58 protein-coding genes and 2 tRNA genes (1 of these 60 only partly in view) are annotated in these 53,673 nt (G+C 70.3%); 32 read left to right on the plus strand and 28 right to left on the minus strand.

Annotation, left to right across the window (positions count from 1 at the left end; translation table 11 throughout):
- Positions 1–201: 201 nt before the first annotated feature.
- Complete coding sequence (locus ACTWPV_RS30915; protein WP_443154491.1) at positions 202–1,104, minus strand: LysR family transcriptional regulator; 903 nt, start codon at positions 1,102–1,104, stop codon at positions 202–204.
- Positions 1,105–1,292: 188 nt separating this feature from the next.
- Here ACTWPV_RS30915 and ACTWPV_RS30920 point away from each other — a divergent pair, with 188 nt between their 5' ends.
- Together ACTWPV_RS30920 and ACTWPV_RS30925 are read left to right on the plus strand one after the other, a co-directional pair.
- Complete coding sequence (locus ACTWPV_RS30920; RefSeq protein ID WP_347649282.1) at positions 1,293–1,598, plus strand: DUF1330 domain-containing protein; 306 nt, start codon at positions 1,293–1,295, stop codon at positions 1,596–1,598.
- A 992-nt stretch (positions 1,599–2,590) separates the two neighbouring features.
- The gene (locus tag ACTWPV_RS30925) at positions 2,591–3,148 is read left to right on the plus strand and encodes a DinB family protein (RefSeq protein ID WP_443154492.1); all 558 of its coding nucleotides are present in this window, start codon (positions 2,591–2,593) and stop codon (positions 3,146–3,148) included.
- A gap of 310 nt (positions 3,149–3,458) precedes the next feature.
- Here the strand turns inward: ACTWPV_RS30925 and ACTWPV_RS30930 are convergent, their stop codons facing one another.
- Both ACTWPV_RS30930 and ACTWPV_RS30935 read right to left on the minus strand, forming a co-directional pair.
- A complete protein-coding gene (locus ACTWPV_RS30930) occupies positions 3,459–4,127 on the minus strand; it encodes a Type 1 glutamine amidotransferase-like domain-containing protein (RefSeq protein WP_443154493.1) in 669 nt (222 codons plus the stop codon).
- A 169-nt stretch (positions 4,128–4,296) separates the two neighbouring features.
- Positions 4,297–4,677, minus strand: a complete 381-nt coding sequence (locus tag ACTWPV_RS30935) for a nuclear transport factor 2 family protein (protein ID WP_443154494.1) — start codon at positions 4,675–4,677, stop codon at positions 4,297–4,299.
- Positions 4,678–4,765: 88 nt separating this feature from the next.
- On the opposite strand from ACTWPV_RS30935, the gene ACTWPV_RS30940 reads away from it, so the two are divergent.
- The gene (locus ACTWPV_RS30940; protein WP_443154495.1) at positions 4,766–5,557 is read left to right on the plus strand and encodes a helix-turn-helix domain-containing protein; all 792 of its coding nucleotides are present in this window, start codon (positions 4,766–4,768) and stop codon (positions 5,555–5,557) included.
- A gap of 166 nt (positions 5,558–5,723) precedes the next feature.
- On the opposite strand, the gene ACTWPV_RS30945 is transcribed toward ACTWPV_RS30940, so the two are convergent.
- The 5 genes from ACTWPV_RS30945 to ACTWPV_RS30965 all read right to left on the minus strand — a co-directional run bounded on the left by ACTWPV_RS30945 (position 5,724) and on the right by ACTWPV_RS30965 (position 10,275).
- Complete coding sequence (locus tag ACTWPV_RS30945) at positions 5,724–6,956, minus strand: riboflavin synthase (RefSeq protein ID WP_443154496.1); 1,233 nt, start codon at positions 6,954–6,956, stop codon at positions 5,724–5,726.
- Between the two features lie 290 nt (positions 6,957–7,246).
- Positions 7,247–7,609, minus strand: a complete 363-nt coding sequence (locus ACTWPV_RS30950; RefSeq protein WP_347649275.1) for a hypothetical protein — start codon at positions 7,607–7,609, stop codon at positions 7,247–7,249.
- A 5-nt stretch (positions 7,610–7,614) separates the two neighbouring features.
- The gene (locus ACTWPV_RS30955; RefSeq protein ID WP_347649274.1) at positions 7,615–8,157 is read right to left on the minus strand and encodes a helix-turn-helix domain-containing protein; all 543 of its coding nucleotides are present in this window, start codon (positions 8,155–8,157) and stop codon (positions 7,615–7,617) included.
- A 223-nt stretch (positions 8,158–8,380) separates the two neighbouring features.
- A complete protein-coding gene (locus ACTWPV_RS30960; RefSeq protein ID WP_443154497.1) occupies positions 8,381–9,304 on the minus strand; it encodes a slipin family protein in 924 nt (307 codons plus the stop codon).
- Positions 9,305–9,525: 221 nt separating this feature from the next.
- Complete coding sequence (locus tag ACTWPV_RS30965) at positions 9,526–10,275, minus strand: hypothetical protein (RefSeq protein WP_443154498.1); 750 nt, start codon at positions 10,273–10,275, stop codon at positions 9,526–9,528.
- A gap of 441 nt (positions 10,276–10,716) precedes the next feature.
- Between ACTWPV_RS30965 and ACTWPV_RS30970 the strand changes: the two genes are divergently transcribed.
- Both ACTWPV_RS30970 and ACTWPV_RS30975 read left to right on the plus strand, forming a co-directional pair.
- A complete protein-coding gene (locus ACTWPV_RS30970; RefSeq protein ID WP_443154499.1) occupies positions 10,717–11,490 on the plus strand; it encodes an ArsR/SmtB family transcription factor in 774 nt (257 codons plus the stop codon).
- A 321-nt stretch (positions 11,491–11,811) separates the two neighbouring features.
- Positions 11,812–12,132, plus strand: coding sequence for a GYD domain-containing protein (locus ACTWPV_RS30975; protein ID WP_347649269.1), 321 nt, complete (start codon positions 11,812–11,814; stop codon positions 12,130–12,132).
- A gap of 9 nt (positions 12,133–12,141) precedes the next feature.
- On the opposite strand, the gene ACTWPV_RS30980 is transcribed toward ACTWPV_RS30975, so the two are convergent.
- Positions 12,142–12,411, minus strand: coding sequence for a hypothetical protein (locus tag ACTWPV_RS30980; RefSeq protein ID WP_443154500.1), 270 nt, complete (start codon positions 12,409–12,411; stop codon positions 12,142–12,144).
- Positions 12,412–12,854: 443 nt separating this feature from the next.
- Here ACTWPV_RS30980 and ACTWPV_RS30985 point away from each other — a divergent pair, with 443 nt between their 5' ends.
- Both ACTWPV_RS30985 and ACTWPV_RS30990 read left to right on the plus strand, forming a co-directional pair.
- The gene (locus ACTWPV_RS30985) at positions 12,855–13,334 is read left to right on the plus strand and encodes a hypothetical protein (protein ID WP_443154501.1); all 480 of its coding nucleotides are present in this window, start codon (positions 12,855–12,857) and stop codon (positions 13,332–13,334) included.
- A gap of 313 nt (positions 13,335–13,647) precedes the next feature.
- On the plus strand, positions 13,648–13,836 hold the full coding sequence (locus tag ACTWPV_RS30990) for a hypothetical protein (RefSeq protein ID WP_443154502.1): 189 nt from the start codon (positions 13,648–13,650) through the stop codon (positions 13,834–13,836).
- A gap of 134 nt (positions 13,837–13,970) precedes the next feature.
- Here ACTWPV_RS30990 and ACTWPV_RS30995 read toward each other — a convergent pair whose 3' ends face one another.
- Positions 13,971–15,170, minus strand: coding sequence for a cytochrome P450 (locus ACTWPV_RS30995; RefSeq protein ID WP_443154503.1), 1,200 nt, complete (start codon positions 15,168–15,170; stop codon positions 13,971–13,973).
- Positions 15,171–15,277: 107 nt separating this feature from the next.
- On the opposite strand from ACTWPV_RS30995, the gene ACTWPV_RS31000 reads away from it, so the two are divergent.
- Positions 15,278–18,439: a BTAD domain-containing putative transcriptional regulator gene (locus tag ACTWPV_RS31000; RefSeq protein WP_443154504.1), complete on the plus strand. Its 3,162-nt coding sequence runs from the start codon at positions 15,278–15,280 to the stop codon at positions 18,437–18,439.
- Between the two features lie 20 nt (positions 18,440–18,459).
- Here the strand turns inward: ACTWPV_RS31000 and ACTWPV_RS31005 are convergent, their stop codons facing one another.
- Both ACTWPV_RS31005 and ACTWPV_RS31010 read right to left on the minus strand, forming a co-directional pair.
- Positions 18,460–19,260, minus strand: coding sequence for an NAD-dependent epimerase/dehydratase family protein (locus tag ACTWPV_RS31005; RefSeq protein ID WP_443154505.1), 801 nt, complete (start codon positions 19,258–19,260; stop codon positions 18,460–18,462).
- 99 nt (positions 19,261–19,359) lie between these two features.
- The gene (locus ACTWPV_RS31010; protein WP_347649259.1) at positions 19,360–19,815 is read right to left on the minus strand and encodes a hypothetical protein; all 456 of its coding nucleotides are present in this window, start codon (positions 19,813–19,815) and stop codon (positions 19,360–19,362) included.
- 130 nt (positions 19,816–19,945) lie between these two features.
- Here ACTWPV_RS31010 and ACTWPV_RS31015 point away from each other — a divergent pair, with 130 nt between their 5' ends.
- Positions 19,946–20,713 carry a class I SAM-dependent methyltransferase gene (locus tag ACTWPV_RS31015; RefSeq protein ID WP_347649258.1) on the plus strand — a complete coding sequence of 256 codons (768 nt, stop codon included), beginning with the start codon at positions 19,946–19,948 and terminating at the stop codon, positions 20,711–20,713.
- A gap of 45 nt (positions 20,714–20,758) precedes the next feature.
- On the opposite strand, the gene ACTWPV_RS31020 is transcribed toward ACTWPV_RS31015, so the two are convergent.
- From ACTWPV_RS31020 to ACTWPV_RS31040, 5 genes are all read right to left on the minus strand, one after another.
- Entirely contained in the window at positions 20,759–21,409 is a 651-nt protein-coding gene (locus ACTWPV_RS31020) for a maltokinase N-terminal cap-like domain-containing protein (RefSeq protein ID WP_443154506.1), read from the minus strand.
- Positions 21,410–21,529: 120 nt separating this feature from the next.
- Entirely contained in the window at positions 21,530–21,889 is a 360-nt protein-coding gene (locus ACTWPV_RS31025; RefSeq protein WP_443154507.1) for a hypothetical protein, read from the minus strand.
- Positions 21,890–22,201: 312 nt separating this feature from the next.
- Positions 22,202–24,349 (minus strand): RNA polymerase recycling motor ATPase HelR, encoded by a 2,148-nt coding sequence (helR, locus tag ACTWPV_RS31030; RefSeq protein WP_443154508.1) that lies wholly within the window; start codon positions 24,347–24,349, stop codon positions 22,202–22,204.
- A gap of 216 nt (positions 24,350–24,565) precedes the next feature.
- Complete coding sequence (locus ACTWPV_RS31035; protein ID WP_443154509.1) at positions 24,566–25,111, minus strand: aldo/keto reductase; 546 nt, start codon at positions 25,109–25,111, stop codon at positions 24,566–24,568.
- 91 nt (positions 25,112–25,202) lie between these two features.
- Positions 25,203–26,558, minus strand: coding sequence for a serine hydrolase domain-containing protein (locus ACTWPV_RS31040; protein ID WP_443154510.1), 1,356 nt, complete (start codon positions 26,556–26,558; stop codon positions 25,203–25,205).
- Between the two features lie 100 nt (positions 26,559–26,658).
- Here ACTWPV_RS31040 and ACTWPV_RS31045 point away from each other — a divergent pair, with 100 nt between their 5' ends.
- Positions 26,659–27,210 carry a helix-turn-helix domain-containing protein gene (locus ACTWPV_RS31045; RefSeq protein ID WP_347649246.1) on the plus strand — a complete coding sequence of 184 codons (552 nt, stop codon included), beginning with the start codon at positions 26,659–26,661 and terminating at the stop codon, positions 27,208–27,210.
- Here ACTWPV_RS31045 and ACTWPV_RS31050 read toward each other — a convergent pair.
- A complete protein-coding gene (locus ACTWPV_RS31050) occupies positions 27,197–28,000 on the minus strand; it encodes an aminotransferase class IV family protein (RefSeq protein WP_443154511.1) in 804 nt (267 codons plus the stop codon). The two genes, ACTWPV_RS31045 and ACTWPV_RS31050, sit on opposite strands and share 14 nt — an antisense overlap.
- An 84-nt stretch (positions 28,001–28,084) precedes the next feature.
- Here ACTWPV_RS31050 and ACTWPV_RS31055 point away from each other — a divergent pair, with 84 nt between their 5' ends.
- Positions 28,085–28,429, plus strand: coding sequence for a MerR family transcriptional regulator (locus ACTWPV_RS31055; RefSeq protein ID WP_347649244.1), 345 nt, complete (start codon positions 28,085–28,087; stop codon positions 28,427–28,429).
- A 1-nt stretch (position 28,430) separates the two neighbouring features.
- Here ACTWPV_RS31055 and ACTWPV_RS31060 read toward each other — a convergent pair whose 3' ends face one another.
- On the minus strand, positions 28,431–29,234 hold the full coding sequence (locus ACTWPV_RS31060) for a class I SAM-dependent methyltransferase (protein ID WP_443154512.1): 804 nt from the start codon (positions 29,232–29,234) through the stop codon (positions 28,431–28,433).
- A gap of 75 nt (positions 29,235–29,309) precedes the next feature.
- Between ACTWPV_RS31060 and ACTWPV_RS31065 the strand changes: the two genes are divergently transcribed.
- A complete protein-coding gene (locus ACTWPV_RS31065; protein ID WP_347649242.1) occupies positions 29,310–29,909 on the plus strand; it encodes a TetR/AcrR family transcriptional regulator in 600 nt (199 codons plus the stop codon).
- A gap of 16 nt (positions 29,910–29,925) precedes the next feature.
- Here the strand turns inward: ACTWPV_RS31065 and ACTWPV_RS31070 are convergent, their stop codons facing one another.
- Both ACTWPV_RS31070 and ACTWPV_RS31075 read right to left on the minus strand, forming a co-directional pair.
- Positions 29,926–30,474 (minus strand): dihydrofolate reductase family protein, encoded by a 549-nt coding sequence (locus tag ACTWPV_RS31070; protein ID WP_347649241.1) that lies wholly within the window; start codon positions 30,472–30,474, stop codon positions 29,926–29,928.
- Between the two features lie 77 nt (positions 30,475–30,551).
- Positions 30,552–31,253, minus strand: coding sequence for a helix-turn-helix domain-containing protein (locus tag ACTWPV_RS31075; RefSeq protein ID WP_443154513.1), 702 nt, complete (start codon positions 31,251–31,253; stop codon positions 30,552–30,554).
- A 139-nt stretch (positions 31,254–31,392) separates the two neighbouring features.
- On the opposite strand from ACTWPV_RS31075, the gene ACTWPV_RS31080 reads away from it, so the two are divergent.
- The gene (locus tag ACTWPV_RS31080; protein WP_347649239.1) at positions 31,393–31,893 is read left to right on the plus strand and encodes a MarR family winged helix-turn-helix transcriptional regulator; all 501 of its coding nucleotides are present in this window, start codon (positions 31,393–31,395) and stop codon (positions 31,891–31,893) included.
- 13 nt (positions 31,894–31,906) lie between these two features.
- Here the strand turns inward: ACTWPV_RS31080 and ACTWPV_RS31085 are convergent, their stop codons facing one another.
- Entirely contained in the window at positions 31,907–32,290 is a 384-nt protein-coding gene (locus tag ACTWPV_RS31085) for a hypothetical protein (protein ID WP_347649238.1), read from the minus strand.
- A gap of 149 nt (positions 32,291–32,439) precedes the next feature.
- Between ACTWPV_RS31085 and ACTWPV_RS31090 the strand changes: the two genes are divergently transcribed.
- Complete coding sequence (locus ACTWPV_RS31090; RefSeq protein WP_347649237.1) at positions 32,440–33,123, plus strand: flavin reductase family protein; 684 nt, start codon at positions 32,440–32,442, stop codon at positions 33,121–33,123.
- Here ACTWPV_RS31090 and ACTWPV_RS31095 read toward each other — a convergent pair.
- From ACTWPV_RS31095 to ACTWPV_RS31105, 3 genes are read right to left on the minus strand one after another with little or no spacing between them, the layout of a single operon-like run.
- Complete coding sequence (locus tag ACTWPV_RS31095) at positions 33,085–33,594, minus strand: NUDIX domain-containing protein (RefSeq protein ID WP_443154514.1); 510 nt, start codon at positions 33,592–33,594, stop codon at positions 33,085–33,087. The two genes, ACTWPV_RS31090 and ACTWPV_RS31095, sit on opposite strands and share 39 nt — an antisense overlap.
- A 19-nt stretch (positions 33,595–33,613) precedes the next feature.
- Positions 33,614–34,357: an ABC transporter permease gene (locus tag ACTWPV_RS31100; RefSeq protein WP_443154515.1), complete on the minus strand. Its 744-nt coding sequence runs from the start codon at positions 34,355–34,357 to the stop codon at positions 33,614–33,616.
- On the minus strand, positions 34,338–35,279 hold the full coding sequence (locus ACTWPV_RS31105) for an ATP-binding cassette domain-containing protein (protein WP_443154516.1): 942 nt from the start codon (positions 35,277–35,279) through the stop codon (positions 34,338–34,340). The genes ACTWPV_RS31100 and ACTWPV_RS31105 overlap by 20 nt, the downstream gene beginning before the upstream one ends.
- A gap of 259 nt (positions 35,280–35,538) precedes the next feature.
- On the opposite strand from ACTWPV_RS31105, the gene ACTWPV_RS31110 reads away from it, so the two are divergent.
- From ACTWPV_RS31110 to ACTWPV_RS31170, 13 genes are all read left to right on the plus strand, one after another.
- On the plus strand, positions 35,539–36,090 hold the full coding sequence (locus ACTWPV_RS31110) for an AAA family ATPase (protein ID WP_443154517.1): 552 nt from the start codon (positions 35,539–35,541) through the stop codon (positions 36,088–36,090).
- Between the two features lie 38 nt (positions 36,091–36,128).
- Complete coding sequence (locus ACTWPV_RS31115) at positions 36,129–37,091, plus strand: lysozyme (RefSeq protein ID WP_443154518.1); 963 nt, start codon at positions 36,129–36,131, stop codon at positions 37,089–37,091.
- A gap of 42 nt (positions 37,092–37,133) precedes the next feature.
- Complete coding sequence (locus tag ACTWPV_RS31120; RefSeq protein WP_443154519.1) at positions 37,134–37,676, plus strand: C40 family peptidase; 543 nt, start codon at positions 37,134–37,136, stop codon at positions 37,674–37,676.
- Positions 37,677–37,726: 50 nt separating this feature from the next.
- Entirely contained in the window at positions 37,727–37,957 is a 231-nt protein-coding gene (locus tag ACTWPV_RS31125) for a transposase (protein WP_443154520.1), read from the plus strand.
- Between the two features lie 39 nt (positions 37,958–37,996).
- Positions 37,997–38,069, plus strand: a tRNA-Thr gene (locus tag ACTWPV_RS31130).
- An 878-nt stretch (positions 38,070–38,947) separates the two neighbouring features.
- Positions 38,948–39,394: a hypothetical protein gene (locus tag ACTWPV_RS31135; protein ID WP_443154521.1), complete on the plus strand. Its 447-nt coding sequence runs from the start codon at positions 38,948–38,950 to the stop codon at positions 39,392–39,394.
- A gap of 482 nt (positions 39,395–39,876) precedes the next feature.
- A tRNA-Met gene (locus ACTWPV_RS31140) sits at positions 39,877–39,950 on the plus strand.
- Between the two features lie 70 nt (positions 39,951–40,020).
- On the plus strand, positions 40,021–40,185 hold the full coding sequence (gene rpmG / locus ACTWPV_RS31145; protein WP_019632658.1) for a 50S ribosomal protein L33: 165 nt from the start codon (positions 40,021–40,023) through the stop codon (positions 40,183–40,185).
- Between the two features lie 317 nt (positions 40,186–40,502).
- Complete coding sequence (locus tag ACTWPV_RS31150; RefSeq protein WP_443154522.1) at positions 40,503–40,952, plus strand: MaoC family dehydratase N-terminal domain-containing protein; 450 nt, start codon at positions 40,503–40,505, stop codon at positions 40,950–40,952.
- Complete coding sequence (locus ACTWPV_RS31155; protein ID WP_443154523.1) at positions 40,952–41,380, plus strand: MaoC family dehydratase; 429 nt, start codon at positions 40,952–40,954, stop codon at positions 41,378–41,380. The genes ACTWPV_RS31150 and ACTWPV_RS31155 overlap by 1 nt, the downstream gene beginning before the upstream one ends.
- Before the next feature lie 54 nt (positions 41,381–41,434).
- Positions 41,435–42,499, plus strand: coding sequence for a hypothetical protein (locus tag ACTWPV_RS31160; RefSeq protein ID WP_443154524.1), 1,065 nt, complete (start codon positions 41,435–41,437; stop codon positions 42,497–42,499).
- A 142-nt stretch (positions 42,500–42,641) separates the two neighbouring features.
- Entirely contained in the window at positions 42,642–43,679 is a 1,038-nt protein-coding gene (locus ACTWPV_RS31165; protein ID WP_443154525.1) for a UDP-N-acetylmuramate dehydrogenase, read from the plus strand.
- A 223-nt stretch (positions 43,680–43,902) separates the two neighbouring features.
- A complete protein-coding gene (locus ACTWPV_RS31170) occupies positions 43,903–44,469 on the plus strand; it encodes a TMEM165/GDT1 family protein (protein WP_443154526.1) in 567 nt (188 codons plus the stop codon).
- Positions 44,470–44,564: 95 nt separating this feature from the next.
- Here the strand turns inward: ACTWPV_RS31170 and ACTWPV_RS31175 are convergent, their stop codons facing one another.
- A complete protein-coding gene (locus tag ACTWPV_RS31175; RefSeq protein ID WP_443154527.1) occupies positions 44,565–47,426 on the minus strand; it encodes an ATP-binding protein in 2,862 nt (953 codons plus the stop codon).
- 111 nt (positions 47,427–47,537) lie between these two features.
- On the minus strand, positions 47,538–47,684 hold the full coding sequence (locus ACTWPV_RS31180; RefSeq protein ID WP_347649222.1) for a hypothetical protein: 147 nt from the start codon (positions 47,682–47,684) through the stop codon (positions 47,538–47,540).
- A gap of 185 nt (positions 47,685–47,869) precedes the next feature.
- Between ACTWPV_RS31180 and deoC the strand changes: the two genes are divergently transcribed.
- From deoC to ACTWPV_RS31200, 4 genes are read left to right on the plus strand one after another with little or no spacing between them, the layout of a single operon-like run.
- Complete coding sequence (gene deoC, locus ACTWPV_RS31185; RefSeq protein WP_443154716.1) at positions 47,870–48,811, plus strand: deoxyribose-phosphate aldolase; 942 nt, start codon at positions 47,870–47,872, stop codon at positions 48,809–48,811.
- Positions 48,811–50,241, plus strand: a complete 1,431-nt coding sequence (locus ACTWPV_RS31190; RefSeq protein WP_443154528.1) for an aldehyde dehydrogenase family protein — start codon at positions 48,811–48,813, stop codon at positions 50,239–50,241. Before deoC ends, ACTWPV_RS31190 begins: the two co-directional genes overlap by 1 nt.
- Entirely contained in the window at positions 50,234–50,455 is a 222-nt protein-coding gene (locus ACTWPV_RS31195; RefSeq protein ID WP_347649220.1) for a hypothetical protein, read from the plus strand. The genes ACTWPV_RS31190 and ACTWPV_RS31195 overlap by 8 nt, the downstream gene beginning before the upstream one ends.
- Positions 50,448–51,293, plus strand: a complete 846-nt coding sequence (locus ACTWPV_RS31200; RefSeq protein WP_443154529.1) for an aldehyde dehydrogenase family protein — start codon at positions 50,448–50,450, stop codon at positions 51,291–51,293. The genes ACTWPV_RS31195 and ACTWPV_RS31200 overlap by 8 nt, the downstream gene beginning before the upstream one ends.
- Before the next feature lie 71 nt (positions 51,294–51,364).
- Here the strand turns inward: ACTWPV_RS31200 and ACTWPV_RS31205 are convergent, their stop codons facing one another.
- The gene (locus ACTWPV_RS31205) at positions 51,365–52,807 is read right to left on the minus strand and encodes an amidase (protein WP_443154530.1); all 1,443 of its coding nucleotides are present in this window, start codon (positions 52,805–52,807) and stop codon (positions 51,365–51,367) included.
- Between the two features lie 56 nt (positions 52,808–52,863).
- On the opposite strand from ACTWPV_RS31205, the gene ACTWPV_RS31210 reads away from it, so the two are divergent.
- A protein-coding gene (locus ACTWPV_RS31210; RefSeq protein WP_347649217.1) for a threonine synthase crosses the window boundary here: on the plus strand, positions 52,864–53,673 show its 5' portion. The gene runs 369 nt beyond the window's last position; only the first 810 of its 1,179 coding nucleotides appear in the window; the start codon lies at positions 52,864–52,866; its stop codon lies beyond the right edge, outside the window.

Here is a 53,673-nt window from a genome sequence, read left to right on the forward strand (position 1 = left end):
ATCCTCATCGAGACCGAGCCGGGATTGTTCACCCGGCCGCGCTCATAGCCCGAGCAGCGAGCCTCCGACCAGCCGACCTATCCCACTCCCAGCGACGAAAGGGACATCAGCTCGCGGAACGCACTCTCAGAAGCACGAAGCCGACCCCGACCCCCGAGCGGAGATCGTGATGGAGTCTTCAGCGGTGCGAATGCTTGCGCGTCAGTCCGGCAGCCAGTGCAGCTCGTGCGCCAGGGTTTTGGCGACGGCACGGATGCGGCGGTGTAGCGGCGACTGCTCGCGTGGGAGGACCAGGTGGATCGTCAGGCTGGGCGCGCCCCGCAGCGGTCGCCAGGTGAGACCGGCCGGTTGTGCCGTGACCGCGGCTTCTCCGGCCGGGGCGAGGGTGACCCCGTCGCGCAGGTCGCGCTGAGAGATGTCGAAAGAGACTGCGGGCGTGGTGAATCGGGGGTGTGGTCGGATGTCTCGGAACAGTGCGGACAGCTGATCGTGGATCACGGGGTTGGCCGCACGGTCCGGGAGTCGCAGCGGATACGCGGCCGCGTCGGCGATCTCGATCTCCGGGTATTCGGCCAGCGGATGATGCTGCGCCAGCTGGACCCCGACGCGCATACGCCGCAGCAGGAACCGGCGCACGCCACGGCCCGGCTGTTCACCGCGGGTGATCCCGGCATCGATGCGGCCGTCGGCGACCGCGGGGGAGATCTCCGGTGTCGCCATCGGGACCGCGCCGACCTCGAGTCCGTTGTTGCCGCGAATCAGCCTGTCCACCAGGGCCGGTGCCGTCTCGGCCCCGGCGCTGAGGCTGTATCCGATGCGCAGCGTGCCCAGTTCACCGGCCGCCGCGCTCCGGGCGGTGTCCCATGCCCGGTCCAGCGCCGCCAGCGCGGGCGGCGCGGACTCCGCCAAAGCCGCACCGGCCGTGGTCAATGCGACGCTACGCGTGTTGCGGACCAGCAGGGCCGTACCGAGTTGCGCCTCCAATCGGCGCATCCGGGCGCTGAGTGCGGGCTGTGCGATACCGATCCGTGCGGCCGCGCGGGTGAAGTTCAACTCCTGCGCCAGCACCAGGAAGTACCGCAGGCTTACCGTATCCGGCGCCACGTGCCCTCCCTGCCGATTGATAACGATCCGTTCTGAGTTTATCCCGTACTGGTCTTTCCCTCGACCGCACATGGAGCCCTAACCTGCGCATATGACGATTCAACTGACCGCAGTACCGGTCGCCGGGATCGATCGTTCTGAGTGTCAATGCGAAGTCGGACGTGTCCGGCCCAACACAGGAGGTTTCCATGGCTAAGGGCTACTGGGTCAGTGTCTACCCCGCCCTTTCCGACCCTGAGAGGCTGAATGCCTACGACAAGCTGGCCGGTCCGGCTGTCCAGGCTGGGGGCGGGCGCACCCTGTCCCGGATCCCGTCCCGTGGCGGTCGAGTCGTCGCCCACGAGGCCGGAATCACGCAACGCGTCGTTCTGATCGAGTTCGACAGCTTTGAACAGGCCGTCGCGGCATACGAGAGCGAGGCATACCAGAAGGCGCTGGTGGCCCTCCCCGACGGCTTCGAGCGCGACTTCCGCATCATCGACGGCATCGACTGACCGGCGGGCCCCGCCATCGCTGAGCATCCGTCACCTGATACGCACACGGTGCTGAACGACGACTCACGAGACGAGTTCGAAGCCATGCCCCGCGTCCCAGTTCGTCGTCGACGTCCTCGACGGCCTGAAGCCTGTCGGGCGGATCGAAGAAGCGACGCGACGTCCGGGGCAGCTCGTGCTCCAGGATGCACGATCAGGAAGGTCATCGTCCGGAATTGGCCCTTCCTGATCGTCGAGGTGCAACAGGGCAGCTTCCCAGAAACCGACCTGTCCGGCCCTGATCCGCGACAATCATGCTGTGCGTCTCTTCTTGAGGTCGGCCTTGGCAGGGTCCGCAGTTGCGGCCTTACTGCTGCTTTTCCTCCACTGGCCGACCACCGACTCGGATTCCGAGCTCAAGTTGGCAATGGCGTTGGCGCTGGCGCCCTTCCCGCTCAGCATGGTGGCTGCGTGGTTGGCCCGTCTGCCCCACTGGCCGGCCGTTGGTCTGACGGCCCCCTTCGTCATGTTGGCGGTCGTCGCGCTCCAGCCGGCGTACGACTCTTGGGTGTACGACGAGACACTTGCGTTCGGCTTGCTAATAGGGGTCCCGTGGTGGTCGGCTTCGTGATCACGGCCCTGCTCTGTGCCCTGGTCGCCGGAAAGACCGCACGCCCGGCAGGAGGAGACACGGTGTAGGGCGCAATTGGAGGCCCGGTCACCGTGTTCAGTATTCCGGCTGTTCCGGTCCCAACAGTGGCCGTGCGATATGCGTGCAATGCTCATGAGCCTCATGGTCGCGGTACAAGGCCCTGCAGGTAGAAGGCTGTTCCTCCACCGCAACGGTCACGAGCTGTAGGGTCGTCGGTTCAGCCTGCGCAAGTTCGAACCTTGCACCTGCCACACCACAGCCCCAGCGTCATCTCCCGTTGCGGTACGGTCTCGCGGCCCACGGCCGGTGACGGCGTCCGCGAGGGTCGCAGCCAGGTCTCCGTTGTATGTAGCGTGCGGAAATGACAAGAAGCGAGCGACTCGCGGACCAGCTGGACCGGCACTGGCACATGAACCTGCTGCCGCGGCTGCACGGTCTTGCCGATGAGGAGTACTTCTGGGAGCCGGTGCGCGGCTGCTGGAGCATCCGCCCACGTGGCACGTCGGCCGCACCGATGTCGGCAGGTTCGGGGGAATGGACGATGGACTACGCGTCCCCTGACCCGGTGCCGGCGCCGGTGACCACGATTGCCTGGCGGCTGGCGCACATCATCGTCTCCTGCCTGGGCTATCGGGTCGGATGGCACTTCGGCGGCCAGGACGTCGACTTTCAGACATTCGCCTACGCGGGGACCGCTGACGAGGCGCTGAAACAGCTCGATGAGATGTATGGGAGATGGAACGCGGGGGTCCGCGAGCTCTCGGACGCTGACCTGGAGAATCCGCCCACGGTGGGTCCCGAGCGATTTCCCATGGAGGGCATCGTCCTGCACGTCAACAGGGAGCTGATCCATCACGGCGCCGAGATTTCCCTGCTGCGCGACCTCTACCGCTGGCAGGACGTACCGCGCCCAATGTGACTTTCCGGTAATCGGCGATCGAGCTTCGGAAACCTTCGTGGACTTCGTGACGCTCCGCGGCTGCGAGCTTCAGTGAAGCTGCGCCCTCTTGAAGTAGCTGGTCAGGGCGGTGGCGTGAGGATCGTTCGGGTGGTCATGCTGGTGTTGGGCGGATGCCGTGGGTGTAGATCATCCGTCAGAGGGTTCCTTCTGCTCGAAGCGTGACCAGGCCCAGGTTCTCGCCTGGAATGCGGCATGACCGGATGGCCGCAGGGCACGCAGTCTGCGGCATGAGAGGGGCGCCTCGCTCACTCGCGGCCGGAGTCGGTGGCTAGGAGGAAAGTGACCTCCAGTGCCCCTCGGAGACGACCTCGACGGTGCCGTCGGTCACCTTGATGGCTGTCTGGTCGTCGATGGCGTACGCCGGACCCGCGATGTCGGCGGCCCATCGCTCGGCCGCCGCCATGGTGTTTCCCGGCATGAGCTCGTGACCCAGGTGCGGGAAGATCGAGAAGTCGACGAATCCGAGGGTGAGGTCGCTTCCGGTGGGCGGCGTCCATTCGACGAAGTAGTCCCCGATCCGGGGGGTCATCACCATGCTTCCGGCGCTCACCCCCACCCAGACCGTCTCGGGCAGCGACGGCAGGAGATCCGCTATCCCGGACTGCCGCATCCAGTGGCACAGGTACGTGGCATCGCCGCCGTCCACCAGCAGGACGTCAGCCTCCCGGACCCAGGGGACCCAGCGGTCCTTGCCGATGCTGGGCAGCGCGGTGAGCTCGAGGACGCCCACCGACTTCCAGCCCAGGTCGCACATGGGTGCCGGGCTCCGTCCGGCGATGAAGCGCCAGGCCGAAGCCGGCGTGCACATGGGGTGGCCGTACTCCGCCGTAGGGATGCAGAGGGCACGGGCGTCGGCGATCGGCTTGCCCAGCAGGTCGACCAGCGCATTACGGATGCTCGTGTTCGTGACGCCCCCGGACGTGAGAAGAAGCTTCAAGATGCCTCCCGATCAGAGCGCGATGGAGCGGTGTGACCTGTAGACCTGGAAGCACTGCGAGACTCATCGCGCCCGTGCACCCCAGGAGCGGAACCGGTCGTAGGCGGTGGACCGCCATCGCCCGGGCATCGATCTCGATCGAGGCGGATATCTGCTTCATGCCGTCCGCTCAGAACATCCCGTAGGGAATCTGCGCGGCCTCCGGCACCGGCTGGACGACATCCCAGTGTTCGACGATCTGCCCGTCGATCATCCGCCAGATGTCGACCACGGCGATGCCGCGCGGGTCGTCGTCCGTGGCCATGTGGTAATGCATCACCACATGATCGTCGTCGGCGATGACCCGTTTGAGGTCGAGCCGGGCGCGGGCCACGGGGGCCTCGGCTATGAACGCGATGAAGGCCTCTCGCCCGGAGGGGTTTTCCGGGCTGTGCTCGATGAAGTCCTCGTGCAGGAGGGTTCGGAGCACATCGATGTTGCCCGCCGCGAACTCGGTGAAGCCGTGGAGGGCGAGCTGCCTGTTGCGTGCGGCCTTGCTGCTTTCGCTCATGCGGCCACCGTCGCAGCAGCCGCCTGGCCCTGTCGATTACCTGGCATGTAATCGCGGTGATCGACGAGGCGGGGCGATAATCGCTCGCATGACGCACGACCGGCCAGTCGGCGAGTTGCTGCGCGAGTGGCGGCACCGCAGAGGGCTCAGCCAGTTAGATCTGGCGATTCAGGCGGAGGTGTCCGCCCGGCATGTCAGCTTCGTCGAGACGGGACGGACCATTCCCAGCAGCGCGATGGTGTTGCGTCTGGCCGAGCATCTGGGCGTGCCGTTGCGAGAACGCAACCGCCTGCTGGTCGCGGCCGGCCACGCGCCCGGCGTCCGGGAGCGGCCGCTGGACGATCCGCATCTGGCCTCGGCGCGGAAGGTCCTGGAGCAGATCCTGCGGGGGCACGAGCCGTATCCGGCGCTGGCCGTGGACCGTCGCTGGAACATGCTGATGGCCAACACGGCGATTGACGTCTTCCTGGAGGACGTCGATGCGTCGTTGCTGCGGCCGCCGGTCAACATGATGCGGCTGGGCCTGCATCCGGGCGGGTTCGCGCCGAGGGTGTGCAACCTCGGGCAGGTTCGCGCCTACCTGCTGCCCCGGCTCGCCCGCCAGGTGGCGCAGACGGGTGATGCGGAGCTGAGCGCGCTGTATGAGGAAGTTTTGACGTACGGTCCCGAAGGTGATGCGGCGCCGCTCGATCCCGCCGACCTGGCGCTGCCCATCCGCATCCGCCATCGCGGCGTGGAGCTGTGTTTCATCAACACGGTCACGACGTTCGGCGCCGCTTTCGACGTCACGCTGGAAGAGATAGCCGTCGAGGCGTATTTTCCCGCCGATGACGACACCGCCCGATTCTTTCGGACAGGAGCCGGAGGACCCTCTGAATGAGGGGCTCCAGGCACGTTATGGCTGTGCAGGTCAGTTAGGCAGCGTCTCGCGGAATTCCCATCGTGTTCGGTGATCCGGGCGCCCACCTGCTCGCTGAACGGCTGCGCCCGCAGCACCGCGTTGGCGTACTCCACCGTGAGCTCGAAGGCGCCGGCCACGTCGTGCCTCACAGCCACGTACGCAGATCGTCGATGTCGACCAGCGGCAGCCCCCAGCGCAGGGCGGACGCCTCCAGATCCGCCGCGCCCGCCATGGCGCCGTCGCGTTTCATCACCTCGCAGCAGACGCCCACCGGCGGCAGGCCCGCGGCCAGGCAGAGCGCGACGGTCGATTCGGTATGCCCGGAGCGCTCGCGCAAGAGGCCGGGCCGGGCCGCGATCGGGATGACGTGACCGGGCGAGGTGAAGTCGGCGGGCACGGACTCCGGGCGGGCGAGTTGCCGTACGGTCGCGGCGCGTTCGCCGGCGCTGACTCCGGTGCCGGTGGAGGCGGCCAGGTCGACCGGGGCGTGGAAGGCCGTACCCTGGCGATCTCCCGAACCCGCCAGGGCCGGGATCTCGAGCCGTTCCAGGACCTCCGGTGCGCACGGGACGCACGGGTAGCCGTACACCTCCGTCAGCAGGAAGGTGAAGGCGGCGGGACGCAGGTTCGCGCCGGCGAAGATGACGTCGCCCTCGACCTCGCGAGCGGGATCCCACACCATGACCGCGCCGCCGGCGGCGACCTGCCGCACCGCCTTCTCCACGCCGGTCCGCCCCGACAGATGCCCGGCCCAGCCCAGTGCCGCGACGGCGCGCGCGACGTGGGCGCTCGCCGAGGCGGGGCCTGCCGCCGCCAGACGGCTCACCACGTCGGACTCGATGTTGACGCGGTCGCCCGCGGACAGCGAGGCCAGGGTCGTGCCGGCGAGAGTGGAGGGGATCAGCGCCACCGAGAGGCGGTCCTTGACGATCTCGGCCACGGTCAGGCTCACGCCGTCGACCGCGATGGAGCCCTTGGCGGTGATCTTGCCGATGAACCGTTCCGGTGTGCGGATCCACACCCGCCGCCCCAGCCCCGGGCCGTCGTCGACGCGTACGACCTTGCCCACCCCGTCGACGTGGCCCTGCACCAGGTGCCCGTCGAGAGGGTCGCCGACCGTCAGGGGAGTTTCCAGGTTCACCCGCCGCCCCGGAGCCCGCAGCTCGTCGAACGTCGTCCGGCGCCGGGTCTCGGTGCTGATCGACATGCTGATCAGGTCGCGCTCCACATGCTGGGCGGTCAGGCGGACCCCTGCGACGTTCAGCGAACCGCCGGCGGCCAGCCGTCCCGCGCACTTGGCCGCCCGGATGCCGATGTCGTCCGCGCCGACGGATTCGACCACGCCGATCTCGTGAACTCTGCCGGTGAACATGCTCATCCCCTTCATGCTGGCGTCGGCCGCGTCCGCCGCGGCCGATGGCGTCAGGGACCGTCATCGGGGTCCGAGAGGGGGCGGGGTTTCACCGCATGGCTCCGGGATCGCACCGGATCGTTCCTCCGCCGGGAGGAATCGGCGGGCTGTCACCGCCGCACCTGGAATCGCACCGCTTTCACGATAACCGCCGTCCGCGCCGATGCCCAGGTTCATGCGAGTGATCGGGCCCGGCACGGCCGTCCGCCGATCTCGGTGCTCCGCCCCTGAATCCGGCGCCGACGGCCTGAGGACGGTCACGCGGCCACGCGCCGGATCTCCTCGACGAGCCGGCCGGCGTCCGGCACCGACAGGACGACCTCGTCGAACTCGCCGCCGGAGCTCGCGCGATCCAGGATCAGGTGGGCGCCGGACTGGTCACGGTTGGCCGCCACCAGCTGGCGGGGCCCGCCGAACAAGCCCCAAACGCCGATCTTGGTGTGGCCTGACACCGCGAGGCCCTTTCTCGCGCCACGGGCGACGCGCAGCGGCTGGTGGGTGACGACCGCCTGCCGTACCGCATGAGCGGGAATGAGCTGCCGGGACCTGCCGGTGAACATCCGCTCCCAGCGTCCGAACTCGATGGTGATCAGACCGTCAGTGATCATGACCGTGGCCATGGGTGTCATCCCTTCGTCAAGGGGAGAAGAATCGTCGCCAGCAGCCGGGGCGTGCGATTCCCTCCCGCCTCGTTCGCCAGCAGGGGCTGCACCAGCTCGGCGAAGCCCTGCGCGAAGCGCACGAACTCCTCCTCGTCCAGATGCAGCACCACCTGCTGGTAGCCGACTCCGTCGGCCGGCAGGTCGATGTGCTCCCTCGTCAGGTAGCGCGAGAACTCCGACAGGAGCATGGAGACGAACGCGGTGAAATACCGCGCGTGCTCCTCCCGCGACGCGGCGGCCAGCGCCTCGGGGGTCGGGGTCAGGCCTTCCCGGGGCAGCGCGTAGACGCGCTCCGTCGCACCGCCGACCTTCCGCTCTTCCACCACATCCAGCAGCCCGGCCTTGGCCAGGGCGGAGATCTGCCGGTAGAGCGTCGCCTGCGGCACGTCGGGCAGCAGGCCGGCCAGGTCGGACGCCGTACGGCGGGCACCGGCGACGGCGACCAGGATCCGGATGCGGACGGGGTGAAGCGCCAGCTCGGCCCACCGTTCAGTCGAAACACTCACTCGAGTACGTTATCAGTATCGAGAATGAGAATGAACCCGTCCTTTGGGGCCAGGATTCGAGCGAGCAGGTCCGGGAGTTACAGGGGAGGCCGTGCCCGCGTCTCGCGGCCCGGGCCGCAGCCGTACCGCCGAGCGGTCTCGATGTGGCGCACCGGCCGGAAGCCTATGTCACCCCCCTGATGGACGCGCCGCGGCGGTCCGGGGCCCTCAAGCAGCTGATGGTCTATGGAGTGCGCGAGGCGCCGTTCTCTGTGGCCGATTCCGCGGCGGCACGTTCGAAGGAACGCCCTGACGGGCCCAGTTCGGGCGTGGCGGAGCTCGTCACGGCCGGCTGCCTTTCAGGCTCCCCCTCCGAGGAGCCGGTGGGCTGCTCAGTGTCCTGCGCAACCGGAGCGCTGTTCGCGGAGCGCTCGAAGAAGCGCAGGAGCTCCACGGGCACCGGCATGACCAGCGTGGAGGTCTTCTCGGCCGCCACTTCCACCATGGTCTGCAGCAGGCGCAGCTGGAGCGCGCCGGGGGCCTGGTTCATGATGGCCGAAGCGTCGGCGAGCCTCTGCGCGGCCTGGAACTCCCCGTCCGCGGTGATCACACGAGCCCTGCGCTCCCGCTCAGCCTCGGCCTGGCGGGCGATGGATCGCTTCATGCCCTCGGGAAGGTGGACATCCTTGATCTCCACGCGGTCGATGTGGATGCCCCAGCCGAGCGCAGGGCTGTCGATCATCAGCGCCAGGCCCTTGTTCAGCTCCTCGCGGTTGGAGAGCAGGTCGTCCAGATCGCTCTTGCCGATGATCGAGCGCAGTGAGGTCTGGGCCACCTGCTCGATCGCGAACAGGTAGTTCTGCACCGCGATGGCCGCCCGCATCGGCTCCTCGACCCGGAAGTACGCGACGGCGTCAACCTCAACGGAGACGTTGTCACGGGTGATGCCTTCCTGCGTGGGCACCGGCATCGTGACGATCTGGATGTTCACCTTCTTCATCCGGTCCACGACCGGGATCAGGAAGGTGAGTCCTGGCGGTCGGATCTCCCGCTGAGCCTTGCCGAAGCGGAAGACCACGCCCCGCTCGACCTGATTGACGACTCGGACGCTGACCACCAGCCCGACCGTGAGCATGATGATCAGCGCGATCACGATATTGGTGATCATGGCATGCCCCTTCCAACTCAAGGGTAGATCCGGGCATCCGCCTGCGTCGGTAATGCCGGCGTCAAGACCTGGTCAGCGGCATCGGCGCGGGGGCCTCGCCGCAGGCCGCCGAAGCTCGGGACCACCGCGTTCTGGCCGGCGAGCTCCCGAACGGGCAGGTGATGGTCACCGAGCGGGCCAGCCACCAGATTCCACGTCCCGGCAGGCGGACAACGGTACGGCTATCCCTGCTGTCCTTGCGTGAGCGCGATGGCCTCGGCCGCCAGTTGCTTTGCCTGCCGCGTCATCGGCAGGATCCGTTCCGCGGGGACGTATCGGCGCCTGGAGTGTGTCCACAGCAGGAGCATTCCGAACTCCGGGTCGAGGCGCCAGCCGTCGAAGTCGGATTCGAGGAGCAGGCGGCGCGTCTGAGGGGCGAGCCCGGCCTGCACGTGGCCCGCGTCGTCGGCGGTCGTCAGAAATCTCTTGTCGAAGGCGTTGTCGCCGGTCCGGAACACCTGGCCGGGCCGCCATCCGTCATGAGGTTGTCCCTTGCTCGCCGCCTGCGCCCAGAACGGCACCTGGGGCAGCGGGATGGCCCACACCGTGTGCAGAAAGACCAGGGATGCCCGCCCGGCGCCGGAAGCGTGCCCGGCGACCCAGTCGAAGATCTGTACCTGATGCCCCTCCGAGGCGCCTTCGAGGACGTGCATGATGCGCGAGCCGACTTGCAGGCGCGTCGGCTCCGCCCTGACCAGTTGGCTCGTGATGATGTCCTGCGCGGTTCCGAGCGCGCGTGGAAGCCGCTGTACGAGCGGGACCAGCTCGTTGTTCTCCGGCGTGAACGACCAGCCTTGGCTCGCGGCCAGCTCGGTCATGGTCTTCACCCGGCGCGCCATGACCCGGCGCCCGCGGACCCGGGGCACGATGATGGAAGCGATGATCAGCAGGATCACCCCCACAACGACGACCTTCATCACCACTTCGCCCATGGTCTTCACGTCCCCTCAAGGACAATCACGTCCGTATGCACGACTCGGCACAGTGAGTACCGGCCTCTTAGAATCGGAGCCCGCCCGCCACGGGGTCCAGTCGTTTCGGCTCCAGCCGAAATGCGATATGGGCCCTATGCGTCAGCTAGGCTGGGCGACCGTCCCGCAGGAAACGGTGCACGAGGCGGGTGCGGAACAATGCTGCGGCTTGTGTTCACGCCGGAAGATGTGGCACGCGTGCGGATCGCCGAACACCTCGATCCGATGTGGGAGATCGTGCTGAGCCTGCACCAGTTGGGTGCGCGTCATTCTCGTCATGATCCCTACCGGAACTGGGCTGCTTGGATCCGGTCGGTAGCGCGCGACAAAGTCGCTCCTGCGGCATCCGAGTTGTACGAGATCGTGCCTCCGAAACGGTATTTTCCCGATTTCATGACCCCGGTGCCGGTAAGCGTCAGCCTCGACGAGGGCATCGACGCCGTGTTACACGTACGGCGGGCACGCCTGCGTGCGGAGATGGCCAGGGCGACCGGTACGGGCCAGCGGTCATCCTGGCTGGCCGGGGTCGCCGCCGGCCGGCCACGGCACCTGCGCAGGCTGGCATCCGCCCTCCGTACGTATCACGAGCACGCGCTGGCGCCGTTTCGCGACCAGATCCTTCACCAGGCCGAGGCCCACCGCCGCGCCGTCACCCAATGCCTGGCCGGTGGTGGCGTACACGCCCTGCTGGGGAACCTGGGCGCGGGCATCCGCTGGAATCCCCCCGTCCTGTCGGCCCCCTACCCCGCCGACCTCACCGTCGACCTCGCCGGCCGCGGCCTGACACTGATCCCCTCGTTCTTCTGCCGAGGCGCTCCGGTGACCCTGGCCAACGTCGAACTCGACCCGATCCTCGTCTATCCCCTGGATCCGCCGCAGCACTGGATGCAGCCGGACCACTGCGGTGATGGCGTCGACCGGCACCTCGCCACGCTCATCGGCAGACCGCGAACCGCTCTGTTGCGGGCGCTCACCTCCCCGGCGGGCACGTCGCAGTTGGCTGCCCGTACCGGAATGTCTCTTTCCTCGGCGAGCGAGCACACGGCGATCCTGCGCAACTGCGGCCTGGTGGCCTCGACCAGGAACGGCAGGCACGTGGTTCACAGCCTGACCCCGCTCGGCCGGCATGTCCTCGCCGGTGGCCTGCCCGTGGGGGCAGGCGGGAAGCTGACGTAATCACATCATTTGGTCCGGCGAGTACCACGGCGGCCTACCGGAGACGCGCGGGTGGACGGCGCTCCCGCGAGCTGCGATGGGACCGGGTCACTCCTCTCCAGGGGCGGCGGAAGGCGTTCGCGCTGGTCAGGGCCGACGTTGACGTTCCGCATCTTGCAGGCAGGTCGAGGGCTGTCAGGTGCACTGTTTGGCATGGGGCTGTGACATGGGAAAACCAGTACAGCGGGTGGGATTACCGTCACCCTAAGCCGAGAACGTCGACACGTGACCGCGATGGCCGCCTCAACGCAGGAGCGGCGGCACGAGGAGAGGGAGTCGACCATGCCCAAGTACCTGATTCAGGCGACCTATACCGCAGAGGGCCTCAAAGGCGTGTTGCACGATGGCGGCACCGGACGTCGGCAAGCGGTGGAGCGCATGGTGGAAAGTGTCGGCGGCCGGGTCGAGCAGATGTATTTCGCGTTCGGGGACACGGACACGTACGTGATCCTCGACCTGCCGAACAACGCGACGTCGGCCGCAGTGGGACTCACGATATCGGCGACCGGGGCGGTACGCACGAAGACGGTCGTCCTGCTGGCGCCGGAGGAGATCGACGATGCCGCGCGGATGGAGGTGGCGTACCGGGCTCCTGGCGCGTGACGCCCGGCGTCAGCTTGCGCGCGCGCCACCGGAGGATCGGCGGGCGGAGACGGCCGTGCCCAGCCTGCGGAGCATGCGGCAGCGGGCCAGGTCCTGCACGACGAAGTAGACGTCGGTGCGCATGAAGAACATGAACTGGGTGGCGAGCATGATCGGCTGGAGGACGAACAACACCGCGGCGGCGTTGTGCAGGCCACCCGGCGGCGTGGCGTTGTAGAGGATCAGCGCGGCGACCGCCAGGAGGGCGTTCACCGCCATCCCCGAGAGGTAGACGGTCATCCGGATCCGGCGTGGCGCCGACCAGCCTCCTGCTCGTAGGACTAGTTACAGGTGGGGCCCTGCGGGTTTGCGCACGCCGCGGTCGTCTCGACGCGGTCGAGAACGCGAATTTCGATGCTCATGTTTCCGGTCCTTTCATTCGATGGCAGACCGGGCCGGCTCCGAAGTTGCCGATCCGGATGAAAGGAACCGAAGGCGAAGGTTGTTTCAATGAGCTTTATGACGCCTATAGCGAGGCGAAATCGGTGGCGTGTAACCCGTGCCGCGAGACCGCCTGGCGGTGTATCCATCGTCAATGAACTGTGCAGGCTCCGTTAAGGACAGCGTGCACGTGCTGCGGCATGCTGAAGACAAAGCCGGCGGGGGAATCGGCCCATGTCCATGGCGATCTCCGGGGGCGGCTCCTGCCGGAGCAGATGTAGCCGTACTTGGGAGGACATGTCATGTCTCGGACGTACCGGCGCATACTCGCGCGTACCGGCGTGGCCTGTGGCCTCGGGCTCGCCTCGATCATGTCCGTGGCCTCGCCCGCCTCGGCCCACACCCTGAGCCAGGCCGTCGTCAGCGAGCAGGGGTGCGGCTGGGCGAACGGCGCCTATACGCAGCTCACCAGGGAGGATCTCTGGGACAACAAGAACAACATGCCCTTGGGTGAGGTCTACGTGTTGTGGAGCGGCACCTATCAGGAGAACTGCGTGGTCACCCTGAGAGTCGGCCGGGCCGACGGCGTCGCCAGCTACACGGAGGCCGTCTTGGAGCGTCAGGGCATGAAGACCATCAAGGACGAGGGCAACTACGCCCACTACGCGGCGGCCAGCGGCAAGGCCGCCGGCACGTGCATCAGGTGGACGGGATCCATCAAGGCGATCTACGGCGGAGGAATCTACGGCACCACCTCCACCCAGTGGAGGTACTGCGACTGACTCATCGCGCCGCCCGTCCCGCCATGAGCCACGTCACACCGCTGAGGCCGGGGCGCCGGTGGACAGGGCGAGCCGTTCCCCTCCTCGACCAGCGGAGATGTCCGGATGCGGACACCCGTCACCGCCAACCTGCCAGCGCCGTCGAGGACGAGGCCGCCCGGCAGCCGCCGACAGCGCCGCCCGCAGAACAGGAACAGGAGCAGGGTCCCGCCGGAGTCGGCGGGACGATCACGCTCGCCGGAATAGACCCAGGGCTGCGGATGGCGGTGACTGTGACCCAGATGGTCGACCTGCCACGCCCGCGCAGGACTTCATGAAGCTCGTCGCCGTCCAGGTCACCCTGTCGAACGTCGGGCAGGCGGTGTACAGCGACTCTCCGACGAACGGGGCGATGCTGATCGACGGTGAGGGCCGGCAGTACCGGCCGTCCTTCCACGAGGTGCGCGAGGGACAGTCCTTCGGCGGCACCTCGACGGCGTGGGCGACACCCGCAAAGGGATGATCGTGTACGAAGTGCCGGAGGCGGCGAAGCCGGCCAAGTTCCAGTACGCGCTGGACTCGGGCTTCGCTCAGCAGAAAGGCGAATGGGCGCTCACCTGACGTGCTCTACCTCGCGCCGGCGCCCGGCCGAGGCGGTTACGCGTCCCAGGTGACCGGGAGGCTCTTGACTCCGTAGATGTCGGCGGTCTCCGGGCGCAGGGCGACCTCTTCGGCTGGTACGGCCAGGCGCAGGGTGGGGAAGCGGGCGAGCAGCGCGGTGAAGGCGACCCGCATCTCCACCCGGGCCAGCTGCTGGCCCAGGCACTGGTGGATGCCGTGGCCGAAGGCCAGGTGCCCGCCGTCCTGCCGGCGCAGGTCGAGAGTGTGGGGGGCGGCGAAGCGTTCGGGGTCGCGGTTGGCGACGTTGTACTGCAGGATGACCGCCGTACCGGCCTTGATGGTGTGGCCGCCCAGCTCGACGTCCTCCAGCGCGGTGCGCATGAACATCTTGGCGACGCTCAGATACCGCAGCAGCTCCTCCACGGCCCGGTCGGCGAGCGCGGGATCGGCGCGCAGCGCGGCCAGCTGCGCCGGGTTGCGCAGTAGCGCGAACGTGCCCAGCGCCAGCATGTTCGCGGTGGTGTCGAACCCGGCCGACAGCAGGATCAGGGCGATCCCGCGTAGCTCCTCATCGGTCAGGTCGCTGTCGAGCAGGTCGCTGAGCACGTCGTCGGTGGGGTCGGCGCGCTTGGCGGCGACCAGTTCCGCGAGGTACTGCTGGGTCGCGGTGTAGGCCGCGATCAGGTCCTCGTCACTGGCCTCCCCGCCGAGGAACTTGTCGATGTGCTCCTGGAAGGAACTCCGGTCCTCGTACGGCACGCCCAGCAGCTCACAGATGATGACGGCGGGGATGGGCTTGGCGAAGGCGGTCACCAGGTCCGCCGGCGGCCCGGCCTGCTCCATGGCGTCCAGGTGCTCGGTGGTGACCTGCTGGACGCGCTCGGTGAGCAGTCGCATCCGCCGCACGGTGAACTTGCCCACCAGCGGTTTGCGGTAGCGGCTGTGCCGCGGCTCGTCCATGAGGAGGAACTCGCCGGGCGGCGCCGGAGGGACCTCGATGTCGCCGTAGTCGATGATCGGATGGTGGCGCATGAGCTCCTTGCGCGAGCTGAACCGCGAGTCGGCCAGGACCGACCGGACCAGGTCATAACCGGTGACCAGCCAGCCCTGGTGTCCGTCGGGGAAGGGGAGGCGGCTGATCGGGCCGTGCTCGCGGGCCTCGGTCAGCTCTGCCGGCGGGTCGAACGGACAGCCGGGCCGGCGGGCGGTCGGCATGGCGGAGACGGTGTGTTCCATGGGTCCCACCCTCGCCGACGGCTCTGATATCGGGCTGTCGCCGTGCTGACACGGCCGCTGACAGGCAGCGGCCGGACCGGCTCGGGAGGCCGTCGCGGTTGGGCAGAATGGCTGATGTGCGCGTCGACTTGCTGGGACCGTTCGCGGTGCGCGACCGCGACGGGGCCGTCGTGGAGGTTCCTGGCGTCCGGTTGCGCGCGCTGCTGGCAGCGCTCGCCCTCCACGCCGGCCGGATCGTCACCCGGGCGAGGTTGGTGGACTGGATCTGGGGGCACCGGCCGCCCGCGGACGAGGTGAATGCTCTGCAGGCGCTGGTGTCCAGGCTGCGCAGGGTGTTGCCGGAGGGCGCGATCGAGGCGGAGTCGGGCGGCTACCGGCTGGCCGTGGCTCCCGACGCCGTGGACGTGTGCCGGTTCGAGCAGCTGGTCGGCCAGGCCCGTGCCGCCGAGCCCGCGGCGCGGGCGGAGCTGCTGCGCTCGGCCCTGGCGCTGTGGCGCGGCGCGCCCATGGCGGACATCGCCCTGCAGGGCGGCGACGCGTTCGACGCCGCCGTCGCGCGCCTGGAGGAGCTCCACGTCGCCGCGCTCGGGGATCGGGTGGATGCCGACCTCCGCCTCGGCCGTGGTTCGGAGCTGGTCTCCGAGCTGACCGGGCTGGTCGCCGCGTACCCGCTGCGGGAGGGGTTCGTGGCCGCCTTGATGCGGGCGCTCGCCGAGGCCGGGCGCGGGAACGAGGCGTTGACCCTCTACCAGCGCACCCGCGAGCGGCTCGCTGAGGAGCTGGGGGCCGACCCGTCGGCCGAGCTCTCCGCGCTGCACACCGCGGTGTTGCGGGGCGAGCTGGGCGAGCGGGCGGAGCACCGCAGGACCAACCTGCGCGCCGAGCTGACGAGTTTCGTCGGCAGGGACGATGAGCTCTCCGCGGTCGCGGGGCTGGCCGCCAGGCACCGGCTGGTCACGTTGACGGGGGCGGGCGGCTCCGGCAAGACCAGGCTGGCCACGGAGACCGCGCGGACGATGCTCTCCGAGCTGCCGGACGGGGCGTGGCTGGTCGAGCTGGCCTCGGTACGCGCGGGTGGGGAGCTGGCGCAGGCCGCCCTCACCGCGATCGGCCTGCGTGACCAGCCGCTGCTCGGTGGCGCGCGGGGCGGGGAGGCGATGGATCGGCTCGTCGCCGCGGTCCGCGAGCGCTCGATCCTGCTGGTCCTGGACAACTGCGAGCACGTGATCGAGGCGGCCGCGGCTTTCGCCGATCGGCTGCTGGGGGAGTGCCGCAGGTTGCGGATCCTGGCCACGAGCAGGGAGCCGCTCGGCATCACCGGGGAGGTGCTGTGGCAGGTCGAGCCGCTCGCGCTGCCCGCGAAGGAGGCGGACCCGTCCGAGGCCGGCGCCTCGCCCTCGGTGCGGCTGCTGCGGGACCGCGCGCATCTGGTGCGCAAGGACATCGGCTCCGACGCGCGCACCCTGGCGGCCATGGCCCGGATCTGCCGGGCGCTCGACGGGGTGCCGCTGGCGATCGAGCTGGCCGCGGCGCGGCTGCGCACGATGTCCGTCGATCAATTGGCACGCCGGCTCGATGACCGTTTCCGCCTGTTGACCGGAGGCAGCCGTACGGCGCTCGCCCGGCACAGGACGCTCCGCGCGGTCGTGGACTGGAGCTGGGACCTGCTGACCGAGGCCGAGCGCGGCGTGCTGCGCCGGTTGTCGGTGTTCGCCGGCGGCGCGAGCCTGGAAGCGGCAGAACGGGTGTGCCGGGACGAGGCGGTCACCGGGGAGCAGGTGCTCGAACTGCTGACCGCGCTGATCGAGAAGTCGCTGCTGCTCGCAGAAGACGGCGACGGCGCGCCGCGCTACCGGATGCTCGACACCATCAGGGAATACGCGGCGGCCCGGCTCGCCGAGGCCGGGGAGACCGAGGCGGCGCGCCGGGCGCACCTCGCCTACTTCACCGAGCTGGCCGAGACGGCCGATCCGCACCTGCGCCGGGCCGGGCAACTGGAATGGTTGTCCACGCTGGAGGCCGAGCACGACAACATCAGCGCGGCCCTGCGCGGGGCGATCGCCGGGGGACGGGCCGAGGAGGCGATGCGGCTGGTCGGGGCGGCGGGCTGGTACTACTTCCTCAGCGGGCACAGGGCCGAGGGCGCCGAGCTGGGCATCGCGGCGACCGCGCTGCCCGGAGAGGTCGACGACGAGGTGCGGGCGCTGGCGTACCTCATGGTGTCCGTGTTCATGACCTCCGGGGTCAGCGGCGACCAGTATCAGGCGCGGGAGTGGATCCAGGAGGCGCACCGGTACGCCCGGCGCAGCGGGTCGCGCCATCCGCTGCTCGTGTTCGCCAGGGTGCTGGAGCTGACGCTGCAGGGCCCGGCTGAGCTCCTGCCCGCGTTCGAGCCGCTCATCGCCGGTGACGATCCGTGGGTGCGGGCGCAGGCCAGGCTCACGCGTGGCCGGTTCCGGCTCACGCTCGGCGGCGACGAGACCGACGTCGACACCGACGCCGAGACTGCCCTCGCCGAGTTCCGCACGCTGGGCGACCGGATGGGGATCTCGCTGGCGCTGATCTTCCTGGCCGATCGGCTCGCCACGCGCGGCGAGCTCGTACGCGCGTGCGAGCACTACGAAGAGGCGGTCGTGGCGCTGACCGAGGTGGGCGCGACCGAGGACGTGGTCGGCGTGGGGGCGCGGCTGGCCCAGCTCTACTGGCTGCTCGGCGATGAGCGGGCCAGCATGGCCGCCATGGCGGAGGCGCAGCGGTGCGCGGGCGGGATCGCCTGGCCGGACGCGCTCGTCGAGCTGGCGCTCTCGAAGGCGCAGCTGGCGCGCTGGCGCGGCGAGCCGGACAATGTGCGCGAGCACCTGGCCACGGTGCGGGCGGTGCTGGGCGACGCGGAGATGACCGACACCGTCCGCGCCATGACCATGCACCTGTACGCCTACCTCACCGACGATCTCGAACAGGCCCGCGCCTATCGGGCCGAGGCGTTGCGCGCCGCCCGGTCCACGGAGCGCACCTATCCACCGACGATCGCCGAGATGTTGATCGGGATCGCGGATCTCGCGCTGCGCCAGGGACAGTACGAGCAGGCCGTGCGCCTGCTCGCGGCGAGCGACGGCGTGCGCGGCACGCCGGACCGTTCGCAGCCGGACGCCTCCCGGATCGCCGCGGAGGCCCGGAACCGCCTCGGCGAGACCGTGTTCGCCGAGGCGACCCGTGACGGCGGGCGGAGGGACTGGCGCGAGCTGGCCGCGATCACCCTCGCTTCGTGAACGACGCGCGCCGGGAGCCGTCAGCGCGGGTCGAGAGCGTGCCGGATCGTGTAGTCGGCGGTGGCGTAGACGCCGCCCTGCAGCGGGTCACCGGCGAAATAGTCGCTCACTCCGGGGATCCGGTCCGCATAGACCTCCGCGTCATCCTGCGGCTGATAGCCGAGTTGCTCGTCGAGCTCCCAGAAGCGGCGGGTGTTGGCCGAGACCGCGTAGGCCGCCGTGAAGGTGACGCCCGGACAGGTCAGGGCGGACCAGACGAACCCGGCGCAGTCGCGCGGGCTGAGCCAGGTGGCCAGGTGCCGGGGGTCGGTCGGCTCGGGTTCGAGGCTGCCGATCCGCAGGCACACCACCTCCATGCCGAACTTGTCGGCGTACAGCCGCCCCAGAGCCTCCACGGCGACCTTGCTGACGCCGTACAGGCCGTCGGGGCGGGGCGGCAGCTGGGGCGAGACGGTTCGCGCGGCCGGATAGCAGCCGGTCAGCCGGTTGCTGCCGGCCAGGACCACGCGCCCTACCCCCGCCCGCCGCGCCGCCTCGAGAACGTGGTGAGAGCCGAGGACGTTGCCCTCCAGCAGGTCGGCGAGCGGCGCCTCGTCCGGCACCCCCGCCAGGTGCACGACCGCGTCGGCGCCGCCGATGACCGACATCGCGTCCTCGACGCCGGCCAGCGACGTCCTGTGGATCTCCTCGTTCGGCCCTCGATCGGTCACCGCCACCCGGTCGACCGAGACCAGCCTGCGCAGCCGCCGGCGCAGCGGCTCGCGCAGCACACTTCCGACCCGTCCGGCGGCGCCGGTCAGAACAACCGTCTCTATCGTCATGAACGGCAGTATGCCCACGTTCGACATGAGGAAGGGCCCCGGGGAATCCGGGGCCCTTCGCCACCGCGTGCCGTTCAGGACGGTTCGCGGATCAGGACGTCACACCCTCCAGGTGCTGGTGCACTTGGCCGCGCTGCCACCGAGGCCGGGCTGCTTCGTGCAGGCCTTGTACAGCCAGTTGGCCTTGGCCCGGTGTGCCTGGCTGTAGGTCGTGTTCTTGATCGACAGCGGGTGCGGCGAGTCCTGCCACTTCCCCTTCGAAGGGTCGTAGACCGACAGCCAGAGATGGTTGCCGTTCGCTCCGGAGTTCTTCGGGACGCGAGCCCAGATGTAGGTGTTCGCACCCCACTTACCCGAACGGAGCTGCAGCGTGTAGGTCTTCTTGGCGACGGTGACGCTCTTCGTCGTCAGATTGCCGACGCCTGTGGCGTACCTCGGCGCGTCCTTCGACCAGTAGCCCGCCGCCTGGGCACTGGAGGCGGCCATGACGAGCGCGGCCGACGCCGCCAGGGCGACAGTTCCCACGGACGCGATGCGCCCCACGATTTTCCGCATTGCGTGCGATCTCTCCTTCTCCCGGCCCGATGGGTCCGGGTGCATCGACTCCGGCCGGTCAGACGCTAGGGAACGGCGGTATATCGGCGGTATGCCGCTGAGCCCGGGGGCTTGTGCCAGGATGCTCGGCATGTCCAATCGCGCTTTGAGCTTCGGGGTGATGGCGGAGGCCTACGAACGGTTCCGCCCGGGCTATCCGGCGCGGCTGGCCGACATGGTGATGGCGTACGCGGCTCAGCCCGTTCTGACCGCCCTCGAGATCGGCGCCGGCACAGGCAAGGCGACCCGCCTCTTCGCCGAGCGAGGGATCATCGTCACCGCGACCGATCCCGACGGGGCCATGCTGGCCGAACTGCGCAAGCACGTGCCTGCGAGCGTCAGCACCGTGCGGGCCGCGTTCGAGGACCTGCGACCCGGCGAGACGTACGGGCTGGTCTATGCGGCGGCGGCGCTGCACTGGACGGACCCGGAGGAGCGGTGGTCCCGCGTGGCCGCGCTGCTCGGGCCGGGCGGCGTGTTCGCGTCGTTCGGCGGTCCTGTCCGGCTGGCTGACCCGGCTGTGGAGGAGGCCGTTCGCGTGGCACGGTCGCCGTTCCTGGCCAGCGACGAGGTTCCGTCTCCCGACGGGACGCCTCCGGAGGAGGCCATGCAGTGGCCGGGTACGGAGCTCCAGCGGTCGCCGTGGTTCGCCGATGTCCGGCAGTCCGTGGTCGAGCGGCGGTTGACGATGAGCGCCCGCGACTATGTCGGCTATCTCTCGACCGTCTCGGCCTATCTCGTCCTGCCGGCCGTGGAGCAGGAGCAGGTGTTCAGCCGGATCATGCGGGCGCTGCCCGCGACGGTCGAGATCGCCGCCGACATCACCGTCCACGTCGCGAGGCGGCGCCGGGAGCTCTAGTCCGCACTGCGCGAGGCATGCTCATTCCCGGCGGCGCGCGGAGACCTACGTACGAGGGTGCAGGACGACAAACAACCCCCGGGCCCGGGAGCCGTCCGGCATCCGCCAGGAGCCGGCGACGTGGCCGAGCACCTGCGGTGGAAGGGAAGACGCGTCGTCCGGTGAAGGACGCAGGGCCCGGTGCAAGCGGAGGGCCGTAGCCTGCGACGCGGGCAGCAGGGTGCCGTCCTGGTCGTCGGTGGCGGTGGTGAAGCCGGTGAGGCCGGCACCGCTGTAGGACCGGGTGACCTCCCGGTCGGGGGTGTCGCTGGTGTTCTGGTCCTGGGCTTGGACGCGGCCCTTGATAAGGGCCTCCAACTGGGCGAGGAGCACATGGTCGTGGCAGCCGTCGTAGGCCCAGCGCCGCCCCAGCACGCCGTGTTCCATGGTGCCGATGAGGGCGTGCTCAGCCCCGTCGAGCGGGGCGCCGCGATAGGTGAGCGGCACCAGGTAGTTGGTCAGGTGGGCGCCGGAGGCATCGGTGACCACCATGAACTCGATTCCCACCGCACCCTGCGGGTCGTCCAGCCGGAAGCCGCCGGCCTTGGACAGATGAGGTGCGCCCGCCCCGCCGAGATACCACGGCCGGGAGGGGAGCCAGGAGGTGAGAAGCTCCAGCTTGGTCGGCTTGAGGGCGGTACGGTGGATGACGGCCATACTGGGGGGGGTCTCCTCTGCTGCGGGTGTACGGTCTGGATGGTCGTTGCCGGCGGACCACGAGTTCCGGTCCGGGTCCTCGGAGATCGCGGTCCGGCCATCGTGCCACGTCGTCCTGGCTTACGCGTCGCCAGGGTCGCGCAGCGCCAGCGCCTGGGCGTCGGCCAGCCCTCTGCGGGCCGCGATCCGGCGCCGGGCCCGCACCTGCGCGCTCGTGCGCGGGCGGTATTTCGGCTCGCTCCCGCAACCGCACGTCTCGAAGCCTTCGTACCGCAGTCCCGCTCCCAGCACGGCCGCGACGGCTGCCCATTCGCGGTCCTTCGTCCTGCGCGGCGCGGCGAAGTCGTGGCCGGCGAAGATCATCGGCCGGCGGCAGCGCGTGCACAGGTGCTCCGCGCCGTCCCAGGCCAGTTTGCGGCTCTGCCGGCACGGGACGCACACATAGTGGACCTTGTAGGTGACCTCCGCGTATGTGCACACAGGCCCAGAGTACTCGTGTCCGTCCGGGTGATCCGCTTGGTGCATGATCGTCCCCAAGGTTGGGCCGCAGCGGTTGGCAGGGAGGCACGGGAATGTCGGAACGCGTCGCAGCGATGGACGACATCGTCACGTCCGCAGCGCGCACCCGTGCTTCGACCTGGGGCGGCGGCAGGCGTACTGGAGACTTCGCGCGATCATGTACAAGCTTCGGGATCCGGACGAGATGGCGGCCGAAGGGATGGCGTCGGATGTGGAGGAGTACTGCTTCCAGTTCTGGCCGATCCCCCGGCCGGCCTGATCGGCGCGCCGGCGTCAGGCGCTCGTGAGGATGACGAGCCGGCTGGTCGCCCGGGTCATGGCGACGTAGCGGTCGACCGCTCCTTCGACGCCCGTGCCGAACGCCTCCGGGTCGACGAGTACGACGAGGTCGAACTCGAGCCCCTTGGCCAGCTCCGGGGTCAGTGACCGGACGCGGGGCGCCTCCGGGAATGCGGGGTCGCCGATGACGCAGGCGGTCCCGTCGGCGTGGGCGGCGAGCCAGGTGTCGAGGATCGAGCTCAGGTCCGCGGTGGATCCGTGGACGACGGGGACGCCGCTGCTGCGGATGGAGGTCGGCACGTTGGCGTCCGGGAGTACGGCCCGGATGACCGGCTCGGCCTCCGCCATGATCTCTTCCGGCGTCCGGTAGTTGATGCTCAGCGAGGCCAGGTCGACGCGGTCGAGCCCGATCCGTCCGAGCCGTTCCTGCCACGACTCCGTGAACCCGTGCCTGGCCTGGGCGCGGTCCCCGACGATGGTGAAGCTCCTGGACGGGCAGCGCAGCAGCAACATCTGCCATTCCGCGTCGGTCAGTTCCTGGGCCTCGTCCACGACGATGTGGGCGAACGGGCCGGCGAGCAGGTCGGGTTCGGTGCCGGGCAGCGCGTCCTCGTCCACCAGGGCGTCCCGCAGGTCCTGTCCGTGCAGCATCGTCACGACGCCTTCGCCGTCGTCGTCGGCCTCGAGCAGGTGGTCGACGACGCCGGCCATGCGCTCGCGTTCGGCGGCGACGGACGCTTCCCTGCGGCGCCTCTGCCGTGACGCCTCCGGGTCGCCGAGCCGTTGCCGTGCCGCGTCGAGGAGCGGCAGGTCGGACACCGTCCAGGCCTGGGCGTTGTCGCGCTGGAGCCGCAGGACGTCTTCGCGGTCGAGCCAGGGGGCGCACTTCCGCAGGTAGGCCGGCACCGTCCACAGGTCTCCGACCAGGTCGGACGCCTCGATCAGCGGCCATGCGCGGTTGAAGGTCGTGAGCAGCTCCCTGTTCTGCAGCAGCGACCTGCGGAGCAGGTCGGGGGAGACGTCACCGTCGTGCTTGCCGGCCAGGATCGTGAGCAGTTCCTCCCAGATCCGGTCACGGGCCTCGTTGTGCGGGGTGCCGGGTTCCGGCGCTTCGAACGCCTCGGCCCAGTCGTCGGCGCTCAGCCAGATGTCGGACCAGTGGGTCGTGACCGACATCCCCTCGGTGGGCGGGTTCTCGTAGAACCTGACGGCCGGCTCGATCGCCTTGACCAGGTCCGCGGACGACTTCAGGCGGGCCACCTCCGGGTCGGCCTCGATCGCCGCGGCGGCCCCCTCGGCGACGAGGTCCCGCAGGGTGCAGGTCTGTACGCCCTCCTCCCCGAGGCTGGGCAGCACGTCGGAGACGTAGGCCAGGTAGGGCTGGTGGGGGCCGACGAACAGCACGCCGCCCCGGCGGTGACCGAGGCGCGGGTCGGAGTAGAGGAGGTAGGCGGATCGGTGCAGGGCGACGACGGTCTTGCCCGTGCCGGGACCGCCGTCGACGACGAGAGCGCCGCGGGATCCGGCGCGGATGATGGCGTCCTGGTCGGCCTGGATGGTGCCGAGCACGTCGCGCATCCGGGGCGAGCGGCTGCCGCCCAGGCTGGCGATGAAGGCGGACTGGTCGTCGAGCGCGGCGTGCCCGTCGATCTGGTCCGGGGTGAACACCTCGTCCCAGTAGTCGCTGATCCGGCCGCGGGTCCAGCGGTATCTCCGGCGGCTGGCCAGGCCCATCGGGTTGGCGTGGGTGGCGCCGAAGAACGGCTCGGCCGCGGGGGAGCGCCAGTCGATCAGCAGCCGGCGGCCGGCGCTGTCCGTGAGGCCGAGCCGTCCGACGTACACGGGCTCGGGATTGTCCGCGCCGACCATGTGCCCGAGGCACAGGTCCAGGCCGAAGCGGCGCAGGGCGCGCAGGCGGGCGGTCAGCCGGTGGATCTCCAGGTCCCGGTCCAGCGCCTGCCGCCCCTTGCCGCCGGGGGCCCTGCGCTCGGCTTCGAGGCGGTCGGACAGTTCGGCGATCGACTGCTCGAGGCTCTCGGCGATGGCCGCGAAGTGCCGCTCGTCGCCGGCGATCAGCGCCGGGTCGGCCTTGGGGGCGAGGTGGCCCGGAAGATCAAACGCGCTGGTGGTCAGCGGGTTCACGTCATCAGCTCCGATCTGAGGGTGCGCGGACCAACCCGTACGCCGGCGACGGCACCCGCACTTCGTGTCCCCCGTTCGCGCAGGGTGTTCTGGCCTTGGCCGACGATTGTGCGGCACGACCCGGGTCTTGCCGCAAGCCCCCCGCTGCGCTATAGGTTGAAAGTGGAAAGGAGCCGAAATCCCCTTTCCACTCCTGATGACCTCTTCCGGTGCGCTTCAGAGCCGTATGTCGGCGGAGCGTGACGGCACGGCGTCGAGCGCGGCCAGCGTCGCGTCGTCGAAGGTGATGGCGCCGGCGGCGACGTTCGCCTCGAGGTGGACGGGGTTCGCGGTGCCGGGGATGAGCAGCACGTTCGGGGCGTGCCGGAGCAGCCAGGCGAGGCCGGCCTGTGACGGGGTGCAGCCGATGGACTCGGCCGCGTCGCGGACCGCCGGCTCGTCGGTCACCTTCGGCATCTGCGGGAATGCGCCGCCGAGCGGGAAGAACGGCACCCAGGCGATCCCCTCCTCGACGCTCGCCCTGAGCTCCTCGGGACGCTGCGCGGCACGGAGCGGGAGGGGGCCGTCGGGGTCGGGGTCGGCGCCGATCTTGGTCACGACGACGACGCCGTCCTCGGGGCGGATGGCTTCGCGGATGAGCCCGTTGACGAAGCCGTCGCCGTAGAACTGGGCCGTGTCGATGTGGTCGATGCCGAGGTCGACGGCGCGGCGGAGCAGCGCGACGGCCGCGCTCCGGTCGCCGTGCAGGCGCTCGAGCTGCATCGCGCCGCTGTTCCCCGAGCAGTCCGCCCTCCTCCACCTCCAGGCCGTGCCCCCGGCGTAGGGACCGTGCCGCCGCTGTCTGGTGGCGGCGTCAGGAGATGCGCAACATCGCGCGGCTGTTGTGCAGGATCCGGAAGCGCCCGTCGGGTCCCGGGTCGAGGAAGACGACCTCAAGGCGCTCCCCGCCGTGCTGCCCGACCTCGACGAAGCGGGAGCCGTCGAGCGCGGCCAGCGTCGTGACCGGGTTCGTGACCAGGGATTCGACGTAGCTGGAACGCGGGATCGTGGTCATCGTCAACACGTTCCGCCCGTCATGGCCGATCCTGATGGTGGCCAGTCCCATGTCGAAGTCGCCGACGTACGGGCGGTGGTCGAGGGGCGTCCCGGCCTCCGGAGGGCTGGCCGGGGCGGGGGCGCGCACGCCGGCCAGCTCCTCCAGCAGCGGATGGACGAGGTCGGCGTGGAACGCGTCGGCGGCGCCGCCGTTGGTGAGCAGGGCCACGGCCACGTCCGCTCCGGGGACCATGCGCAGGTAGGCCTTCTGCCCGATCGTCGCCCCTGAGTGGCCGGTGACCGTGCCGCCGTCCCAGTCGTGCACCTCCATGCCCAGCCCGTACGAGCGGGGGAAGGCGGACAGCGGCGGCGGCGTCACCTGCGGCGTGCTCATGGCCTCGACGGCGGCGCGCGAGAGCAGGCGTGTCCCGCCGGGGGCGAGCCCGTGGTTCAGGTGCAGGCGCGCGAACTCCAGCAGGTCCGTGGCGCTCATGGCCAGCCCGCCGGCCGGATCGAGCGCGCGCGGGAGCGACCAGACGGGAGCCGGGCCCGTCTCGACGTGGCCGACCGCCGCGCGGTGCATGATTGCCTGCTCCGGCAGCGTGACAACGGCTCCCAGCCCCAGCGGAGCGGCCAGCTGACGCTGTGTCACCTCGCCCCAGGCGCCCTCCCGCAGCACCTCGACCAGGCGGCCGAGGACGACGAAACCGGCGTTGTTGTACGAGAACAGCGCGCCGGGCTCGGTCACCTTGGGCGCGCCGGACAGGTTGGCGACGAGGGCGGCCACGGCGTCCTCGTTCCTGCCGTAGTCGGCGAGGTCCTCTCCCGGGAATCCCGCGGTGTGCGTCAGCAGGTGGCGAGGGGTGACGGCCGCGGCGGCGCCCTCGTCGGCGAGCGCGAACTCCGGGAGGTGGTCGCGGATCGGCCGGTCGAGGTCCAGCCGTCCCTCGTCCACGAGCTGCATGACGAGCGTGGCCGTCCACGTCTTGGTGACGGATCCGATCTGGAAGACCGAGTCGGGGGTGGCCTCGACGCCGGTGCGGGTGTTGAGCACTCCTGTGGCCGTCTCGACGACGGCACCGTCATGCAGGACCGCGAGTGCGGCGCCGGGCACCCGGTGCCGGCCGGCCAGTGTGGCGAGGCGCTCGCTCAGGTCTGATGCGGTGATGGTCATGGCGATTCCCCCAGCTCGATTGATCTCACATTTAAGACCATAGCCATAAATGGAGTCAATGGAGCGCTACGATTTCCGCGAGGACGATCGGAGGATGCCCGTGAGCGATGTCGGTGTGCTGCACCCGGTCCGGATCCGGCTGGCGCAGATCCTGGCCCTCGGCCCCCGCACCGGGACCCAACTGCGCCAGGCGTTGCCGGACGTCCCGTACAGCAGCCTCTACCGGCACATCCGGTGGCTGGTGGACGCGGGCGTCATCCGCGTCGTCGGCGAGCGCAAGGTGCGCGGAGCGGTCGAGCACACGTACGAGCTGGACGAGCGCGCCGTCCAGGGCGCGGTGCCCGATCCGGCGGGGTTGTCGACCGGCGACCACGAGCGGGCGGTGACCGCCTTCGTCACGGGCCTGATGGCGCAGGCGCACGCCTACCTGGAGGGCGACCCGGATGATCCGGTCGCCCAAGGACTGACCTACACGTCCGTCCACGTGTGGGTGGACGACGACGAGCTGGCCCGGCTCCGCGCGCGCCTGCGCGACCTGATCGACCCCCTCGCGCACGCCACCCCCGGGCCGGGGCGGCGGCAGATCACCCTCGGCGTCGTCGCGATCCCGCAGCCGGGCGGCGCCGAGCCCGCCGACCCTACGGCGCGGTGAGCGGTTCGGCCTCGTACGCCTCGTGCAGCACCTCCACGAAGGACGGCGCCTCGGGCAGGGACACGGCACCGATCCGGTGCACGGCCAGCCCCGGCGTCCACGAGTTCATCACCACGGCGCCCGCCAGCGTCGGCAGGCCGGCGAGGGTGACCTCCTCGACGCGCTGGGGTACGCCGAGGCGGTCCAGCTGCCTGCGTACGATGCCCATCGTGGTCCCGGCCAGCATCTCGGCCTCGGGCCACACCACCGCCGAGCCGTCCCAGAAGGCCACGTTCCAGATCGAGCCCTCGCTGAGCCGCCCTCTGCGGTCGACGAAGGCGGCGTCGTCGAAGCCCTCGTCGACGGCCTGGCGCAGGTAATAGGTCTTGGCGGCCTCTCCGACCTGTTTCACGGCCGGCAGGAACCGTTCGTGCTCGATCGCCGCCAGGGCGAGCGGGCCCCGCGGGCCGGTCGAGGCGGGCCCGGTGCGTACGAGCAGCTCCGGCTCCACCTCGGGACCCGCCACGGTGAACTCGCCCGCCGGGGAGTAGACCGTGGCACTCAACGAGAGGTCGGCCGGCCCCGCCTCGACCGCCGCCCGCAGGCGGGCGCGCACCCGGTCGTCGGGCAGGGCCCGGCCGAGCAACGTGAGCGAGGCGGAGCGCAGCCGGTCCAGGTGGAGGTCGAGCCCCCGCACCCGGCCGCCGCGCACTTGCATGGCGGTGAAGTGGGCGTAGCCGGCGAAGGCGAGCGGCGCCAGATCGCCGGCACTCGCCGCGCGGCCGTCGCGTTGGACAACGAAGGAAGACATACGTCGCTCCAGCATGCTCATCAGGTGGAATGTCCGTTACCACGGTGACGTTAAGGCCTGACATCGATGGAAAGGTCAAACCGCATGCTGATCGGTGAGTTGTCCCGGCGCACCGGGGTCAGCGCGCGCCTGCTGCGCTACTACGAGGCCCAGGGGCTGCTCGACACCAGCCGGGGCCCCAACGGTTACCGCCACTTCGGCGAGGATTCCGTGGTCACGGTGCGGCAGGTGCGCGCCTTGCTGCGGGCCGGCCTGTCCACCGAGGTGATCCGGTCGGTGTTGCCGTGCGCGCGGGGCGAGCGTCCGGACATCGAGTGGTGCGCCGAGTTGTGGGACATCCTGAACGGTGAGCTGGCGACCATGGACCAGCGTATGGACGAGCTCCAGAGCAGCCGTGACGCTCTCGCCGGTCTCCTGGCGCGGCCCTGAGTCAGGCGGTTCGAGTCGCGGTGACCGCCACGGCGGTGTAGCTCATCGTGAAGGCGCCGCCCATCGCGTCGATCGCGGCGCCGATGGCCGACAGCAGCTCGTCCCGTTTGGCGGGCGGGAGCCGGGTGCCGCCTCCGTGCGTGGGCACCTGGTCCAGCCACGCGTCCCGGGTGTAGGTGTGCTCCCAGCCGATGTGCCACTGCTCCGGGTCGCCGAACGCGCCGGCCTCGCGCATCCCGTCCGCGGCCATGGCGCACATCGCGGTGTACGCCTCCGTGACCGGCTTTGTGTGGTCGTAGCCCGGCATCTCGGGTAGCACCTGGCGGTAGGCCGCGGCGAAGGCCTCGTTCAGGCCGGGCGGAGGCTGGAACGCGTTCCAGAACAGGGCCAGCCGTCCTCCGGGCCGCAGCACCTCCGCCGCTTTGGCCGCGCCGGCGACCGGGTCCACCCAGTGCCAGGCCTGCGCGGCGATGACCGTGTCGAAGGTCCGGCCCGCGGCGTCCCAGGCCTCGAACGTCGACACCTCGCATGCGACTCCGGTGCGCCGGGCCAGGCCGGCCATGCGCTCGTCGGGCTCGACGCCGAGCACCGTGCAGCCGGCGGCCCGGAACTGGCGGGCGGCGATGCCGGTGCCGCAGCCGACGTCGAGCAGGTCGGGCCCGGGGGCGGCGGCGACGATGCGCTCCACCAGGGCGTCAGGGTAGCGAGGGCGGGTGCGGTCGTAGCGTTCGGCGTCCGTGCCGAACGACTCGGCGACCTGGCGGAGCCGATGGGGCTGGTTGTTTTCCCGCGGGATAGTGGGCATGTGCCCACCATAGTGGGCGTCTGCCCACTCGTCTAGCCTGGGGGTGCCCGGCGACGGTTCGAGGAGGGACGCGCGGTGCCGACAGGGGTGGCCATGCGCGACGTGCGCGAGCAGCTGTTCAACGCCGCGGAGCGCATCCTGCTCCGGGCCGGGCCGAGCGGGCTGACCAGCAGGGCGCTCACCACCGAGGCCGGCTGCGCCAAGGGCGTGCTGCACCGCCACTTCGCCGACTTCGACGCCTTCCTCGCCGAGCTCATCCTCGACCGCATCGGCCGCATCGACGCTCAGGCGGCCGCCCTGCGCGCCTCCGCCGGCACCGGCACCGTCGCCGGCAACCTCACCGGAGCGCTGGCCGGGGTGTTCGAGTCGGTCGCCGTGGCGATCGTCGGCCTCATCACCTTCAGGGACGAGCTGCGGGCCCGGCTGCGCCGGACCCTGCCCGCCGGGATCCCGCTCCTGGCCGAGGCCACCACCATGATCGCCTCCTACCTCGCAGAAGAGCGCGAGATGGGCCGCATCGCCGCGGACGCCGACGTCGACACGCTCGCGCTCGCTCTTGTCGGGTCCGCGCACCTGCTGTACGCAGGCCGGGAAGGCGCCCCGCCGGAGGCCGGAGCCGTCGAGAGCGTCGTGACCACGGTCATGGCCGACGTCGTGCAGCGACGGCTGCTCTGACCCGCGTGGCAGGTGCTCAGCCGGCGTCGGGAACGTACGTCAGGTTGAGCACGCCGGTCTCGAAGGTCTCCGACTTGACCAGCTTCAGCGGGTGGGTCGGGGTGTCCTCGAACAACCGCTGGCCGCGACCCACGGCGATCGGGTGGACGAGCAGGTGGAGCTCGTCGAGCAGCCCGTTGGCCAGCAGCCACCGCACGGTCGTCGCGGAGCCGGACATCCCGATGTCGCCGCCGCTGACCTCCTCCTTGATCTCGCGCAGTCTGGCCGCGACGTCGCCGGAGACGATGGTGGTGTTGTCCCAGTCGGCCTTCTCCAGGGTGCTGGACACGACGAACTTGCGGGCGTTGTTCATCGACGCGGCCACTTCCGGGTCGGCGTCCGTCGTCGTCCAGTACGTGGACCACTCGTCGTACAGTTTGCGACCCATCAGCATCGCCGCCGCGCGTCGCATGCTCGCCTCGACCACGGCGCCCATCTCGTCGTTCCAGTAGGGGAAGTGCCACTGGTCCGGCGACTCGACCACGCCGTCCACGGAGATGAAGAAGCTCGAAATGATCTTAGCCATCGTTCGGTTCCTAGTCGTCGGAGGTGTTCATGGGATGGTGCGTACGCGCCGATGTGAAGGTTAGGCAGGAGGGGCGCTCACGTCTTGTACAGAAGCGACAGCGGCTCGTCCGGCTTCTGGGCGCTCAACTGCGTCGCGGTCCGCCCGACGTAGCGGGTCAGCGACCGCGCCAGGTGCGGCTGGTCGAAATAGCCGAGCCGGTGGATCACGTCGCCGACCGGCGTGCCCTCCTGGATCAGGACCGCCGCCTGCCTGGCGCGCGAGATCCGCTGGGCGGCGCCGCGCGTGAGGCCGGTCGCCGCCATGAAACGCCGCTGGACGGTGCGTTCTGACACGTCCGGCGCAGCGCCGCGCAGCACCGTGGCGACGATGGGGTCGCAGTCCACCACTCCCTCGCGCACCATCCGCCGGACGAACGCCTCGGCGTTGTCGTAGCCGGGAAGGCGCCAGGTGGAGCCCTTCAGCCAGAACGACCTGCGCGTCGCTCCGGGGATCTCCACGGCGCCGTTGACGAGCCGGCCGCTGGGCAGATGGGGCATGGACGTGCCGAGCGGGAACGTGATCCCGAAGAACGTCGCGTCCTCGGGCACGGGGGCGGTGCTCGCCGCCGTCTCGGGCCCTCGTACGGCCACGCTGACCTGACCGCGGTGTTCCCAGAGCACCAGCTCCCAATGGGCGGTCGCGATCGACGTCATCCGGGCGATGTCGTGGCTGCTGCTGCGCCACACCCGCTCGATGTACGGCGAATCGGATGGTCGGCTCTCGACGTGCAATCCCATCCTGGTCGTCCCCCTTCGCCGCGTATGGCACCCCTGAGCAGGCAGTCTGGCACGATTCCTGCCGGGCGTGTAGGGCACGGGACACCCGGATCGCCCAAGGAAATAACAGTACTTATATAAGAGCTGTTATAGTTGTCCCATGGCCGACCCCAACACCCCGGACCCCACCCGCGAGAGCCTCTGGCGGCCGCTGCGGGTCCTGCAGGCGTCGATGGACGCCGACATCGCCCGGCTCTACTCCGACAAGCGCATCGAAGGGCTCAAGCCGAGCTTCGTGATGGAGTTGCTCCGGCTCAACGCCCTCGGGCCGATGACCATCACCGAACTCGCCGAGTCGGTCGGGCGGACGCACTCGGCGCTGAGCCAGAAGGTGGCCGCCATGCGGGAGGCAGGCTGGGTCGAGACCGTGCCGGGTGACGACGCGCGCAGCAAGAAGGTGACGCTCACCGACCACGCCCGCGGCGTCGTCGGCCGCCTCGCTGCGGAGTGGCGGGCCACCGAGGCCGCCGTCGCCGAGATCGAGGCCGAGATCCCCTATCCGCTCACCCGGGTCGTCGCCGACATCGAGCAGGCCCTGGCCCGCAAGAGCTTTCACGACCGCATCGCCGAGAAGCTGGCGCACGACGCCGCGTGGGAGTGACGGGCGTGCCTGGTCAGGCCTGAGGGCCGCGGGGCAGGCCGGCGGTGTACGCCGCCCAGTCCGCCGGGTGCGCCATCCCCTTGCGCACGGGCACCTTCCTGGCCCTGCCCGCCTCGTCGACGACGATGCGGTTGCCCTCCAGGCGCGGGCTCCCGCCCGCGGGGATGGGGAATCTGCGTTCGGCCGGCCCGATCGGCGCGGCGAGAACGATGGCCTGCGGCTCGACCCGGAAGTACGGCCGCCGCAGGTAGACGACGCCGAGTCCGGCGACGATCAGCCCGACGACGATCGTCGGGCTGAACGCGCCGAGCAGGAGGAGCCAGAGCTGTAAGAGGACCAGGACGGAGCCCAGGATCAGGAACGTCCAGCCCAGCAGCGGGTTGTAGCGGATCTTCATGGGGAGTGGTCCTTCGCCGACGGATGTGTGCCGGCTCACGATCCTCGCCGCCGGCGGTCCAGGGGGCAAGCGGGCCGAGCGGGGGCCGCCAACGAGAGGTCCGAAGGCCGCCAGCGCCCGGCCCTCGTCCGCCGCGAAAGTAGAGCGCCATGAGCACTGTCACCGGCACCCACACCCTCATCGAGCCGAACATCCTCTACTTCGGCACCCCCGTGGTCCTCATCTCCTCCATGAACGAGGACGGCACCCCCAACCTGGCGCCCATGTCGTCGGCGTTCTGGCTGGGCTGGCGGGCGGTGCTGGGGCTGGCGGTGCGGTCCAAGACGTCGCAGAACCTGCTCAGGACCGGCGAATGCGTGCTCAACCTCCCGTCCGACGCGCTCGCGCCGGCCGTCGACCGGCTGGCGCTGACCACCGGGTCCGACCCCGTGCCCGAGCGCAAGCAGGTGCGCGGCTACCGGCACGTGGCGGACAAGTTCGGGCGGGCAGGGCTGAGCGCCGTCCCGTCCGAGACGGTGGCGCCGCCCCGGGTCGGCGAGTGCCCGGTCGCGATGGAGGCCGTCGTCGAACGCCACCACCCCGTGGGGGACGAGGGCGGGATCCTGGCGTTCGAGGTGCGGGTGCAGCGGGTCTGGGTGCACGACGGGATCCGCATGGCGGGCACGGACGACCACATCGACCCCGACGCCTGGCGCCCGCTGATCATGAGCTTCCAGAAGTTGTACGGGCTCGGCCCGCAGGTGCACCCGTCCACGCTCGCGCAGATCCCCGAGCGGCTCTACCGCGGCGCCGACCTAGAGCGGGCCCGCGCCGTCCACCAGAGCCAGCCATGAGCGGCCGGCGCAGACCCGGCTGATCTCCTCGAACACCAGCCAGCCGGCGCCGGTGGCCTCCGACCCGGCGGGCGGCCGGGTCGGGGAGCCCGGCTCCGGGAGCGAGGCCCGGAACATCACCATGTACGTCAGCGGCGGATAGCGGTAGCCGTCGGGCGCCGGGGCGAGCAGCTCGATGCGCTGCCAGGCGAAGGCGGACAGCGCGGACGAGGGCAGGCGCAGGCCGGTCTCCTCGTACAGCTCGCGGACCGCGGCGCCGGCCGCCGTCTCGCCGGGTTCGAGGTGGCCGCCGGGGATGTCCCAGCCCCGCCCGTCCACGCGCGTCATGAGGGTGCGGCCCGCCCGGTCCGACACGAACGCGAACGCGCACGTGGTCTGCTCCACCGGCGGGATGGTCGCGGTGCGCATCAGGTCCATGCGGTGCGCCACGGGGACATAGGGGACCGTGCCGGTCAGGAGCAAATCTGTCATGTCTCCATCGTGCCCGCGATCACACGCCCCGGCGCATGGCCCGGTTGCCGAGGTGGAGCCCGATCGCGGCCACCGCGCAGGCGGCGGCGGTGCCGTACAGGATGGAGGGGCTCGCGAGGTGGCCGGCGAAGAGGGCTCGCTGGGCGTCGACGATGTACGTGACCGGGTTGGCGTACCCGATGGCCCGTAGCCAGGCGGGGCCGGTGTCCAGCGGGAGGAGCACTCCAGAGCACAGGAGCAGCGGGAAGAGGATCGACTGGCTGACGATGTAGAACAGGGTGCCGCCGGGCGCCGACTTGATGGCGAGGACGAACGAGAGGGAGCCCAGCCCGACCCCGAAGATCACCAGCAGCACGAGACCGGCCAGCACGCCCGCCGGATGGAGGTCGAAGCCGAGGGGCAGCGCCAGGAGGATGATCAGCACGGCCTGGGCCAGCAGGACGATCATCTCCTTCATGGTCCTGCCGACGAGCATCGCGGTGCGGTTGAGCGGCGTGACCATCAGGCGCTCCATCGAGCCGCCGATCAGCTCGACCAGCAGCGTGTAGCCGGCGCCCATCGGGCCGGTCAGGCACATCATGACGAGGATCCCCGGCACGAACCACTGCCACGACGAGCCGACCGCCCCGTCCAGCAGCGACCCGAACAGGAACAGGAACAGCAGCGGCTGCCCCATCTCGAAGAGGAGCCCGACGGGCTCGCGCAGGGCCGGCCTGGCCTCGCGTGAGAGGACGGTGGCGGTGTCACGCAGGAATGTCGTCATCGGTGAGGCTTCTCCCGGTAAGAGCGAGGAACACGTCGTCAAGGGTGGGGCGGGCGGTCTCGGCGGTGGTGACCTTGATGCCGGAGCCGTCCAGGGTGCGGAGATAGTCGGGCAGCGCGGCGGCGGCGTTGGGCACCTGGAGGCGCACGGTGGTGCCGGTCGCGGTCCCTTTGCCGATGCGGGCGGCCGTCGCGGCCTCCTGCTCGGTGCTGGTGGTGATCGTGATGTGGTCGCCGGCGAGGTCGTTCTTGAGCTGTTCCGCGGTGCCGTCCGCGATGATCTTCCCGCCGTCGATGATGACCACGCGTTCCGCCATGGTGTCGGCCTCCTCCAGGTAGTGCGTGGTGAGGAAGAGCGTCGTGCCGAACGTCTCCCGCAGCCGGAGGATGTGCTGCCAGATGTCGGCGCGGCTCTTCGGGTCGAGGCCGGTCGAGGGCTCGTCCAGGAAGAGCAGGTCGGGGCGGTGGATGAGGCCGAGGGCGATGTCCAGGCGGCGGCGCTGGCCGCCGGAGAGGGTGCCGGGCTTGCGCCTGGCCAGCGGCACGAGGTCGAGCAGGTCCAGCAGTTCGTCGGCGCGGGCGGCCGCGTCGCGGATGCTCAGGCCGTAGCAGCGGCCCTGGGTGATGAGCTCGTCGCGGACGAAGAAGTTCTCTCCCGCGCTGTTCTTCTGGCCGACGTAGCCGATACGGGCGCGGACGGCGGCCGGGTTCTCGCCCACGTCATGGCCCGCCACCCTGGCGGTGCCGGAGGTGGGCGGCAGCAGTGTGGTGAGCATGCGCAGGGTCGTGGACTTGCCTGCGCCGTTGGGGCCGAGGAACGCCACGAGCCGGCCGGCCTCCACGTCGAGGTCGATGCCGCGAACGGCGGTGACGGTCTCCTTCTTGACTCTGAACTCTCGGGTCAGGCCCCGGGCGTGGATCATGGTCGGTCTCCTCTGGGCATGGCGAAGAAACCCCTGGTCGGGGCGGACAATCCGGAATGGGACAAGTTTGTGCAGGGGAAACCGGGTTTGGCAAACGCGAATGTCACGTTCATGAACCGCTGTGACCTGCGGAAACGACGTCGTCGACGGCCGCTCCCACATAGGCGATTTCGGGGCTCTGAAGTGCGGGTTTCCGGATAGCGGAGAAGTTTTTCCCGACGAGCGCCCGGGGGCGGCGGTTCTGGCAGCATGTCGGGTCATGCGCAGACTTGCCGTGCTGGTGAACGGGCTGCCGGGAGCGGGGAAGAGCACGCTGGCCCGGGCGCTCGGCCGCGAACTCGGGCTGCCCGTGTTCTCCAAGGACGATCTCAAGGAGACGCTGGCCGATGTCCTCGCCAGGCCCGACGGCGTGGAGGCGAGGGAGTGGAGCAGGCGCCTCGGGATGGCCGCGGCCGAAAGCCTGTGGACGTTGCTCGCGAACTCCCCGCCGGGCGCGGTGCTGGAGAGCCCGTGGCTCGCGCCGCTGCGTCCCGTGGTGCTGGCCGGGCTCGACCGGGCGGGCGTCGCGCCGGCGGAGGTGCGGGAGGTCTGGTGCGAGGTGCCGCCCGGCGTGGCGAGGAGCCGGTACGAGCGCCGGGTGCGGCACCCGATCCACCATGACGCCGAGGTCGATGACGGGCGGTGGCGGCAGTGGGTGGCGGCGGCGCGGCCGCTCGCGCTGGGGCCGGTCATTTCAGTGGACACGTCGAAGAACGTGAATATCGCCGAACTTGCACGTTCGTGTATGGCTCAGGAAAGATCTCCGGCGTGAAACGTCTGTGGTTATCAGCGGTCATTCTGGCGACGGGGATGACGGGAGTCGCCGAGGCCGCCGACGGCGTTCCCGGGGTCGACGTCAGCAACTGGACCGGTGACGTCGACTGGGAGAGCGTGTCCCTGGGCGGTGGGAAGTTCGCGTTCGTGCAGGCCACCGAGGGGGGCGACTACCGCAACCCGCGTTTCGAGACGCAGTTCGGCGGCGCGGCGGAGGCGGGGCTCTTCCGCGGTGCCTATCACTTTGCGCAACCGCACGAATCCGACGGGACAACTCAAGCCGACTATTTCCTTCAAAATGGCGGCGACTGGATCGGCGACGGCCAAACCCTGCCCGGGGTCCTCGATGTGGAGGACAATCCGTACAAAGACAAGAACGGCAAGAACTCCTGCTACGGCCTGTCTACGAAGGACATGGTCGGCTGGATCAAGGACTTCACCGTCCGATACCGCAGGGCGACCGGCCGGCACGTGATCATCTACACCACGGCGAGCTGGTGGCGGACCTGCACGGGAAACTCGGCCGCCTTCACGTCCAACCCCCTCTGGCTGGCCCGCTGGGGCAGCGAGCCAGGTGCGCTGCCGAAGAGCTGGAAGAGGCACACGTTCTGGCAGTCGGCGGAGAAGGGCGCGCTGGCCGGCGGCCAGAACGCGTTCAACGGCAGCGAGTCCCAGCTCAAGGCGCTGGCCAACCCGCCGGCCGAGGTGATGGTATCGGGCGAGGCCAGGAGCCGGACGTCGTACAGGGTCGTCGTGACGAACACGGGCCCGCACCCCGTCAAGGACATCAAGGTGTCGGGGCGCGCGTTCGGCGGGCAGCGGGTGGTCGAGGCGCCGGCGTGCAAGTTCAGCGGCACGGCGGTGTCGTGCCGGATCGAGGAGCTGCCGCGGGCGAAGAAGGTGTTGTTCGTGTTCACCACCAAGCCCAGGAAGATGAAGGGCACGGTCGGCATGAAGGTCACCGTCGGTTCGGTGAAACTCACCCTGAAAGCGCGATAAGGCAGGATAAATCCCAAGTCCCGGTGTTAAAGGGGGTTTGGGATGAAGCGGCGGCTGGTTGTGGCGGTGGCGCTGATCCTGCTCACCGCCACGGCCTCGGTGCCGCTCGGCCTGTCCCTGCCGCCCAGGATCGTCCAGATCGCCTACGAGATCGAGCGGTACGGCATCGCGTACTCGTGGGGTGGCGGCCACGCCGTGGAGCCCGGCCCGTCGAAGGGCACCTGCAGGGGTTACCGGGGCAGGATCAAGCCCTGCCCGGCGGCCAGGACGCGCGGCCTCGACTGCTCGGGGCTGGCCCGATGGGTGTACGCGCTGGCGCACGGCAGGGACGTGCTGGGGCCGGGCAACACCGACGCGCACGTACGGAAGATGCGCCGGGTGAAGTCCCCGAAGCCGGGAGACCTAGCTTTCTTCGGAAAGATCACCAAAAAGACCGTCAAAACCCATCATGTCGGCATCTACCTGGGCAATGGGACGATGATGAACGCACCCGAGACCGGGGCGATCGTGCGCGTCGACGACATGGCCGAGAAGGAGGACTTCGCCGGCTTCTACCGCTACCGCCCGCCGCGTACGGTCCGGTGACGCGTGTGGCGGCCGGAAATTGAGAGACCCGGTGGCTAATGTGTGCGGCTATGGACAGGCGATGGGTCGGCCTCGACGGCTACGAGATCCTGCCGGCCATCCGGGCCGGCCGGCAGGTGTTGCGCGTGCGCAGGCACGGGTGCGTGATCGCCGACTGCACCTCGGTCGCGCAGGTGGCCAGGCTCGTCGATCTGGCCGACCTGTGCGAGGTCATCGAGCTGCCCGCCCGGCGCCGCGCACAGGTCCCCGTGGAGGCCGGAACAAGTTCGCATCAGGGCTGAGCGCCGTGTATGGTTACACCTGTCCGCAGCGCCGGACAGGCCCCTATAGCTCAGTCGGCAGAGCGTCTCCATGGTAAGGAGAAGGTCAACGGTTCGATTCCGTTTGGGGGCTCCCACCTTGACCAGCCATAACGCCCGACCCGCCAGATAGCGGGCCGGGCGTTTCGCCTTGAGTGCGACGAAAATGCGATGACCTTGGACGGTCACGCGTCCCGCACTCGCCACTCAACCACCTCGCCGCACGGCGCGATCGGCGTCTTGCGGCTGTCACGGAACGGAGCGCGCTTGCGGTGACCTCGGCCAGCCGCCACTGGCCCCACTCCGGCAGGACGTGGGCGCGAAACAGTAGGCGTAGGTGCTGCGCGAGCGTACCCATCGGTCAAGGCCGCCGTGGACGGACTGGTCGACGCCAGCGTTCTGGCCGACGACGACGCCGGTCACCTGGTCGGGCCGGACACGGGCTCGGCGACGTCACGCGCCAGCCGCAACTCGTGCTGCACATCCACCAGCTCGGAAAGGAGCGGTCGTGAGCGTGCAGGTCCGCATCGACGAGGCGGCGCTGTGTCGCATGGCCCACCGGCATGACAGCCCGGTGGCGGTGGCCGCAGGCGCCCCCGAGGAAGTACTCCGTTGAGCTGCGTGATCGTGCGGTTCGGAGGTCTTTGAGTTGCGTGAGCGGACCGGGATGATCGCCCGTGTCGCGACCAGCTCGGGGTGTGCACAACGACCGGGGAGGGTGAGGACTCCTGCGTGGTGCTGCGGCGCGGGCACGGCGGCCTGACCACTGAGTGCGAGGCCCGCGCTCGCGGGTGAGACGTTTCTGGGGCGCTGCGAGTGATGCGGTGGCGAGTGATGCGCCCTGCATGACAAAATGCTCACAATGTGGGTCAGAAGTGCCGTACTGGACTGTTCGGGTTTCCGGGATAAAAGGTGCTGGACGTCCTCATGCGGTTGGATCGCTCTTTTGTGACACCTGTAGTTAAGTGAGGTATGAACGTGCTTGCTCGTACCAAGTTCACGGCCGTGGCGAGCGCCGCAGTGCTTGCGGCCGGGATCGTCTCCACGATTGCCGTTCCTGCCAGCGCGGCCGCCGTCGGCCCGTGTGGAAGCGGCTACAAGCTCGTGGGCACCTACAACATCAGCAAGGACGGGCAGAAGTACGGCGTCCTCGAGGTTCGGTGGAATGCCGGCACCGGGAAGAACTGCGCGTTGGCCTACGGCTCCGGATCGAACTATGGCCGAGCCGACTACAAGGCGGTGCGGGTTCGATCGTCCGACAAGACGTCCTGGGCCGACACCGACTGGGGGAACTTCTCGAAGTACGCGGGTCCTGTCTATGTCGCCGCCAAGAACAAGTGCATCGATGTATCCGCCCACGTCGAAGGCAGGTCGGGGAAAAGGGGTTTCGTGTACAAGCGTGACGTCCACTGCGGATGACCAGCGCGGCGCTGTGGAGAGCGGGGCGGTGAAAGCGGTCGCCATGCCATAGCCCACGGCCGGGGACACTCGCTGGGCATCCGATGACGGGTGCCCAGCCTGTCCGTGGCCATGTGAAAGAGTCCCTTCACGGTCATGCTGGAGCAGTGGAGGAGAGCGGGGCAGAGGAGTTCGCGGTGACGATCTCGGCAGGGGACTGGGGAGAACCGGAGGGACTGACCGGGCGGTGTGCGGGCCGCGCGCCGAGATGGCCACGCTGACCGAGCGACGCTCGGAGGAGTCTCGGGCCGCGCGCCTCTCGTCGCACGGCACCTGCGAGCGGTGGATCCGAGGTTCGTCCCCGAGCATGTCGGGCGCTGCGGATTTCGGTTGCCGGGGTTCCTGAGGCATACTGTAGAGACCCCGCCCGATGGAGCGAGTTGCTGATGTGCTCGCCACGTCGGGTATTCTCTACGATGGCCGGTGTCGTTAACCGGCTCAAAGGCGGAGTAGCTCAGTCAGGCAGAGCAAACGGCTCATAATCGTTGTGTCGCCGGTTCAAGTCCGGCCTCCGCTACTGCCCAATCCCAGGTCCACGGCCTGGGCACGGGTGTGTCCATGTCCCGAACGTAGAAAGGCACTCCCAAGTGGCTGCCACCGACGTTAGGCCGAAGATCACGCTGGCCTGCCAGGAGTGCAAGCACCGCAACTACATCACGCGGAAGAACCGGCGCAACGACCCGGATCGGCTTGAGCTGAAGAAATACTGCCCCAACTGCCGCTGCCACCGCGCGCACCGCGAGACCCGCTAGGTTCGCACCGGGCAGGAGCCTCGGCCCCCCACATACGCTCCATCGCACAGCCGGCGTCCCTTCGCAGGGCGCCGGTTCGTCGTGTCCGCCCCCGGCCCGCCACATGTGGCGCTGGCCCGCGGCCGGCTCGTGCCGTGCCCTTGAACACCTGCCGGCCGAAGCGGGAAACGGTGGCCTCGGTCTTGCCGGGGTGGAAGAGGGCTGCTGGGGGCAGGGGCGGCACGGCAAAATCCGGGCCATCTCCCGCGACAGCCGAACGTTGTTCTGTTAGCGTCGCCCTCAGCAGCGCTCGGCTGGAGACGTACGAGGAGCCACTGATGGCCTTGAACCGTGACTTCGTGGGCCGGAGCTATCCGCCCAGCGCCCCATACGAGGTCAGCCGGGTGAAGATCAGGGAGTTCGCCACCGCGATCGGCGACAACAACCCTCTCTACCGCGACAAAGAGGCCGCGCAGGCCGCCGGCTACTCCGACGTGATCGCGCCGCCGACGTTCCCGATCGTCTTCAGCCTGCAGAGCGGCGGGGAGGCGCTCGCCGATCCCGGCCTGGGGCTCAACTTCGCCATGGTCGTCCACGGCGAGCAGCGCTTCGAGTACGTACGTCCCGTCGTCGCCGGCGACGAGCTGGTCACGACCGCGACGATCACCGACATCCGCACCGCCGGCAGCAACGAGCTGCTGACCGTGCGCAGCGACGTGGCGACCGTCGAGGGCGAGCCCGTCTGCGTCACCTACAACACGGTCGTCGAGCGCGGAGGGGCCGCCTGATGGCCGCCACGGTGAAGTACGACCAGGTCGAGGTCGGCCAGGAGCTCGCCCCGGTCGACTACCACGTGCGCCGCTCCAACCTGGTCATGTACGCCGGGGCCTCCGGCGACTTCAACCAGATCCACTGGAACGAGCGGTTCGCCAGGATGGTCGGGCTGCCCGACGTGATCGCGCACGGGATGTACACGATGGCGCAGGCCGGCCGGTTCGTCACCGACTGGGCGGGAGATCCCGGGGCGGTGGTCGACTACGGCGTGCGGTTCTCCTCGATGGTGGTCGTGCCCGATGACGACCAGGGCGCCACGATCACGGTCAGCGGCGTGATCGAGGAGAAGCTCGAGGACAAGCGGGTGGTCGTCGGGCTCGTCGCCAGGTCGGGGGAGGCACAGGTGTTGTCCAAGGCGCGTGCGGTGGTGCAGCTGACCTGAGCCTCGGCGGGCCGGCATGATAAGTTGGCCCGCTTTCGGGTACTCCGTGACGGTATGTCTGAAGCCGCGCGAGAAGTCTGGCCCACGGTCCGATCGATCCCCGTCTCCGCCGTCACCGACGCCAAGCCTCCTGGCCATCTCCGGCCCCCGCGCATCGAGGACGTGGCGGGCACCTCAGGCTCCGGCCGCGACACCGCGGGCGGCCCGGCGACCGGCTCTGGCACGGCAGCGACTGGTGTCGGCACGGCCGGGACCAAACCGCGCGGCACGCACGCACGCCAGAACCCCGCCGCCGAGCTGGGCTTCTCCGGCGACCCCGGCCAGCACGGCGACGACGAAGGCGACGGCATGCTGCACGCCCAGCGCACCTGGGACGCCTCGCTGGCCACCAGCCGCCTCGACGACCTGGGCGTCAACGCCGAGCGGCAGCGCGTCGAGACCGCGGACGTCACCACGAGCGTGGGCCTGCTCGTGGACGGCCGGCCCGAGGACGTACAGCGGTGCGTGCAGTCGCTGATCGACCACACGAGGGCCCGCGTGCTCGCCCTCGACCTGGGCAACGTCGACGGCGCCGGCAACGTGCTGGACGATCTGGCCCGCCGCAGGCCCGACCGGATCGCCACCTGGCACGTCGCCGAGCGGCCGCACTGGCGCGGCGGCACCGCCACCTGGGGCGAGAGCCGGGCCAAGCTGCTGCGGCTCGACATGTCCGAGGTCCACGTACTGATGGAGACGACCACCGTGCTGCGCGGCGACGCGCTGACCCCGCTGATCGCGGCCATCACCGAAGGCGCCGTCGCGGCCGGCTGGTGGGGCGCGGAACCGCTCGGCGACGGCCATAACTGGCGCGAGGCAGGGCCGGGCCGGGTGCGGGCGCTCACCGGAGACCTCATGGCGGTACGCCGGTCGGCGGCGCTCGGAGCGCTGCCCGAGGACGCCCGTCACGGCACGAACGCCGACCTGGAGCTCTCGCTCGCCCTGCACGGCACCCTGGTCGTGCCCCGCGACCGGCCGCCCGTGGAGCGCCTCGGCCGGCACGACGTGCCCGACGACTATCTGGAGCGGGAGTCGCGGCGCAACTATGACGGGGTGCTCCGCCTCCTGCACGCCTCCGCCTGACGGTTCTGCGGGTCGGGCCCGGCGGGAGTCCCGCTGCGGCCCGTGCCCTGGCGGGAAACGTGCCGCCCGGCCGCCGTCAGCGCCGGTTCGGGGCGCAGCGGCGGTCTGTCGGGCGGATCGCCCGTTAGTAAGCTGTGGGCCCATGGAGATGCTCGCGCCGTACACCACGTTGGGCCTGGGCGGGCCCGCCCGCGATTTCGCCGAGGCGTCCACGGCGGAGCAACTCGTCTCCCTGGTGGCCGAGGCCGACAGGAACGCCGTGCCCACGCTGGTGCTCGGCGGGGGCAGCAACGTCGTGGTGGCCGACGAGGGTTTCGACGGGCTCGTCATCAAGGTCGCCACCGAGGGCGTGTCCGTTTCGCGCGACGGCGAGCAGGTGCTGGTCACCGTCGAGGCGGGCGAAGACTGGGACCCGCTGGTCGCCCGCGCCGTGGCTGAGGGCTGGTCGGGCCTCGAGTGCATGTCCGGCATCCCGGGGCAGGTCGGTTCGACCCCCATCCAGAACGTCGGCGCGTACGGCCAGGAGGTCGCCCAGAGCATCAGGTGCGTGCGCGCCTACGACCGGCGCACCCGGCAGGTGGTCGACCTGGAGGCGCGGCAGTGCGGCTTCTCCTACCGCGACAGCGTCTTCAAGCGGGATCTGGCGCGGCACGTGGTGCTCGCGGTGACGTACGCGCTGGACGTCTCCGAGTTGTCCGGCCCGCTGGCGTACGCGGAGCTGGCCGGCCGGCTGCGGGCCGAGCCGGGGGGCCGGGTGCCGCTCGCCCGGGCGCGTGAGGCGGTCCTGGAGTTGCGGCGGGGCAAGGGCATGGTGCTCGACCCGGGCGACCCCGACACGCGCAGTGCCGGGTCCTTCTTCACCAACCCGGTCCTGACGGCCGAGCAGGCGGAAGCGCTGGCGGCGCGCGCTCCCGGCCACCCGCAGTGGGACATGCCCGACGGATCGGTCAAGGTGCCCGCCGCCTGGCTGATCGAGCAAGCCGGCTTCCCGAAGGGTTACGAGCTCGGACCCGTACGCATCTCGACCAAGCACACGCTGGCCCTCACCAACCCCATGGGGAGCGCCACCACCGCCGACCTGCTGGCGCTGGCCAGGCACGTGCGCGACGGGGTGCGGGAGAAGTTCGGGGTCACGCTGGTCAACGAGCCAATGCTGGTCGGCTGCGCCCTCGGGGAATAGCGGCCCGATCTGGTCTGTTATGGTGTCTCGGAGTTACCGAAGGGGAGTAGTCCCAATCGTGTGATCGACACACTGGCGCTTCACCGCGCCCGGTCGCACGGGCCTCACACGGGCGGACGAGACCTTCGGCCTGGCAGCCATGCGACAAGTCGCTGCCGGGCCGAAGCCGTGCCCGCATCTCCCCGGGTTCTCGCTTCCGGCCCGGTCGCGCGGAAGAGGACCGTTGGAAGCGTTCTGGATCAGTCTCGGCGTCATCTTCGTGGCCGAGCTCGGTGACAAGAGCCAGCTGATGGCGATGACGTTCGCGACCCGCTTCAAGATGTGGCCCGTGCTCCTGGGCATCACCATCGCCACGACCGTCGTGCACCTGTTCAGCGTCGCCGTGGGCGGCCTGATCGGCGACGCCCTGCCGACGACGGCCATCTCCGTGGTGGCCGGGCTGGCCTTCCTCGGGTTCGCGGTGTGGACGTTGCGCGGTGACGAGCTGACCGAGGACGAGGCGCAGAAGGCCCGGCGCACCACCAGGAACGCCCTGATCGCGGTGACGGTGGCGTTCTTCCTGAGCGAGCTGGGCGACAAGACGATGCTGGCCACGATCACGCTGGCGACGCAGCACGGCTGGGTCGGCACCTGGATCGGCTCGACGGTCGGCATGGTGGCGGCGGACGCGCTGGCCATCGTCGTGGGCCGGCTGATGGGCAGGCACCTGCCCGAGAAGGTCATCAAGTACGGCGCCGCCGCGGCGTTCGCGGTGTTCGGCGTCGCTCTCCTGGTCGAGCCGCTTCTCTGAAGCTGTCGTGTCCCTGGCCGAGCCGCCCCCGGAAGCCGTGTCCCTGGCCGAGCCGCCCGCGGAAGGCGTGTCCCCGGCCGAGCCGCCCCCGGAAGCTACGGTGCCAGCAGCGACCGCCGGTGGGCCGCCGCGGCCGCCTCGCCCCGGGTGGTCACGCCCAGCTTGGCCAGGATGTTGGACACGTGCACGCTCACCGTCTTCGCCGAGATGAACAGCTCGGCCGCGATGTCCCGGTTGGTGCGGCCCTGGGTGACCAGGCGCAGCACCTCCAGCTCGCGCGGTGTCAGCAGCTCCGACTGTTCCTGCCCCTGCGAGAGCCGGCCCACCCGGCGGGACAGCGCCTCGATCTCCTCGACGAGCGGCGTCGCGCGCAGCGCCTCGGCCAGCGGCAGCGCCGTCTTCAGCCGCGCGGCCGCCCCCTCGCGGTCGCCGCCGCGCGCCACCACGGTGGCCGCCTGCAGCAGCGCCATGGCCTGGTTGTGCGGGCGGTGGAGGCGCTCCCAGGCCGCCGCCGCGGTGTCGAACTCGCCCCAGTACGACAGCCGGTACGCCTCCACGACCGGCCCGATGGCCGACAACTCGGCCGCGACCTCGGCGGCCTGCCGGCGCACGGCGGCGATCCCCTCGGCGCCGGGCTCGGTGGTCTCGGCGGCGTCGCAGACCGTGCGCAGCAGAGAGAGCAGCCGCCAGCCGAGCATGGCCTTGCTCGACTGCTGCGGACGTGACAGCACCCGCTCGGCCACGCCCAGGGCGGCACCCGGCTCGCCCTTGGCGAGGTGCCAGCGGATGAGCAGGCGGGCGTTGTGGGTGACGTCCTGGACGAACTCCTCCGGGCGCTGCTTCAGCAGGCCGATCTCCGACAGGATGCCCTCGACCAGCTCCAGCTCGCCCCTGGCCAGCGCGATGTCGGCGCGCACCCGCAGCAGGGCGTACCGGGTGCGCAGGACGGGCCCGTGGCCGAGCGCGGTTTCGACGACCTCGATGGCCTCGTCCCAGCGGCCGAGCGACTCCAGCACCTCGGCCCGGTTGTTCAGGATGAACAGGCCGCTGCCGCGCAGCCTGCCGTACTGCTTGGCGAGCCGCCAGCCGTCCTCCGCCATGCGCAGGGCCTCGTCGTCGCGGCCCGTGTCGGTCAGGGCGTCAATGTTGTTGCCCATGGCCCTGGTGATGATGCGGCCGGCGTTCGCCGCCCTGCCGAGCTCCAGGGCCTGCTCGTTGACCATGATCGTGGACTCGAGCTCGCCGTTGAGCGAGTGGCCGAGCGCCAGGTTCATCAGCAGGTCGGCTTCGAGGCTGCGTTCGCCGTGCTCCCTGACCAGCCGCAGGCCGTCGGCGATCAGCTCGCTCGCCTCGGCGATCGCGCCTCTCAGCATGAGCTGGCGGCTCAGCGGCGTGACGACCTCGGCCCAGTCGACGCTGTTCTCGGGGACGAGCCGCAGCGCGTGCCTGAGGTCGTCGAGGACGCCCGGATGCCCTTTGCTGTTCTTGATGCCGGCCCGCCGCACGATCAGCTGGGCCACCCGCGCCGGCTCCGCGGCCTCGTCCAGGTCGCACAGCGCGCCCTTGACGAACTTGAGTGCCGCGTCGACGTCGCCGCCGGCATTGGCGGCCTCGGAGGCCCGTTCCAGCACGGCGGTGTGGTCGGCGCCGATGAGCTCGGCCGCGTCGGGCACGCGGTCCCACAACATGAGGACGCGTTCGAGCAGGGGGACGGCCTCGGTGTAGGCGTACGCCTTGAACGACTTCTGCGCCGCCTCCCAGGCGGAGATCAGCGCCCATTGGTCGTTGCGGGCGCCGTACCAGTGGTGGGCCAGCTCGACTGCGGCGCGGCCGGGCGGGACCAGCCTGCGGTCCTTGGAGATCTCCTCGGCGTACCTGGCGTGCAGCCGCTGGTGCTCGCCGGGCAGCAACTCGTCGTGGACGGCCTCGCGGATCAGGGAGTGGCGGAAGACGTAGGCGCGGTTGTCGGCGATCTGCAGCACGTTGCCCGCGATCGCGGGGCGCAGCGCGGTCTCCAGTTCGATGTCGGACAGGCCGCTCACGGCGGCCAGCAGGGCGTGGCTGACCCTGGTGCCGCCCGCCGCGGCGACGCGGAGCAGGCGCTGGGTCTCCTCGGGCAGGCGTTCGACGGCGCTGAGGATGAGGTCCTGCATGGAGTCGGGGACCGTGCAGTCATCGCCGCCGTCCAGCAGGGCCTCGACGAACAGCGGGATGCCCTCGCTGCTCTCGTAGACCTTCTGCACCTTGGCGTACTGGGGGATCTCGCCGAGGATGCCGGTCATCTGCTGGGCGACCTCGTCCCTCGACAGGCGGGGCAGGTCGAGCCGGTGCACGCCGTTGACCCGGCCCAGCTCGGCCAGCACGGGCCTGAGCGGGTGCTGGCGATGCAGGTCGTCGGAGCGGTAGGTCATGACGATGAGGACCTGCGGCGTGTGCAGGTTGCGGCTGAGGAAGGCGATGAGGTCGCGGCTGGACCGGTCGGCCCAGTGGATGTCCTCGATGACGAGGATGGTGGGACGGCCGGCCGCGAGGCGTTCGAGCAGGGTGAGGAACTGCTCGAAGAGCCTCGCGCGGCCGGCGTCGGTCTCGCCGTCGCCGTTGAACTCCCCGAACTCGGGCAGCAGCCGGGCGAGATCGCGTTCGGCCCCGTCGGGCAGCAGCCCGGTCACCGTGCCGGGCCCCCGCTCCCTGACGAGCTGCCGGAGCGCGGCGGTGAAGGGCGCGTAGGCCAGGCCTTCCGTGGACAGCTCGACGCAGCCGCCGTACAGCACGTGCGCGCCTCCGGCGGCGCAGTGCTCGGCGAAGCGGTGGACGAGCCGGGTCTTGCCGACCCCGGCCTCACCGCCGATGAGGACGGCCGTCACCGTGCCCTTGAGCGCCTCGTCGAACGTCTCGGAGAGGGCCTTCAGCTCCTCTTGCCGCCCGACGAAGACGGGACTGACCGATCGTCCCCGCATGTCATCCAGCATGTCATGCCTTATCGGTTGTTTTCGACGTCTTTACGCTCGTTCATGGGGGTACGTAGGCCCGGCCACGAGGGAGGATGTGGCCGGGCACTCGTGGGGCGGTCATGAGGAGCGGCGCTTGCCGAAGATGGAGCGGCGCCCGGTCTTGTTCGCCCGCTCCGCCTCGCGTACGCGCCGGTGCTCGGCGGCCGTCCTGCGCAGCTCGCTGGCGTGGCTCTTCATGAGCTCGTACTCGATCTCGGGATTCACGGTGTCTCCTGCTTTTTCGTGCTTCTTCTTGACACCTTCAAGACTCGTGCTAAGGCCCCGCCCGCCACATCGGGTGGATGCCTTATCTCTGGCGCGCGGACACGCCAGGCGTACCTAGGACCTGGGGCACGATCGCCCTAAGGTGGTCTGGTTTGGAGCTGGCGGCCCTGGTCGGCGATGCTGTGATGGTGTCAACTGTGACTACCTCGCTCACGGACGTCGCTTCGTCCGACACCGCGTTGCGAGCATTCCTGCACGGCCTGCCCGGTGTCGACCGGGTCGGCGCGGACCAGCGGGCGGCGATGCTGGGCACCCGTTCGATCAAGACCACGGCCAAGGCGCGGGCCATCGACCTGGCCATCTCGATGGTCGACCTGACCACGCTGGAGGGGGCCGACACGGCCGGCAAGGTGCGCGCGATGTGCACCAAGGCCGTGCGGCCCGGCGGCGGCGCGCCCGAAGTGGCGGCCGTCTGCGTCTATCCCGACCTCGTCCCTGTCGCGGTCGAGGCGCTCGGCGGCGCCGGGGTCAAGGTCGCCTCGGTGGCGACCGCGTTCCCGAGCGGCCGCTCCTCGCTCGAGGTCAAGGTCGGCGAGACCGCGGCCGCGGTGGCGGCGGGCGCCGACGAGATCGACATGGTGATCGATCGGGGGGCGTTCCTGTCCGGCCGCTACATGAAGGTGTACGACGAGATCGTCGCGGTGAAGGCGGCCTGCGGGCCCGCCCACCTGAAGGTGATCCTGGAGACCGGAGAGCTGGCCACCTACGACAACGTCCGGCGGGCGTCCTGGCTGGCGATGCTGGCCGGCGCCGACTTCATCAAGACCTCGACGGGCAAGGTGTCGCCGGCGGCGACCCCGCCGGTGACGCTGATCATGCTGGAGGCGGTGCGCGACTTCCGCGACGCGACCGGCCGCCAGGTGGGGGTCAAGCCGGCCGGCGGCATCCGCACCACCAAAGACGCCATCAAGAACCTGGTGCTGGTCAACGAGACGGCCGGCGACGACTGGCTGACGCCGGAGTGGTTCAGGCTGGGCGCGTCGTCGCTCCTCAACGACCTGCTCATGCAGCGCCAGAAGCTGGCCACCGGCCGCTACGCCGGCCCCGACTACTTCACCCTGGACTGATGATGGCGATCTTCGAGTACGCCCCCGCGCCCGAATCGCGCGACGTCGTCGACATCAAGCCGTCGTACGGACTGTTCATCGACGGCGAGTTCGCCGACGGCTCCGGCACCCCCTTCAAGACCATCAACCCCGCGACCGAGGAGAAGCTGGCCGAGGTGGCCACGGCGACCTCCGACGACGTCGACCGGGCCGTGCAGGCCGCGCGCAAGGCGTTCGGGGTCTGGAGCGCGCTGCCCGGAGCTGAGCGGGCGAAATACCTGTTCAGGATCGCGCGCATCATCCAGGAGCGCGCTCGCGAGCTGGCCGTGCTGGAGTCGCTCGACAACGGCAAGCCCATCCGCGAGTCGCGCGACGTGGACGTGCCGCTGGTCGCGGCCCACTTCTTCTACTACGCGGGGTGGGCCGACAAGCTGGCCCACGCGGGGTTCGGCGGAGCCCGTCCGCTCGGCGTGGCCGGGCAGGTCATCCCGTGGAACTTCCCCCTGCTCATGCTGGCCTGGAAGATCGCTCCCGCGCTGGCCTGCGGCAACACGGTGGTGCTCAAGCCGGCCGAGACGACGCCGCTGACCGCGCTGGCCTTCGCCGACATCTGCCGCCAGGCCGACCTGCCGCCGGGCGTGGTCAACATCGTGACCGGCGCGGGCGAGACCGGCGCCGCCGTGGTGGGCCACCCCGACGTGAACAAGGTGGCCTTCACCGGCTCCACCGAGGTGGGCCGGATCATCGCGCGCGCGGTGGCGGGCACCGACAAGAAGCTGACCCTCGAGCTGGGCGGCAAGGCGGCCAACATCGTGTTCGAGGACGCCGCCGTCGACCAGGCCGTCGAGGGCATCGTCAACGGCATCTTCTTCAACCAGGGCCACGTGTGCTGCGCCGGGTCGCGGCTGCTGGTGCAGGAGTCCGTCCACGAGGAGGTGCTGGAGTCGCTGCGCAGGCGGCTGAGCACGCTCAGGCTGGGCGACCCGCTCGACAAGAACACCGACATCGGCGCGATCAACTCGGCCGAGCAGCTCGCGAAGATCCGCTCGCTGAGCGACCTCGGCGAGAGCGAGGGCGCGCGGCGCTGGTCGCCCGCCTGCGAGCTGCCGGACAAGGGTTTCTGGTTCCCGCCCACGGTCTTCACCGGGGTCGCGCAGTCGCACAGCATCGCCAGGGACGAGATCTTCGGTCCCGTGCTGTCCGTGCTGACCTTCCGCACGCCCGCCGAGGCCGTCGAGAAGGCCAACAACACCCCGTACGGGCTGTCCGCCGGCATCTGGACGGAGAAGGGCTCGCGCATCCTGTGGATGGCCGACCGGCTCAGGGCCGGGGTCGTCTGGGCCAACACGTTCAACAAGTTCGACCCGGCCTCGCCCTTCGGCGGCTACAAGGAGTCCGGGTACGGCAGGGAAGGCGGGCTGCACGGGCTGGAGGCGTACCTCGATGTGTGAGCGTGACCAACCGGGCCGCGGGCCCGGCTCCAGGTGCGGGCTGCGCCGCGCCCGCCGCGCGCAGCCCACGGACGGGCACGCCTTCGCCAGGGTCGGACGCCCCGTGCGCACCGGCTGGTTCGCCCACCGCTGCGGCGTGAGCCGGTGCGGCCAGGTCTTCGTGCAGGTCCAGATGTCGCAGGAGTCCACGTGGAGGGGGCGCGGCGATGAGTAGGTTGTCCGTCAGAAAGACCTACAAGCTGTACATCGGAGGGGCGTTCCCGCGCTCGGAGAGTGGGAGGTCCTACCCGGTGACCTCGGCCAAGGGCGACTTCCTCGCCAACGCTTCGCGCGCCTCGCGCAAGGACGCCCGCGACGCCGTGGTGGCTGCCCGCAAGGCGTTCCCCGGCTGGTCGGGCGCCACCCCCTACAACCGGGGGCAGATCCTCTACCGCGTGGCCGAGATGCTGGAGGGCCGGCGCGGCCAGTTCGTCGAGGAGCTCGGCGGCGGCAAGCGGGCGGCGGCCGAGCGGGTCGACGCGACGGTCGACCGGCTGGTCTGGTACGCGGGATGGTCCGACAAGATCGCCGCCGTGCACGGCGCGGCCAACCCGGTGGCGGGCCCCTACTTCAACCTGTCGTCGCCCGAGCCGACCGGCGTGGTGGCCGTGGTGGCGCCCGCCGATCCGCTGCTCGGGCTGGTGTCGGTGGTCGCCCCGGTGATCGTCACCGGCAACACGTGCGTGGTGGTGGCCTCGGAGCCGTCCCCGCTCGCGGCGATCACCCTGGCCGAGGTGCTGGCCACCTCCGACCTGCCGGGCGGGGTGGTCAACATCCTCACCGGGTCGCAGGCCGAGCTGGCTCCCTGGCTGGCCGCCCACATGGACGTCAACGGGCTCGACCTGACCGGAGTCGACGACACCGACCTCGCGCTGCGGTGCGAGCAGGCGGCGGCGGAAAACCTCAAGCGCGTGCTGCGGCCCGCGCCGGAGGAGTGGACGGCAGACCCCGGGCTCGGGCGGATGACCCGGTTCCTGGAGACCAAGACCGTCTGGCACCCGATCGGCATCTGAATCCCACAACGTCCCCCGGTCCAGGCCGGGGGACGTTGTGGTCCCCACGGGGCCTCCGGAAGGGCCGGCCGTCAGAAACCGAGACCCGGCGGGCGAAGCGGCGGGTGGGCGGACTGCAACTGGGCCGCCAGGCCGAGCAGATGGGGCTCGCCGCCGGGCGGGGCGACGATCTGCACCGCGATGGGCAGCGCGGTCGAATGCGTGGCGATCGGCACGGTGATCGCGGGCCAGCCGCACATGTTCCACGCGCCGGTGGCGGGGGCGTACCTGACGTTGGTCACCGTGTTGCGCACGAAGCCGCGCCTGCCCCAGCGGTCGGCCATGGGCGGGATCGCGGCCAGGGCGGGCATGATCATGGCGTCGGCGTTGCCGAACCACTGGTCGGCGCCGTAGCCGCTCCAGCGCTCGCGACCGCTCGCGCCGTCCAGCTTGAGCGCGCCTAGAGCCCGGCCCGCGCGGCTCAGCGCCCGCGTACGCCGCTCCAGCCGGCCCCTGTCCAGGCCGTCCGCCGCCGCCGCGGTCCTGACCAGCCACGCCGCGACCGACGCCGGGCCCAGCCAGCCGGGCAGCTTGCGGGTGTGCTCGACCACCGTGTGCCCGGCCACGCGCAACGTCTCGCTCGCCGCGCGTACGGCGGCCTGGAACTCCTTGTCCACGGTCAGGCCCGCGGGCAGCGGCTGAGAGGCGTAGGCCACCCGCAGGTCGAACGGCTCCGGGCCGTCGGAGGGCGGCTGCGGCTCCCACACCTTGTCGTCGTCGGCCCAGACCGAGCGCAACATGGGCGGGCTCGGCTCCTCCCGCCGCCCCGACCGCCACGCCTGGGCCAGCGACGGGTCCCCGGCCAGCACCGACAGCGCCAGCGCCAGGTCCGGCGCCGTACGGGCCAGCGGGCCGTTCTCGCACAACCGGTCCCAGTCGTCGGAGGGCGGCGGCACCAGCCCGGTGCCCGGCTTGATGCCCAGCACCCCGCAGCACGCCGCCGGGATGCGTACCGAGCCCATGCCGTCGTTGCCGAGCGCCAGCGGCACCATGCCGGCAGCCACGGCCGCGGCGCTGCCCGCCGACGAGCCGCCGGGCGTGCGCGCCAGATCCCACGGGTTGCGCGCGATGCCGTAGGCGCTGTCGCCGAACGCGACCAGCCCCAGCTCGGGCAGGTTCGTCAGGCCGACCACCACCGCACCCGCCGCGCGCAGGCGCGCCACCGTCTCGTGATCCTGCCGCGCGGGCACGTCCGGCGTCGCCCTGGACCCGGCGAGCATGGCCGTGCCGGCCACCTCCAGGTTGTCCTTGACCGCCACCGGCACGCCGGCGAGCGGGAGCTCCGCGAGGTCGCGCCGCTTCTGCAACTCCCGTGCCTCGTCCAGCGCCTGCTCGCGGACCAGCCGGAACGCCCGTAATCTGGGATCTCGCTCCGAGATGGCGTGGAGATGCTCCTCGACGACCGTCTCGGCCGTGACGTCCCCGCGCCTGACGGCCGTCGCGATCTCGACAGCGGACCTGCCTGCCCACAACATGACTAGAGTGTGCAGCTTTTCCCATGCGGTTGCGAGTCTGATTAGAGTCGGTACGCGTGAACGGACCGTCTCTCGCCCGCCGCCAGCGCTCCCTCGGTGACCCCTCGGCCGAATATCCGCTGTTCCCGCCGCTGACCCGGGGCTGCCCTCGGACCAGCACCGCCGAGATCGCCTATCCACTCGACGTCGACTACGACTACGACCAGGTCGACCCGGGCCTCTTCGCGCAGGAGCCGGGCGCCGACATCGCACGCTGGTCGCCGCTCCTGCCGCCGCTCGGGGCGCCCACGCTGGGGGAGGGCGGGACACCGCTGGTGGCGTTCGACGGCGTGCACGTCAAGGACGAGTCGCGCAACCCCACCTGGTCGCACAAGGACCGCCTCAACCGGGTCGCCGTCAGCGCCGCCCTCGCCTCGGGCGCGCCCGGCATCGTCGTGGCCTCCTCCGGCAACCACGGCGCCTCCGCCGCCGCCTACGCGGCCAGGGCCGGGCTGCGCGCGATCGTGCTGACCTCCGCCGCGTCGCCGCCCGCCGTCCAGGCGTTCGCACGGGCGTACGGGGCCAAGGTCGTGTCCGTGCCCGTCGAGGCGCGCTGGCCGCTGCTGCGCGAGGTCGTCGACCGGCTCGGCTACCACCCCGTCAGCAACCAGACCGTGACGCACACCGGGCACCCGTTCGGGCCCGAGGGCTACAAGACGATCGCGTACGAGCTGTTCCGGCAGCTCGGGCGGCCGCCCGCGGCCGTCTTCGCGCCCACCGGCTACGCCGAGCTGCTCTACGGGGTGTGGAAGGGGTTCACGGAGCTGCGGCGGCTCGGGGTCGCCGAGACCCTGCCGCGGATGTTCTCCTGCGAGACCGCCGCGGGC

It is taken from the genome of Nonomuraea sp. KM88 (assembly GCF_052245635.1).
GTDB lineage: Bacteria > Actinomycetota > Actinomycetes > Streptosporangiales > Streptosporangiaceae > Nonomuraea.

Excerpts from the sequence above, each read along its gene's own strand:
- ACTWPV_RS30920 (WP_347649282.1), top strand. The coding sequence starts at position 1,293 with ATGGCTAAGGGCTACTGGGTCAGTGTCTACCCCGCCCTTTCCGACCCT.
- ACTWPV_RS30925 (WP_443154492.1), top strand. The coding sequence starts at position 2,591 with ATGACAAGAAGCGAGCGACTCGCGGACCAGCTGGACCGGCACTGGCAC.
- ACTWPV_RS30935 (WP_443154494.1), bottom strand. The coding sequence starts at position 4,677 with ATGAGCGAAAGCAGCAAGGCCGCACGCAACAGGCAGCTCGCCCTCCAC.
- ACTWPV_RS30940 (WP_443154495.1), top strand. The coding sequence starts at position 4,766 with ATGACGCACGACCGGCCAGTCGGCGAGTTGCTGCGCGAGTGGCGGCAC.
- ACTWPV_RS30945 (WP_443154496.1), bottom strand. The coding sequence starts at position 6,956 with ATGAGCATGTTCACCGGCAGAGTTCACGAGATCGGCGTGGTCGAATCC.
- ACTWPV_RS30950 (WP_347649275.1), bottom strand. The coding sequence starts at position 7,609 with ATGGCCACGGTCATGATCACTGACGGTCTGATCACCATCGAGTTCGGA.
- ACTWPV_RS30960 (WP_443154497.1), bottom strand. The coding sequence starts at position 9,304 with ATGATCACCAATATCGTGATCGCGCTGATCATCATGCTCACGGTCGGG.
- ACTWPV_RS30965 (WP_443154498.1), bottom strand. The coding sequence starts at position 10,275 with ATGGGCGAAGTGGTGATGAAGGTCGTCGTTGTGGGGGTGATCCTGCTG.
- ACTWPV_RS30975 (WP_347649269.1), top strand. The coding sequence starts at position 11,812 with ATGCCCAAGTACCTGATTCAGGCGACCTATACCGCAGAGGGCCTCAAA.
- ACTWPV_RS30980 (WP_443154500.1), bottom strand. The coding sequence starts at position 12,411 with ATGACCGTCTACCTCTCGGGGATGGCGGTGAACGCCCTCCTGGCGGTC.
- ACTWPV_RS30985 (WP_443154501.1), top strand. The coding sequence starts at position 12,855 with ATGTCTCGGACGTACCGGCGCATACTCGCGCGTACCGGCGTGGCCTGT.
- ACTWPV_RS30990 (WP_443154502.1), top strand. The coding sequence starts at position 13,648 with ATGAAGCTCGTCGCCGTCCAGGTCACCCTGTCGAACGTCGGGCAGGCG.
- ACTWPV_RS30995 (WP_443154503.1), bottom strand. The coding sequence starts at position 15,170 with ATGGAACACACCGTCTCCGCCATGCCGACCGCCCGCCGGCCCGGCTGT.
- ACTWPV_RS31000 (WP_443154504.1), top strand. The coding sequence starts at position 15,278 with ATGGCTGATGTGCGCGTCGACTTGCTGGGACCGTTCGCGGTGCGCGAC.
- ACTWPV_RS31005 (WP_443154505.1), bottom strand. The coding sequence starts at position 19,260 with ATGACGATAGAGACGGTTGTTCTGACCGGCGCCGCCGGACGGGTCGGA.
- ACTWPV_RS31010 (WP_347649259.1), bottom strand. The coding sequence starts at position 19,815 with ATGCGGAAAATCGTGGGGCGCATCGCGTCCGTGGGAACTGTCGCCCTG.
- ACTWPV_RS31015 (WP_347649258.1), top strand. The coding sequence starts at position 19,946 with ATGTCCAATCGCGCTTTGAGCTTCGGGGTGATGGCGGAGGCCTACGAA.
- ACTWPV_RS31020 (WP_443154506.1), bottom strand. The coding sequence starts at position 21,409 with ATGGCCGTCATCCACCGTACCGCCCTCAAGCCGACCAAGCTGGAGCTT.
- ACTWPV_RS31035 (WP_443154509.1), bottom strand. The coding sequence starts at position 25,111 with ATGCAGCTCGAGCGCCTGCACGGCGACCGGAGCGCGGCCGTCGCGCTG.
- ACTWPV_RS31040 (WP_443154510.1), bottom strand. The coding sequence starts at position 26,558 with ATGACCATCACCGCATCAGACCTGAGCGAGCGCCTCGCCACACTGGCC.
- ACTWPV_RS31050 (WP_443154511.1), bottom strand. The coding sequence starts at position 28,000 with ATGTCTTCCTTCGTTGTCCAACGCGACGGCCGCGCGGCGAGTGCCGGC.
- ACTWPV_RS31055 (WP_347649244.1), top strand. The coding sequence starts at position 28,085 with ATGCTGATCGGTGAGTTGTCCCGGCGCACCGGGGTCAGCGCGCGCCTG.
- ACTWPV_RS31060 (WP_443154512.1), bottom strand. The coding sequence starts at position 29,234 with ATGCCCACTATCCCGCGGGAAAACAACCAGCCCCATCGGCTCCGCCAG.
- ACTWPV_RS31070 (WP_347649241.1), bottom strand. The coding sequence starts at position 30,474 with ATGGCTAAGATCATTTCGAGCTTCTTCATCTCCGTGGACGGCGTGGTC.
- ACTWPV_RS31075 (WP_443154513.1), bottom strand. The coding sequence starts at position 31,253 with ATGGGATTGCACGTCGAGAGCCGACCATCCGATTCGCCGTACATCGAG.
- ACTWPV_RS31080 (WP_347649239.1), top strand. The coding sequence starts at position 31,393 with ATGGCCGACCCCAACACCCCGGACCCCACCCGCGAGAGCCTCTGGCGG.
- ACTWPV_RS31085 (WP_347649238.1), bottom strand. The coding sequence starts at position 32,290 with ATGAAGATCCGCTACAACCCGCTGCTGGGCTGGACGTTCCTGATCCTG.
- ACTWPV_RS31090 (WP_347649237.1), top strand. The coding sequence starts at position 32,440 with ATGAGCACTGTCACCGGCACCCACACCCTCATCGAGCCGAACATCCTC.
- ACTWPV_RS31095 (WP_443154514.1), bottom strand. The coding sequence starts at position 33,594 with ATGACAGATTTGCTCCTGACCGGCACGGTCCCCTATGTCCCCGTGGCG.
- ACTWPV_RS31100 (WP_443154515.1), bottom strand. The coding sequence starts at position 34,357 with ATGACGACATTCCTGCGTGACACCGCCACCGTCCTCTCACGCGAGGCC.
- ACTWPV_RS31105 (WP_443154516.1), bottom strand. The coding sequence starts at position 35,279 with ATGATCCACGCCCGGGGCCTGACCCGAGAGTTCAGAGTCAAGAAGGAG.
- ACTWPV_RS31110 (WP_443154517.1), top strand. The coding sequence starts at position 35,539 with ATGCGCAGACTTGCCGTGCTGGTGAACGGGCTGCCGGGAGCGGGGAAG.
- ACTWPV_RS31115 (WP_443154518.1), top strand. The coding sequence starts at position 36,129 with ATGACGGGAGTCGCCGAGGCCGCCGACGGCGTTCCCGGGGTCGACGTC.
- ACTWPV_RS31120 (WP_443154519.1), top strand. The coding sequence starts at position 37,134 with ATGAAGCGGCGGCTGGTTGTGGCGGTGGCGCTGATCCTGCTCACCGCC.
- ACTWPV_RS31125 (WP_443154520.1), top strand. The coding sequence starts at position 37,727 with ATGGACAGGCGATGGGTCGGCCTCGACGGCTACGAGATCCTGCCGGCC.
- ACTWPV_RS31135 (WP_443154521.1), top strand. The coding sequence starts at position 38,948 with ATGAACGTGCTTGCTCGTACCAAGTTCACGGCCGTGGCGAGCGCCGCA.
- ACTWPV_RS31150 (WP_443154522.1), top strand. The coding sequence starts at position 40,503 with ATGGCCTTGAACCGTGACTTCGTGGGCCGGAGCTATCCGCCCAGCGCC.
- ACTWPV_RS31155 (WP_443154523.1), top strand. The coding sequence starts at position 40,952 with ATGGCCGCCACGGTGAAGTACGACCAGGTCGAGGTCGGCCAGGAGCTC.
- ACTWPV_RS31160 (WP_443154524.1), top strand. The coding sequence starts at position 41,435 with ATGTCTGAAGCCGCGCGAGAAGTCTGGCCCACGGTCCGATCGATCCCC.
- ACTWPV_RS31165 (WP_443154525.1), top strand. The coding sequence starts at position 42,642 with ATGGAGATGCTCGCGCCGTACACCACGTTGGGCCTGGGCGGGCCCGCC.
- ACTWPV_RS31175 (WP_443154527.1), bottom strand. The coding sequence starts at position 47,426 with ATGCGGGGACGATCGGTCAGTCCCGTCTTCGTCGGGCGGCAAGAGGAG.
- deoC (WP_443154716.1), top strand. The coding sequence starts at position 47,870 with ATGGTGTCAACTGTGACTACCTCGCTCACGGACGTCGCTTCGTCCGAC.
- ACTWPV_RS31190 (WP_443154528.1), top strand. The coding sequence starts at position 48,811 with ATGATGGCGATCTTCGAGTACGCCCCCGCGCCCGAATCGCGCGACGTC.
- ACTWPV_RS31195 (WP_347649220.1), top strand. The coding sequence starts at position 50,234 with ATGTGTGAGCGTGACCAACCGGGCCGCGGGCCCGGCTCCAGGTGCGGG.
- ACTWPV_RS31200 (WP_443154529.1), top strand. The coding sequence starts at position 50,448 with ATGAGTAGGTTGTCCGTCAGAAAGACCTACAAGCTGTACATCGGAGGG.
- ACTWPV_RS31205 (WP_443154530.1), bottom strand. The coding sequence starts at position 52,807 with ATGTTGTGGGCAGGCAGGTCCGCTGTCGAGATCGCGACGGCCGTCAGG.